Origin of the sequence: Micromonospora psammae (assembly GCF_036902725.1) — a bacterium.
In the GTDB taxonomy this organism is placed as follows: domain Bacteria; phylum Actinomycetota; class Actinomycetes; order Mycobacteriales; family Micromonosporaceae; genus Micromonospora.
In genome coordinates this window covers 57672-115040 of record NZ_JBAKHM010000001.1, presented here as the reverse complement: position 1 = coordinate 115040, position 57369 = coordinate 57672, and the positions used below count along the sequence as shown (strand labels likewise).

The window sequence follows — 57369 nt, the reverse complement described above, 5'->3', positions numbered from 1 at the left end:
GTGCAGCGCGAAGTCCTCGACCGGCACCGGCCAGCAGACCACCCCCGGCGCCACCGGCCGCGCCCGCACCACCGGGTCGGGCAGCACCTCGAAGCGGAGCACCCGCAGCAGCTCGTCCACGTCCACCCGCTTCGGGGTGAGCCCGCCGCGCAGCACGTTGTCGCTGGCCGCCATGATCTCCACGCCGGTCCCGCGCAGGTAGGCGTGCAGATTGCCGGCGGGCATCCAGATCGCCTCCCCCGGCGCCAGCCGCACGTGGTGGAGCAGCAGCGCCACCAGCACCCCCGGGTCGCCCGGGTAGCCGGCGGCCAGCAACCGCGCCAGCTCCGCGTCCGGGCCGGCGACCTGCGCCGCCAGCACGGCCGCCACCAGCCCGTCCCGCTGGTCCGCGGGCCAGGTCAGCAGCGCGCGTACGGCCTCGCGCAGCCCCGCCGGCCCGGCGCGCAGCGCGGCCACCACCGGCTCCAACGCGGGTACGCCGAAGCCGGCGAGCACCTCCGCCGAGCGCGCCGGGTCACGGAAACCGCAGAGCGCCTCCATCGGCGAGAGCGCGACCAGCAGCTCCGGCTTGTGGTAGGGGTCGACGTAGTTGCGCGGCCCGTCGGGGCGCGCCGCGTCGGCCGCGTGCCCCGCGCGGGCCTGCTCCGAATCGGGGTGCGCCTGAAGGCTGAGCGGCGCGTCCGCGGCGAGCACCTTCAGCAGGAAGGGCAGCCGGCAGCCGAACCGGCCGACCACCCGCTCGCCGAGCCAGTAATCCGGCTCGGCGAGCAGAAGGTCGACCAGGCTGACCCGGACGCCGTCCCGGTCGACCGTGGCCGGGGCACCCGGGTGGGCGCCCAGCCACAGCTCCGCCTCCGGCCCGTCGCTGGGCACCGGGCGCCCCTGCAACTCGGCGATGGCCGAGCGGGACCCCCAGGCGTAGTCGCGGATCGGCCCGTACAGCAGCTCCACCGTCAGCCTCCGGCGTGGCCGGCCACCCCGCCGGACGAGGACTGCGGCTGCGCCACGGCGGTCTGCGAGGCGCTGCCCTCGCCGGCACCCGCCGCGGCGGAGTAGATGTCCGGCTCCAGGTAGATGACCCGGGCGACCGGCACGGCGGCGCGGATCCGGGCCTCGACGCTGTTGATGCCGCGGGCCAGCTGCTCGGCGGTGTCGCACGCCGGCACACCGATCTTCGCGGCCACCATCAGCTCCTCGGGGCCGAGGTAGAGCGTCTTCATGTGGATGATCCGCTCGACCTCGGGGCCCTCGGTGATCGCCTTCTCGATGGCGGCGACGTCGTGCGCCTCCGCGCCCTCGCCGAGCAGCAGGCTCTTGGTCTCGATGGCGAGGATGATCGCGATGACCACCAGCAGCACACCGATCATCGCGGTGCCGAGGGCGTCCCACTCACCGTTGCCGGTGATCAGGGTCATGCTCACGCCGAAGAGCGCGAAGATCAGGCCGAGCAGGGCCCCGAGGTCCTCCAGCAACACCACCGGCAGCTCGGGGGCCTTGGCACGCCGGATGAAGTGCACCCAGGACTGGTTGCCCCGGACCAGGTTGGACTCCTTGATCGCGGTGCGGAAGGAGAACGACTCCAGCACGATCGCCACCACCAGCACGGCGATCGGGACCCACTGCCAGTTGTCGGGCGCCTCGGGGTGGGACCACTTGTGGTACGCCTCGTAGAGCGCGAACAGACCACCCACACTGAACAGCACGATGGCGACGATGAACGCGTAGACGTAGCGCTCCCGGCCGTACCCGAAGGGGTGTGTGGGGGTGGCCTCCCGCTTGGCCCTCTTGCCGCCCAGCAGCAGCAGCGCCTGGTTCCCGGCGTCGGCGACCGAGTGGATCGACTCGGCCAGCATCGACGACAGGCCGGTCAACAGGAACGCGATGAACTTGGTGACGGCGATGCCGGTGTTGGCCAGCAGTGCGGCGACGATCGCCTTCGTCCCGCCATTTGCGCTCACTGGTTCGACAGCTCCTTCATCTCGGTGATGGCCGGGACCGCCATCGGGTCCAGACCATGGGCCAGGGCAAGGTACACCGACGCGAAATCGGGCACCGCGACGAGCGAGGCGAGCCGCTCCAGCGCGGAGCCACCCTCGGCGGTCACCACGTCACAGCGCACCCCCCGGCGCTCGGCGAGGGTCTGCACCGCGTCGGCGCGGCGCTCCTCGACGGCGAACGGCTCGTCGGTGTCGTCCTCGGCGTTGAGCCCACCGTCGCGCAGCAGCACCAGCCGCAGCCGGGTCGGGTCGCCCTCGATCTCGTCGCGGTCGGCGAAGATGTCCCGCGCCGACTCGACCAGACCGCCGAAGGCGCCGTCGAGCAGGCCGACCCGGCCCCGACCGGCCTCGCCGAGCGCCCCGGTGACGACCGGGTAGCGGGCGTTGGCGGAGAGGGTGTCGCCGAAGCGCCGGGCGGCGACGGTGGCCAGCGGGGACGACCCCCAGACGATCGGGATCGACCCGGCCAGCCCAAGGGCCAGCGACTTCGCCGGGTTGACGAAGGACTCGGCGGTGGGCCGGCACCGGTCGGCGTCGGCGTCCAGCCGGGCCGCGGTCTCCGCCAGATCCGCCTCGTTGACCTTCACCAGGCCGAGGGTACGGGCGGCCAGCAGAACCGGCACGGTGAGCGCCCAGAGGCTGGCCCGGGCCGGGGCCCGCCGGGGCACCGGGATGAACGGCGCGCGGGCCCGCTCGGCGACCGACTGGAGCTGCGAGTCGGGGGCGCCGACGGCGACGAGCCGGGCGCCCCGGCGGTGCGCGGCCTCGGCGGCGCCCAGCGCCTCGGGGCTGCGTCCGGACGCGCTGACCGCGATCACCACGTCGGCCGCGCCGACCCAGCCGGGCACGCCGGCGCTACGGTGCGGGATGACCGGCACCGGGCAGCGCGGCCCGGCGACCGTGGCGAGCACGTCGCCGGTGCGTCCCGCCGTGCCGATGCCGGCGATGACGACCGCCCGGGGGCGGCCGCCGTCCTCCAGCAGCGCCAGGTTCGCCTCGGCGGCCAGGGACGCCGACTCGCGTACCTGGGCGCCGGCGGAGGCGGTGAAGCGGAGCATGCCGCCCGGGTCCTGCTCGGCGAAGGTCTCCGGGTCGTCGAGCGCGGACTCGTCGGCCACCCGCCGGCCGCTGACGCCGGCGGTACCGTCCATCACCGCTGCGCCTCGGGGCCGCCGCGCGCCTCGTCCAGCAGCAGAACGGGCACGTCGTCGCGTACCTCGAAGACCCGGCCGCACTCGGTGCAGGTCAGGGTCTGCGCCTCGGCGTCGTAGTCCAGCGGGGCGTGGTGCGTGTCCGGACAGGCGAGGATCTCGAGCAACTGCGGGTCCAGGGCCACGGCGCGGCTCCTTCCACGTGTGCGGTCTCCGTCGGTCGGCGGTGCCGACCGGCGCAGGGGATCTTATCGGCGAACCCGCTCCAGCACCTCGTCGCGCAGCGAGATCATCCGCTCCTCGGTCGGGCCCTCCACGTTGAGCCGCAGCAGCGGCTCCGTGTTGGACGCCCGCAGGTTGAACCAGGCCCCGTCGGGGAAGCTCAGGGTGAGCCCGTCCAGCTCGTCGACCTCCGCCTCCGGGTACGCCGCGCGCACCTCGGCGACCTTGGCCGCCTGGTCGGCCACCGTGGAATTGATCTCGCCGGAGGCGACGTACCGCTCGTAGACGCTGGCCAGGATCGACAGCGGCTGGGACTGCTCGCCGAGGGCGGCCAGGGTGTGCATGGCGGCGAGCATGCCGGTGTCGGCGAACCAGAAGTCGCGGAAGTAGTAGTGCGCGGAGTGCTCCCCGCCGAAGATCGCGTTGGTGCGGGCCATCTCGGCCTTGATGAAGGAGTGGCCGACCCGGGCCACCACCGGCTCGCCGCCGTGCTCCCGGATGATCTCCGGGACCGCGCGGGAGGTGATCAGGTTGTGGATCACCGTGGAGCCGGGGTGCTTGGCCAGCTCACGGGCGGCGACCAGGGCGGTGATCGCCGACGGGGAGACCGGCTCGCCCCGCTCGTCGATCACGAAGCAGCGGTCGGCGTCGCCGTCGAAGGCGAGCCCGATGTCGGCGGAGTGCTCCACCACCGCCCGCTGGAGGTCGACCAGGTTCTTCGGGTCCAGGGGGTTGGCCTCGTGGTTCGGGAAGGTGCCGTCCAGCTCGAAGTAGAGCGGCACGATCTCCAGCGGCAGCGGGGGCAGCGCGGCGTCGCCGAGGACGCTGGGCACCGTGTAACCGCCCATGCCGTTCCCGGCGTCCACGACCACCTTCAGCGGCCGGATGGTGGAGAGGTCGACCAGCTTGCGCAGGTGGGCCGCGTAGTCGGGGAGCAGGTCCCGGCGCTCGGCCGGGCGCTGCGGCTCACCGGCCGGGCGGCCGCCCGCGTCGAGCATGGCCTGGGCACGGTCCCGGATGTCGGCCAGGCCGCTGTCCTGCCCGATCGGGCGGGCACCGGAGCGGCACATCTTGATGCCGTTGTACTGCGCCGGGTTGTGGCTGGCGGTGAACATCGCCCCGGGCAGGTCCAGCGCACCGGAGGCGTAGTAGAGCATGTCGGTGGAGCCGAGCCCCAGCTCGATCACGGTGCGTCCCTCGGCGCGGACGCCCGCGGCGAAGGCGGCGGCCAGCTCGGGGCCGGTGGCCCGCATGTCGTGCGCGATCAGCACCGCCTCGCCCGGCTCACCGGCGGCGTTGAGGACCTGGGTGAAGGCGGCGCCGAGGGCTTCGGCGGTGCGCGCGTCCCACTGCTGCGGCACCGTGCCCCGGACGTCGTACGCCTTCACGATCTGGGACAGGTCAGACACCGGGTTCGCTCCTCGACAACGGGCCGTCAACGACCCTGAGCGTATCGGAGCAGCCGGCCGCGCCCCGTACTAGCCGGTCAGGCGAGGCGGGGAAACCGCTCGGCCCGCGGCTTGATCGCGCTACTTCCGGGATGTAGTGGCCTCGCCCCGACCCGGACACCACTGCTTCCAGGATCGAGCGCGATCTTGCCCGGAGTGCCGCCGGGACCGGCGCTCAGCGGGGGAGGCGGGGCACGAACCGGGTCGCGTCGTCGCCGGGGCCGTCCTGCGGACCGGCCGGCGGCGCCGAGGCCGGACGGTTCTGGGCCGGCGGCGCGGAGGTCGGGGCGCCGTACACCCCGCCGGACGGGCGGGGGGCGGGAGTGATCGTCGGGTAGGCGCCGGGCTGGCCGTAGAGCCCGCTGGGGCGGCCCGCCTGCGGCGGCGGCTGCTGGCCGTACACCTGGCCGGGCGGCGCGGAGGACGCGCCCGGCGCCCCGCCGCCGGAGCGGTAGGTGGTCGGACCGGGGTTGCGCGGCAGCGGGACGCCCGAGTAGCCGCCCAGTTCCGGGCGCACCTTGTCCTTGCGGTTGTTGCGGATGAGCAGGGCGATCAGCCCGGCGCCGACGGCGACCATGGCGATGCCGAAGAACATGATCATGTTTCCTCCGGAGGATGCTTCGGCAGCGGCGGTGACCTCGCCGGCGGACGGGGCGGCGAGAACGGCCTGGGTGGGCTCTTCCGTAACGGCCGCCACGGTCTCGGTCGGGACCGCGCTGGGCGTCGGGCTGGGCCTCCCGGTCGGTGTCGCGCTCCCGGCGGCACGACCACCGACCCGGGAGGTGTCGGCGCCGCGGCCGAGGATCTGGCCGCGAGCGTTGGTCGCCTCGCCGATCACCTCCAGTCGCCCGGCCGGAGCACCGGCGACGAACGCGACACGGTACCGGACGGTGATGCTCTTCCCCTTGCACAACGTCGGATCAGCCGGGGAGGTACGGGCGGTGGCCACGCCGCCACCGCCACCGGAGACCGGCACCGGCAGCCATCGACCGCCGCCATTCACCTCGACCCGCACCTGGTCCGCGGAGACGCCGTTGAGGCGCAGTCCGAGCCCGGTCCGCAGCTGCACACATCCGTCGGTGCGCCGGCGCACCTCCACGACGATCCCGCCCGGGGAACCGCCGGCGGCGAAGACGCCCGTCGCGCGCACGCCCACCCGGTCCCCGTCGGCGTGCGCGGGTGCCGCCCCGACGGCCACCAGGCCGCCCAGCAGCGCGCCGGCCGTCACCAGTCGCGCCACGTGCCGACGCACGGACATGTCCACCTCACCGTCTCCGCCCCGACGGGGCCCGACCGGTCAGATTACTACCGGGCCATGTCATGACCGGGTCATCGAGAGCCCCGCATGTGCGCCGCATTACCCTCGCCGCGCCCCTGGCACGCCTCCACCCGCGACGGCGAGGCCCCGGCCGCCCCGTCACGAGCGCCGACCCCGGTCACCCTACCGTCACCATTGGCGACAGTCAGGACGCGGAACGTCACGAACGGGAGTGGTCAACCCCGCGTGCCGTCACGGGCTGCTTCCGCCAGTGCGTCCCGGCAGAGCCGGTCGGCGGTGCGGGTGGTCTCCGGCAGCCGGTACCGCGGGGTCAGGGCGAGCACCTGGGCGACGGCGTTGTCCAAACTCATCCGGTGCCCGACGCTGACGAAGACCGGCCGCACCCCGTCCCGGGTACGCAACACCCGCCCGACCGTCTCGCCGCCGTCGACCAGCGCGCTGCCGTCGCCCCGGCGCGGCCCCGGCTCGACCCACTCGCCGACCAGTGGCGTCTTGCCCACCCCGATCGCGGGCAGCCCCGTGACCACCCCGAGGTGGCAGGCCAGCCCGAACCGGCGCGGGTGGGCCAGCCCGTGCCCGTCGCAGACCAGCAGATCCGGCGGGACGGCCAGCCGCCCGAGCGCGGCCAGCAGCGCCGGCAGCTCCCGGAAGGCGAAGAGCCCGGGCACGTAGTCGAAGGCGGGCCGGCCCACGCTGACCGCCCGGTCGACCACGGCCAGGGTCGCCGCGTCGAGCACCGTCACGGCCGCCGCGAGCAGGTCACCGCTCTCCGCGTACGCGACGTCGAGGCCGGCCACCGTCGAGGGCCGGCGGGGGCCGGGCCCGACCAGGTCCGCGAGCGGTCGCAACCGATCCTGTACGACCACCGCCTCCGCGACCGTCCGCGGCGCGACGGCCATCCCGCTCCACTCTCCCGGGCCGGCCGGGGGTGACTCCCCCGGACTCAGCGTGGGCACGCTCGGGTCGGCCGGCGCGCTCGACTCCGGGTCGGCAACGTGGCGGTCCGCGGTGGGTGGCGACCCCGCCGTCTCGCCGGCCGGGGGTGGACCATCGGGACGGGACACGTTCACGACGGCTCGGCGTCGCCCATCGACGAGGTGCGGCCCGGGCCGCCCTTGGGCAGGGCCTGGTCGGTGTCGCCGTTCGGCGGGGTCTGGCCAGGACCGCCCGCCCGGTCGGGCCGATCAGCGCTGGCGGGCTGGTCGCGCTTCGCGGCGGCGCCGAAGGCGAGAGCGAAGGCGATCCCTGTCGCGATACCGAACGCCACCCCGCCCTTGGCGCCGAAGATGACGATGCCGATGACGAGGCCCAGCGGCAGACCCACCGCCCAGAGGGCGGGTTGGCGCTGGGAAATGCCTGATTTCGTCATCGCCCCATCCTATTCGGACTCCGCCCCTCCGCCGGCTGCCCTGATCACCCGTTCAGCGCGGCCCGTGCCTGGTCGACCCAGCGCAGGATGCCGTCGGCACCGGCCGCCCGGGCGGTGGTCGCGGCCTCGTCGACGAGCGCGGCGGCCTCGTCCCGCCGGCCGTCGCCGAGGGCGAAGAACGCGAGCGCGACGAGGTTCGCCGCGACACCCGGGCGGAAGCCGATGTCCCGGCGCAGTCGGGTGGACTCCGCCATCCGCTCCCGGGCGGCGTCGCTCCGGCCGGCCGCCTGCTCGGCGAAGGCCAGGTGCCGCAGCACGTACGACAGCGTCAGCCGGTCGCCGGCCCGGCCCGCCAGCTCGCGAGCCCGGGCGTACGCCGGAGCGGCGGCCGCCTCGTCCTGCCGGACGACCTGGTGGACGCAGCCCACCCAGAACAGCGCCTCCGCCTCGCCGCGCTCGTCACCCAACTCCCGGTAGAGCGCCACGGCCCGCTCGAAGAGCGGCAACTCCCGCGGATCCTCGACCCGGTCGTCCAGGTAGCGGGCGTGCAGGAGACGACCCCGGGCGAGCACCAGATCGGCCTCGACGGCGTCCAGGTCCCGTTCCGCCTCGGCGAGCCCGCCCGGGTCACCGCCGAAGACCGCCCGCTCGTACGCCTCCCCGGCCAGCACAACCCGGACGTCGCTCACTGACCGACCCGCCCGTCGATCCGCTCCCGCAGCAGGTCGGCGTGACCGTTGTGCCGGGCGTACTCCTCGATCATGTGCACCAGCAGCTCGCGCAGCGAGATGGTCAGATCTCCCCGATGCCCCTCGATCCCCAGGTCGGACGCCTCGGCGACGAACCGCTCGGCGTACGCGACCTCCGCACGCCAGGCCGCCCACGCCTCCTCGACCACCTTCGGGTCGGCCACCGCGCCATCGAAGTCGGCGTCGGGCTCCTCCTCCGTGCACCAGATCCGCGGCGCGTCCTCACCGGCCATGACCCGGCGGAACCAGCCGCGCTCCACCTCGGCCATGTGCCGGACCAGGCCGAGCAGCGACATCGTCGACGGCGGAACGCTGCGCCGGGCCAGCGCCTCGGCGTCGAGGTCGGCGCACTTCAGCTCCAGGGTCAGCCGGTGGTCACGCAGGTAGTTGACGAGGATCGACCGCTCGTCATCGAATCCGCCGTCGGAACGGGGGTCGTCCTCCGGCTTGAGGAACATGTCCGACCAGCCGAAGACGCGGGTGGGTAGGTCGGTGGCGTCGAGTTCCGTCATGCTCGCGACCCTGGCGCAGGCGCCGCCGCGACGCAACGGGTTTCCAAATGCAACTACGGTCAACGCGCCAGGCGACCTTCAACCTGCTGCGCGGCCGGTCCCGCCCGCAACACATTGCGTTGTAACTTGCTTTCGTCGTGTGGTCCGCGGGTCTCCGTCGCCGAGCTGGGAGCACCAGCGATGTCTGAAGCTGCGTATCTACAGGTCGCCCGGAATATTCGGGAGCAGATCGCGGCCGGGCAACTGAAGCCCGGCGACAAGCTGCCTTCGTTCAATGCTCTCTGCGAGCAGTACGAGGTGAGCGGCACCGTGATCCGGACGGCGATGTTCCTGCTCAAGGCCGAAGGCCTCATCGACGGCCGGCAAGGCAAGGGCGTCTACGTCACCGACCGCCCCCCTCAGGCTTAGCGCCGACCTGAGGCCCATACAGCTCTGTCACGTCGTTTACCGATCCACCTTGATGACCAGGCAAGGCAGCAGATGACAGGGGTTGGTAAGGTCGCCGCCATGTACCGGGGGCGGCGCGTCGGCAACCTCAAGCGCCAGCGGCCGGCCCACGAGGGCGACACTGAGCAGGCCCTTGAGCGCACTCGGAATCGCCCACTACTTCTTGCAGAACCGCCCCGGCGGCTGGCGACTGCTATGCGAACAGGCCGGCGACTCGTAGTAGGTTAAGAATGCGGGCAGCACGAGCCCGTTGGGAATGCTCACCGCTCCAGATCTGCTCGCTCAGTATCCGCTGGATGGCGCTGAAGCACGGAAGAAACCTGCAGCCCAACTGCCTTGACGTCACCACACACCTGCTTCACGACAGCCTGCGCAACAGCCTCCGGAACCTCCGTCGAGAATTCGACATCGATGCGCCACGTCGCGTCATCGACGTCACGCCACAGCTCCACTCGCGCGCCTTTGCCTGCCGCAGAATTCGACGCTTCACCAAACAACTCGTCCCAGGCATCCGTCAGTCGGCCCATTGGTCTCAAACCTAACACTGAGCGCAGTTGATCCAACGCCGTTTGATCCAGGCGGTCGGCAATCTTCACGGCCCAACTCTTACTTTCCACGGCTGTCCTCAATGATCCAGTCGGTACCACGGAAGTGGGATGATACGCCGGCCCCCGATCGGTCGGGCGGACCTGAACTGGGGAAGATGGCTGGAACCACATCACGGCCGAGTTCACGACTGCAGCGTTCAGCCCAATCGAAAAGCGCCGGGAAGCATCTTCGCGCAAGCTTCTTAGTCACGAATCCATACTGCTTGTTCACCACCCTGAGGTCAGGAAACTCGGCTGCGCCGAGGGCCCGAGCTCGCTCCACCATCACGTCTGAGGAGATCTGGAAGTCGAAATCGCTGGGCTCTTCCAAGCCGAGCTTGTGCATGGAGTCGAAAGGACGACGTAGCGGCATCGCGGATCCATCCTCCCAACTTTCAAAGCGCACCAAAGCCTCTGGATGGTCGGCGAGGTCCTCCCGCCTTGGTAGTTGCTTGTGCTGTCCCGAGAAAAAGTTTGCGGAGGAGCCCTGCAATCGGACGTCGACCTGCTCCGAGCCAACGCCATCGGCTTCGAGCGCGTCGAATAGATCCGACGACAGGCGCGCGAAGTCCGGAACGGACAGGCCGAGCGGGGCGGTTCTGGCGGCCCAAGCTCGAACTGCCTCCGGTGTTATGCCCAAAAACTCGCAGTCCCGCGGTGTGATCCGGTAGCCGGAATCATCCTGCGGAAGCAACTCGACTACGTCCCGCCAGTCAGCCTGCGATGGCCCGTCATGCGCGGCTCCCAGCCGGTCCTCAGGCTGTTCCTGGCCTTCCCCAGTCGTCGGGGCGCTACCGGGGCGGTCAAGCAGGTGCAGGCGATTGAGGTACGGGTCGCCGTACCCGGCCTCCTCGTCGGGCGTCGACGGGTAGTCGGGCAGGTCGGGCAGGACGCTGAACCGTCCCCGGGCCAGCCCGCCCAAGGGCATCGGCCGGCCGTCCCGACCGAGCACCAGGGCGTCGATGCCGATCACATTGTCCGGGTGTCGGACGCCGCGGTGCGCGTACAGCGGTCGGTCGTGGATCAGGCCGCTCTGCGGGTCGAGGTAGAGGATCGTGCCGTTCTGGTTCAGGGCCACCCAGGCGTGCGAGCCGCCGTCCTCCCATTCGGTGATCAGGAAGGCGAAGCTGCCGTGGCCACCGATGAGCAGTTGGTCGTGCAGGTTCCCAAAGCCCCGGTCGACCGAGTGTCGCAGCTGCGCCGGTCCTGGCTGCTCACCGTCCCGTGGCGCGACGAGCTTCTGGAACCGGCCACCGGTGGCCTCCTCCACCCGGCCCGGCCCGCCTTTCTCGCCCAGGATCGGACGCCGGATGTCGCCCTCGAGATAGCCGTCGAAGGTTCGCGGCGCGGAGACCCGCGGGCGGCCGTGCACCCAGGTCTCGAAGAGGGACAGGGTGCAGTCGAGGCAGTTGATGCCGCGGGTGGGGTCGGCCTGGGGGCCACCGTCGTTGGCGAGTGCGAACCAGCCACCCTGGCGAGGGTCGGCGGTACGGACGACGCTGCCGTCCGGATTGCGGGGCATCTGCCGCTCGAGGTCGGTCTGATGAAGCGCCAGTGGCGGACGCAGCCCGCCCCACTGCCCGTACCGGCGGGACCGGTCGATCGGTGGCGGGTCGTCATCGGCATCCGTCAGAGCTGACCGGTCACCGGTCTCGACCGCGCCGACCGCCAGGTCGCCGACATCGTCGTTGATCCGCTGGAAGTCGGTCGCGTTGTCGATGAGAGTGTCGCCCGGCAGGACATCCCCAGCCAGGACCGCCTCGGCCTGATCGCTGAACTCGTACGAGTCACGTTCGGCGACCTCACTCGCCTTGAACATGTGCTCGGCTCGCAGGCTGAGCCCGGCCTGGGCGAACTCACGGGCCTGCCTCTTCAGCCAGCGGGCTCGGTCGAGATAGCCGCTGGCGGAGCGACGCAGGCGGGTGGCGAGGTCCTCTCGTCGCCGCTCCTCGAACCAGGCTCGCTGCGACTCGAAGTAGCCCTGGTAGCGGCGTCGCTCGAGAGCTTCCCGCTCGACGGCCCACTGGGCGGCGTACCACTCTGGGGTCCTCGGGCGCGGCGACTCGAGGCTCGGCCCCGGCAGAACCGGCGACGTCTCGCGAAGGGGTGCGGTCGCCGGAGGCGGGGCCAGGGCCTCCAGCGACGGGAACCGGTCAGCCTTCGGCGTGGTCGTGACGTGCCCGTCCTGCTCCGGTGCCCCGGGAGCCTGCCGAGGCGGGGGCTCGGCTCCCAGCGGCGAGGGCCGCTGCATCCGCGGCGGGGTGACGGCGGGAAGGCTGCCGTGCACGGGTGCCACCGGCGGCTGCGCCAACGCCGACAAGTTCGCACGGGCCGCAGTGACGTTGGTCGCCGTGTTACCGACAGCGCCGGTGCCGGACGACGTCGCGGTTGCCTGCGACGGGTGAGCGACGGGTGTCATCGTGGCGGCGGAGGCAGCCACGGGGGCCGTCGCCACGGAAGCGCTCGTCACAGGAGCGGATGTCGCCAGGTTGGCAGTCGTGGGTGGAGCACCGGATTGACCCGCGGTGGCAGGGGCGTCCCCCACCGGTGGCGACGGCGGGCGCTCGGTGGTGATCGATGAGAGCGTGGGGCTGCCCGACGAGGATGCGTGCTCCGCCTGGGTCGCCGCGGTGGCGCCGACATCCAGGGCGACGGCCGCTGACCCGTCGCGGCCAGACATCGACCCCTCCCCCGCGCCCATGCCGGCGCCCGTTTCCCACCGGCTCGCCGCCACGGGCTCCCGGTCCGGCTGCGGCGCGGTTGACGAGGTGTCGCCGGAGGTGGCTGCAAAGGCCGCGCCCGCTCCGATGCCGCCGGACAGCGTCGGCGCCTCCGACTCTCGCGGCGATCCGTCGCGGGGCGAGGAGGGGCCGTCGCCGCCCCCGGCCACCGGAGGTGGTGCGACGGGCAACTCCATAGGCGGCAGCGGCGCGGCCAGCGAAGTCAACTGTCCGTCGATACGGGCGCGCACCGCGGCGTCGACCTGGCCGGTCGCCGAACCGGTGGCCCCGGAGACGGCCGCCCGTGCGGCCTCCTCAAGCGACATGACGCCCTGGCCGGTGGCGAGATGCGCCGCACCTTCGGCGAGGGTCTCGCCGGTCATCTCCCGGCCGAAGTGTTCGGCGATCCGCGCGCCGCGGCCGTTGGCGTGCCGGCCGAGCCCCGCCAGCGGCGCCACCGCGCCGCCGGCGAACCCGCCGACCGCCGACGCCCCGACGTCGGCCAGGTCCAGGCCGTGGCGGCGTCCGGTGGAGTTCTGGTACGCCTGCGTGGCGAGGCTGATCCCGGCCTCCTCCGCCGCCTCCTCCAGCCCGCCCTTGACGGCGCGCCTGCCCAGCCCGCGCATGCCGTCCCGGGCGACCTCCTTGGCGGCCCGCTCACCGGCCTCCTTGAGGCCCCGCTTGAGTTCCTTCTTGGCGAGTTGGGCGAGCAGCCGCTTGAAGATCTGCTGGACCACCAGGCGGCTGGCGGCGGTGGCCGCTCCGACCGCGGGTGACGCGGCACCGGCGGTCAGCACGCTCGCCACGGCGATCGCCATCAGCTCGACGACGAGGATGCCCAGTTCGATCCAGACCTCGAGCTTGGCGCCCTCGATGTCGCAGCCGCACTCCTCGACCAGCCTGCCGAGTTCGCCGCTGACCGCGAGCAGGACGGGCAGAGGTGCCTCGTCGCCCTCGGCCACCCGCCGCCAGGCGGTGTCGAACGCCTCGGCCACCAGACCGATGCCGCCGTACCCGTTGCGTACGTCGGTCGCGGCGGCGATCGCGTCGTCGCGCGGGCCGGCTAGGGCCGCCGCGACGGCGTACCACTGATCGGCGAGGTCCCAGACGGCGCGCTCGTCGCCTTCCGGCCACTCGACCCCGATCACCCAGTCGAGTGCCTCGTAGACCCAGCCCGGCAGATCCCATGGGCTGTAGTCGAGCGGGTGCGGGATCGGGCTCGGCAGCAGGCTCACGACGTGGTCCTCCGCTGGTCAGCGCCGGTAGCCGTGCTGGCCGGCCACTCCGTCGAGTCGCTGCCCGCTCCCGGTGTCGGTCTGCACCGTGGCCTCGACGGAGGCCACGACGTCGGCACCCAGCCCGGCCACCGCCCGCCCGACCCCCTCCCAGGCGCGCAACAGCGTCTCCTCGTAGCCGCGGTAGCTCTTTTCGAACGCGGCGCCGATGTCGTCGCGACCCCAGGGACGCTGCGCGCTCGCCGCCGCGATCGCACCCCCGACCTGCGCCCGCCGGGTGCCGATGGCCTCGCCGGCGAGGTGCAGGTCAGCGCCGCCGCGCCGGGCCCGGTCCGGGTCGAGCCAGAGCTGCCCCTCAGCCACGCCGCTCCCCTTCACCCTGAACCGCCGCGTCGGCCCGCCCGAGCAGTGCGCCGAAGTCACCGCTGCGGAGGAAGTCCGCCGATCCCGACCCCGCCGGCAGGTAACCCGCCACCAGTTCCTGGGTGGCGGCCGCGGCGGCGGCGGTGGCCCGACGGACCGTCGTGGTGACCTTCCGGCTCAACGCCTTCGCGTCCCGGTCGCGGAAGACCGCGGCACTGAGCTCCACGTCGATCAGCTCGCCCCGGGCCCCCACGGTGGCGGTCACCTGGCCGTCGTCGGAGCGTTCCGTAACTCGCAGCTCGGTCAGTCTGGTCTGCAGTTCGTCCAAGCCGGACCGGAGCCGCCGGTACTGCCCGTACACCTCGTCGAACCGTGCCCGGAGGGCGCGATTGGCTTCCCGGTCAACGCTTTCGGCCAACGCCACCCTCCCCGGTCACGTTCAGTCAGGCGAACCATACCGGGTGCCACGAAGTCGTGGGGGTCCGGTAGTTTTCAGCTTGTGATCGATCGCCAGCAGGCCGAGCAGCTCGCCACGGTGTGGGCCCGCCGCGACTCACAGCGCCTCGGCTACGAGTGCCGTCCACGGATCGACGAGTTCGACCTGGGGTACGTCATCCGGTCCGTCGTGGCCCCGGACGTCGACACCGTGCCCGGTGACCTGCCCACCACGGTCGTGGACAAGGAGACCGGCGAGGTCTCCACCTGGCCACGGGTGCCGGTCGCGGCGGTCGAGCAGATGTACCGCCGCAGTCGCCCCGCGGGCAGCCCGGCCCCCCGCACTGTCGACCCGGCGAGCCAACTGCTCCGCGAGATCCGGCGGCTGCCCACGCCTGCCACGGTCGCGCACCTGACCGTCGAGGGCCGCACCTACCTCGGCCACGGGGCCAAGGGTGACGTCGAACTGCACCACCACCCGCTGGTCCGCGCATACCTGGACGACCTGCCCGCCGGGCACCTGGTCCGCGGCGGCGACCGCCACGCCGAGCTGATCGTCGTCTCCGACGTCCTCCACGAGTACGACCACCGCCGTGCCGCCGCCGGTCGGGCCCCGCTAACCGTGAGTGAGGCGAAGACGCTGCTCGCGGGCACCCGACTTCAGGTCTTCCAGGTACGGGAGCCCGGCGATCCCAACGGCGGCGAGGTGCGGGATCTCTGCGAATCGTGCACGAGGGCCCTCGTCGACCTCGGCGCCCTGCCCTGGGGCGAGCTGGGGGCCATCACCGAACCGCCGGCGTTCACCCGGCCGATACCCGTCGCCGACCGCTTTCCGTCGGAGGTGGCCCAGGCCCTGGCGGACGCGGGCTGGGACCAGGACCCGCTCAACTGGGCGTTGGCACAGGGTGCCATCGCCGAGACCTGCGAGGTGACGGGCCGCACCCATCGCCATGAGTCCTTCCCGGCGGCGGAGCGCGTCCTCCTGGACTTCCCCGCGATCGTCACCTTCCGGCGTCGGCCCGGTGCTGACGTCTGGATCCGGCAGTTCGACACCAACCCGACGTGGGCGGCGCACACCGCTGACACCCTCGCCGACTTCGGGGCCGTCCTCGGCGTACGGCTCTTCCCGATCGGCTCCGAACGGCAGGACAGCATCCTCGCCGTGGACGAACACGGCCGCATCTTCGCCCTGGATCAGGCCGGCGAGTGGTTCCTCGGCGACGACATCGACGCCGCGCTCACCACGCTGCTGCTCGGCCTGGCCCCGGCCCGGGTCCGCGACGACGGCACCTGGTGACGCCGGACGGCGGCTACAACGCCACGCCGGTCAGCACCATCACCCGCGGCTCGGTGTAGTCCTCCATCGCGCTCCGCAGCCCCTCGCGCCCGACGCCACTGCCCTTCACCCCGCCGTAGGGCATCTGGTCGGCCCGGTACGAGGGCACGTCCCCGACGATCACCCCGCCGACCTCCAGCACCCGCGAGGCCGTGAACGCGACGTCGAGGCGGTGGGTGAACACGCCCGCCTGCAACCCGTACGCCGAGTCGTTGACGGCGGCGAACGCGTCCTGGTCGCTCTGCACGCGCGCGACCACCAGGACCGGCCCGAAGACCTCCTCGGTGCAGACCTTCGCGTCGGCGGGCACGTTGGAGAGCACGGTCGGCGGGTAGGTGGCGCCGTCGCGCCGGCCGCCCACCTCGATGGTGGCGCCGGCCACGACCGCCTCGTCTACCCACGCCTCGACGCGCTGGGCGGCCTCGACGGAGACCAGCGGCCCGACGTCGGTGTGCTCGGACGAAGGATCGCCGGTGCGCAACTCCTGCACCGCCGCGACGAGCCGGGGCAGGAAGCCGTCGTAGAGCCATTCGTGCACGAAGACCCGCTGCACGGCGATGCAGGACTGCCCGGCCTGGTAGTTGGAGAACGTGGCGATCCGGTGCGCGGCGAAGGTCAGGTCCTCGTCACCGGCCCAGTCCTCGCAGATCACCGCCGCCGCGTTGCCGCCCAGCTCCAGCGTCACGTGCTTCTCCGGCACCTGCCGGCGGATCGCCGCGCCGACCGGTCCGGAGCCGGTGAACGACACCACCGGCAGCCGCGGGTCGGCGACCAGTTCGGCGGCGCGCTCGTTGGGCAGCGGCAGCACCGAGAACATGCCCTCGGGCAGCTCGGTCTCGGCCAGGATCTCCCCGAGCAGCAGCGCCGACAGCGGGGTCGCCGGGGCCGGCTTCACGATGATCGGCGCGCCCACCGCGATGGCCGGTGCGACCTTGTGCGCGACCAGGTTCAGCGGGAAGTTGAACGGCGCGATCCCCAGCACGGGACCCCGGGGAGCCCGCCGCACCAGGGCGATCCGGCCATTCGCCGCCGGGTCGGTGTCGAGCCGTTGCAGCTCGCCGGAGAAGCGCCGGGCCTCCTCCGCCGCCCAGCGGAACGTCGACACCGCCCGCCCCACCTCGGCCCGCGCCCACTTGATCGGCTTGCCGTTCTCGCCGGTGATCAGCTCGGCGACCTCGTCGGCCCGCTCGGCGAGCCGCCGGGACACGTGGTCCAGGGCCGCCGCCCGGGCGTGCGCGGGCAGGGCCGCGGCCGCCGCGGCCACCCCGGCGGCTGCCGCGACGGCGGCTTCCACCTGGTCGGCCGTGGCGAGCGTGGTACGCCCCACCGTCCGGCCGTCGTACGGGTGGGTGACGGTCAGCTCGCCCTCGCCGTGGACGGGGCGGCCGGCGACATAGAAGGCTCTCGGCTCCACGTCGGCAGCCTAGACGACGAGCAGCCACACGGAAACAGTCGCCACGGGCCTTGTGGGCCGCGAATTCAGTAGCCAAGATGGCAGCTAGATTGCGAATACCTCCGCTGACCATCCCCCGGCCACCCCTCGGAGACATCCCCATGAGCGACCAGCAGCAGCTGCGCAACTTCGTCAACGGCGAGTACGTCGACCCGGTGGACGGCGGCTACGCCGACCTGATCGACCCCTGCACCGGCGAGGTCTTCGCCCAGGCGCCCGTCTCCGGGGCGGCGGACGTGGACGCGGCCATGCGGGCCGCCGCCACCGCCTTCGAGGGCTGGCGGGACACCACCCCCGGGGAGCGGCAGAAGGCGCTGCTCAAGCTCGCCGACGCGGTCGAGGCCCGCGCCGCCGAACTGGTCGACGCCGAGGTACGCAACACCGGCAAGCCGCGTCAGCTCACCGCCGACGAGGAGCTGCCGCCGGCGGTGGACCAGTTCCGCTTCTTCGCCGGCGCCGCCCGCCTGCTCGAAGGCCGCTCCGCCGGCGAGTACATGGCCGGGCACACCTCGTACGTGCGGCGGGAGCCGATCGGCGTCTGCGCGCAGGTGACGCCCTGGAACTACCCGCTGATGATGGCGGTCTGGAAGATCGCCCCGGCGCTGGCCGCCGGCAACACGGTGGTGCTCAAGCCCTCCGACACCACCCCGGTGTCGACGCTGCTGCTGGCCGAGATCGCGTCGGAGTTCTTCCCGCCGGGCGTGTTCAACGTGGTCTGCGGCGACCGGGACACCGGTCGTACTCTCGTGTCGCACCCGACCCCGCAGCTGGTGTCGATCACCGGCTCGACCCGCGCGGGCATGGAGGTGGCCTCCGCCGCCGCGCCCGACCTGAAGCGGACCCACCTGGAGCTGGGCGGCAAGGCCCCGGTGGTGCTCTTCGACGACGCGGACGTCGCGGCGGCGGCCGAGGCGATCGCGGTCGGCGGCTACTTCAACGCCGGCCAGGACTGCACCGCCGCCACCCGGGTGCTCGCCGGGCCCGGCATCCACGATGACTTCGTCGCGGCGCTGGCCGAGCAGGCCCGCAACACGAAGACGGGCGCGCCCGACGACGCCGACGTGCTCTACGGGCCGCTGAACAACGCCAACCAGCTCGCCCGGGTCAGCGGTTTCGTCGACCGGCTGCCCGACCACGCCAGCGTGGAGACCGGCGGCTCCCGGCAGGGCGAGCGCGGCTATTTCTACGCCCCGACCGTGGTCTCCGGCCTGCGCCAGGCCGACGAGATCATCCAGGACGAGGTGTTCGGCCCGGTCATCACCGTGCAGCGCTTCTCCGACGAGGACGAGGCGGTGCGCTGGGCCAACGGCGTCGACTACGGCCTGTCCGCCTCGGTGTGGACGCGCGATCACGGCCGGGCGATGCGGATGACCCGCCGCCTCGACTTCGGCTGCGTCTGGGTGAACACCCACATCCCGTTCGTCTCCGAGATGCCGCACGGCGGCTTCAAGCACTCCGGGCACGGCAAGGACCTCTCGGTCTACAGCCTGGAGGACTACACCCGGATCAAGCACGTCATGCACAACATCGAGGGCTGAGCGGTGAGCGCGAGGAGTGAGCCGGGCCTGCGAGCCCCGCAGTCGCGAACGGACGAGGGCTCAGCGGTGAGCGCGAGGAGTGAGCCGGGCCTGCGAGCCCCGCAGTCGCGAACGGAAGAGGGCTGAGCCTTGTCGAGCGAGGAACTACACAAGCGGCGCGGGGCGGCGGTCGCGCGCGGCGTCGGCAGCGTCATCCCGTCGTACGTCGAGCGCGCCAGCGGCGGCACCATCACCGACATCGACGGGCGGGAGTGGATCGACTTCGCCGCCGGCATCGCCGTCACCAACGTGGGCAACTCCGCCCCGAAGGTGGTCGAGGCGGTGCGGGCGCAGGTGGAGCTCTTCACCCACACCTGCTTCATGGTCGCACCGTACGAGTCGTACGTGGCGGTCTGCGAGCAGCTCAACGCGCTGACGCCGGGGAACTTCGAGAAGCGTTCGGCGCTGTTCAACTCCGGCGCCGAGGCGGTGGAGAACGCCGTGAAGATCGCCCGGCACGCCACCGGGCGGCCAGCGGTGGTGGTCTTCGACCACGCGTACCACGGCCGGACCAACCTGACCATGGCGTTGACCGCGAAGAACATGCCGTACAAGCACCGGTTCGGGCCGTTCGCCGGGGAGATCTACCGGGTGCCGATGTCGTACCCGCTGCGGGACGGGGGTCTCTCCGGGGCCGAGGCGGCGGCGCGGGCGATCGAGATGGTGGAGAAGCAGGTCGGCGCGGAGAACGTAGCCGCGCTGCTGATCGAGCCGATCCAGGGCGAGGGCGGGTTCGTCGTACCGGCGGAAGGGTTCCTGCCGGCGCTGCGCGAGTGGGCGACGGCGGCCGGGGTGGTCTTCATCGCCGACGAGATCCAGACCGGCTTCTGCCGCACCGGCGACTGGTTCGCCTGTCAGCACGAGGGCGTCGAGCCGGACCTGATCACCCTGGCCAAGGGCATCGCCGGTGGCCTGCCGCTGGCCGCGGTGAGCGGTCGGGCGGCGCTGATGGACGCCGTGCACGTCGGCGGTCTCGGCGGCACGTACGGCGGCAACCCGATCGCCTGCGCCGCCGCGCTCGCCTCCATCGAGACCATGCAGGAGCTGGACCTGGCCGGTGCCGCCCGGCGGATCGGGCGGGTGCTGGGCGACCGGCTGCGCGCCGTCGCCGCCCGCGACCCGCGCGTCGCCGAGGTACGCGGCCGGGGCGCGATGCTCGCCGTGGAGATCGTCCAGCCCGGCACGCTCGTTCCCGACCCGGCCGCCACGGCGGCGGTCTCGGCGGCCTGCCACGCCGCCGGCCTGCTCACCCTCACCTGCGGCACGTACGGCAACGTGCTGCGCTTCCTGCCCCCGCTGGTCATCTCCGACGAGGAGCTGTCCCGCGGCCTGGACATCCTGGACGCCGCCTTCGGCTGAGGGGAAGATCGCGCAACAACCGGGAAGTAGTGGTCTCCCCTCGCGGCGGAGGCCACTACTTCCCCGATCGAGCGCGATCGTGTCAGGCCGAGCCCGCTCAGCGCAGCAGCTCGACCGTGTTGCGGCGGACCAGGTTCTTGCCCGGCTCGCGGATCAGGTCCATCGCGGCGGCGTTGAGCAGCACGCAACTGCCCGACGGTCCGGTCACCGTCACCGTCACCACCTTGTTGTTGTCCAGGTTGGTCACCCGCAACCGGGTGCCGACCGGGAACTGGCCACTCGTCGCGGCGGGCGCGCCGCCCTCGGCGGAGAAGGTGATCGCGCCGGTGCACGCGCTGGCCGCCGGCGGCCGGGCCGCTCCGGCACCCGGGCGGGCGTCACCCGGTCGGGTCTCCCCGGGCTGCGCGCCGGGCCGCGCCGGCGACGCCGCCCCATCGTCGAGGCGCTCCACCACGTTGCGCCGGATCACGTTCTTGCCGGGCTCGCGGACCAGGTCCATCGCGGCGGCGTTGAGCAGCACGCAGCTGCCCGACGGGCCGCTCACCGTCACCGTGGCGGCCTTGCCGTTGTCCAGGTTGGTCACCCGCAGCCGCGTCCCCACCGGGAAGCGGTCACTGGTCGCCGCCGGCCCGCCGCCCTCGGCCGAGAAGGTGACCGACCCCGGGCAGGCGCTCGGTCGGGCGGCGGTGGTGTCGGCGAAGCCGAACCCGGTCCCGACCGCCACCACCGCCGTGGCGACCACCGCCACGCCAGCCGCCAGCACGTGCTTCCGCTGCACCTTCACCGCATCTCCCATCGTCCGACGCTCTGTGGAAGGTGGTACGACCCGGGGGCGCTGCAGGGTTCAGCTTCACTGGAAGGAAAGTTTCAGGAAAGCCGGTGCCGCACCACACTGGCGCGGCCCCGGACCCACGAGCGGAACACCATGTACGTCAGGGCGGGCGTTGGACAGCAATGTCGTTCCACTCGCGCAGCCGCCCCGCACGCCGCGCTCGCAGCGGCCCCCGGAGTCGTCAGATGTCGTTGTGCCAGCCGCGCCTGATCTCGCCGGCCGGGCACGGCTCGCCCCTGGCGACGACCCGCCAGAACCGCCCCGGCTCGGCGTGGTCGCGCAGCGACAGCTCGACGCCGACCCGCACCCGACGGTCGTCGGCCACCCAGGCGACCAGGTGGCGGTCGCCGCTGACCAGCTGGAGCTGCACCATCATCCGTTCCCGCGTCCCGACCATCACGACCGCCTTCCCGTGCCAGCACGCGCACCCTGCGCGACGCCCAGGATGGACGGACACCGATCCACGGGCAACCGGTATTGGCGATCGAGGGTGGCCTGGGTCACGATGGGCGCGAGGAGGTCGCCGATGGCTGACCCGTGGCTCGCCCTGGAGTTCGGCGCCGATCCGGCCGAGCGGATCGCGCAGGTCGGCGCCGCCCACGAGGCGTTCCTCACCGGCGGCACCGCCCCCGGCCGAGTCCGTGAGGTGGTCCGGCGGTCGTGGGAACGCTCGGCCGGCGAGTTCCGCACCGGAGCGTCCGACGTCCTGCTGGCCTCGCTCGCCGTCGACGGGGTGCCGGAACCGGTCGACTTCTGGATGTCGAAGTCCCAGTGGGAGCTCCGGCGCCACACGGTGCTCACGGTCGACGTGGTCCCGGGCCGGGGCAGCGGCTTCTCCCTGGAGGCCCCTAGGGCGTTCGCTTCCTCATCCGCTCCCGGCTCGCCCCGGTGGGGTCAGCCGGTGAGGACTGCGACGGCCCTGTGTAGCTCCTGGCGGAGTTGATCGTCCTGCCAGGCGGTGTTGTGCTCGATGCCGGAGGTCACCAGGCGGCGGTCGCGCTCGGCCAGGTCGCGCAGCGCCGGCACCGCACTGCGCGCGTCCATCTCGACCAGCAGCGGCAGCGCGCCACGGGCGCCGTACTCGTCGTCGAGGGCGCGGATCAGCACCGGGGCGAGCTCATCCGGTGGCACCCCGAGGCGCCAGAGCGCCCGCACCGCCGCCACCCGGGCCCACTGGTCGGCGAGGAGCTCCCGCAGCACCGGCTCCAGCGAAGGCTCGGCCAGCCGGGCGGCCAGCTCGGCGGCGGCGCTCGCGGGCAGGGCACCGCCGGCCAGCACCGCCCGGAGGGTGGGCAGCACGGCGGCGGTCTCCCCCGTGGCCGCGTGGACGATCCGCGCCGCCACCACCTGGACGTGCCGCTCCGGGTACGTGGGCAGCGCCACCCCGGTCAGGTACGGCCGCAGCGTCGGCGCGAGCGGCGCCAGCGCCTCCGCCGCCGTCTCGGCGACCCGCACCAGCTGGCGGTCGTTGCCGACCCGCCCCTTGCCCAGTAGCGCCTCGACGGCGGCCACCAACGGGTCGGCCGCACCGGCGAGGCGCCACAGCGCCACCCCGGCCGTCAGGTCGCCGGCCGACGCGGCGGCCCGCAGCTCGGGCAGGGCCGCCGGTGGGAGCACCCCGATTGCGGCGAGCGCGGCCGACACCTGGGCCGGCGCGGCCGGCAGCGCGGCGGTCAGCTCCGGTGCGGCGGCGGCCGCGGCGGACCCCCACCCTCCGATCAGCGTGGCCAGCCCGGCCACCAGCGGCGGCGGGCCGCCGTCGGCGAGCCGCTCCCGGGCGGCGGCGAGCACCGCCGTACCGAAGGGCAGTTCGCCGTAGGGGATCCGCACGTCGTGCCCCGCCGTCCAGGCCGCGCAGATCACCTCGATCCACCGGGGATCGGCCAGCATGGCCAGCGTCTCCGTCGCCCGCTGCGGCGGGGTGAAGCCCACCGAGTCGGCCACCTCCGGGTAGCCGGCGGCGATCCGGGCCAGCCCGTCGGCGTACGCGCCGGCGCCGGTGCCGGCGAGGCGGAGCACACCGGTGGCGTCCCCGCGTACGTCCTCGTCCGGGTCGTCGAGCAGGCGGCCCACCAGGGGCAGCAGCAGGGCGGGGGCGGACCGGCGCGCCCGGCACCGCACCCCAATCCCGTAACAGGCGGCGCGGCGGGCGTCCGGGCCGGCGTCGAGCATCCGCCGGAACAGGTCGGCCACGACCTCGTCGTCGGTGTCGAGCGCCAGCTCGGCGACCGCCTCGTTGTGGTGCTGCCACACGTAGTCGAGCTCCGCGTCCCGGCCGAGCGCTTCGGCGAGTGCCTCGACCGCCCCGGCGGGCCAGGGCAGGCCGGCCCGCAGCAGCGCGACGGCGGCGGCGACGCGGACCACCGGCTCTTCGCCGCGGAGCGCGCCGGCCAGCAGGCCGGCGTGGCCGGCGGCGTCGCGCAGGCCGAGGGCGAGCGCCAGACAGGCGCGGACGCCCGGGTCCTCCTCGGTGGCCCAGCGGTCGCGCAGCAGGGCGACCGGGAGACGGTCGCCGCACTGCGCCACGGTGTACGCCGCGCACATCCGGACCTCGGGGTCGGGATCGGCGAGCAACGGCGGGAAGCGCTCCGCCTGCGCGCGTACCGCCTCGCGCACCTCCGCCTGCTCGTCGCCGTAGGCGTGGTGCGGGTCGGCGAGCATGCCCACGGTGGCGACCAGCGACGCCCGCTGGTGCGGGGCGGTCACCGCCAGCTCGGCCAGGAACGGCACGGCCGGGACGGTGGCCGGGTAGACGGTGCCCTGGTGGAAGACGCTGCCCACGAACTCCTCAAGGGCCTCGCTCGCCTCGTCCTCGTCGGCCGACGCCATCGCCCGCAGCAACCCCGCCGTATCCTCGGCCGCCCCGTAGGCGTGAGACAGCCCCGCCCACTCAACCTCGTCCAGACCACTCAGCACCGTCGCACCTTACGTCCCCACACCGACGCCGTCGATCATGCACATGTGGTGGGCGACCGCGGTCAGCTCGAGTCGGAGACCACGCCCGAAGGAGGGAAGGCCGGGGCAGGAGGGTCCACCCACTCGGACATGTCGAAGACAGTGCCGCAGTAGTCGTCGTGGCGGTCGATCTTCGGCTGGATCGACAGGTCTCCCACTCGCACGAGAGTCGCCAGCTCCTGGACGAGGCTGCCAGCGAGGCCGTAGATGGCTCTCCCGTCGGCGTGCGTCAGGGGGATGTCGATGCCGTGGACCTCCCCGTTCCCACCGACCCGGAGGTAGATCCGGCACCTGTCGTTCGGCTGGAGCATGAACCCGGTGAACTCGTACACGTCGGTGAACCAGGGCGGGTCGCCGCCGTGGGCGAACTGGCTGAACAACTGGAACAGGCCGAGGTCGGGCACGTCCGCCTCCATGCTCTCGGCCAGTTGGGCCGCCGAGACCGGGACGATCACGTTGTGATGACTGTCCCGCACCAGCGTCGACGTCACCAGGTACTGCTCCAGGCCGACCGCGAAGGTGGTTCTGATCAGGTCGACAGCGGCGCCGACGCCGACCAGGCGCCCGTCCCGGACCAGGTCCGGCAGCGCGAACTCCGCCGCCACCCCGGTCGTCATCCGCTCGTCCATGGAGAGCGCCACCCGCGAATGCGCCCGGCGCGAGCGGACCACTCCGCGAAGCCGCGGACCGCGCGACGGCGAGGAACCCGGCGTCGTGACCAGGAGTGGCAACATGCTCCTCAGCAGGAGGCCGTGAATCGCGTCCTCCGAGTTCGTCGCCATCGACAGTCGCTCCTTCAGCGGGCGTCCAGCAGGGGCTGACGTGGATCCCAGGGTGGGCCGCCGGCCGCGTCGCGGCGGCGGCGGGCGATCGCCGACAGCGCCTCCAGGACCACCCGGTTGCCCAGGTACGCGGTGATGTCGGCGTGGTCGTACGGCGGGGCGACCTCCACCACGTCCACCCCGACGACCGGCAGCTCGTAGCAGACCCGGCGGACCGCGTCGAGCAGCTGCCGCGAGGTCAGTCCGCCCGGCTCGGGGGTGCCGGTGCCCGGCGCCATGCCCGGGTCGACCACGTCCACGTCGACGGAGAGGAAGACGCCCTCGCACTCGTCGGTCGCGATCTCGAACGCCTCGGTGAGACAGGTGTCGAGCCCCCGGGAGACCAGCTCGGTCATCTCGTAGGAGCGCATCCGCTGCTGCGCCATCCACTCCAGGGTGGGCGGGTCCGGCCAGTAGCCGCGCAGGCCGATCTGGAGGAAACGGTCGCCGCGTACCGCGCCGGACTCGATGAGCCGGCGCATCGGCTGGCCGTGCCCGTGCAGGGAGCCGAACTCGATGTGCCCGGTGTCGGCGTGCGCGTCGAAGTGCACCAGCGACACCCGGCCCAGTCCGTGCTGCCGGGCCACGCCGGTGGCGTCGGGCAGGGCGATGGAGTGGTCGCCGCCGAGCACGATCGGGATGGCGCCGGCGGAGGCGACGGCGTACACGGCCGCCTCCAGTGCCGCCAACGACCGCTCGATGTCGCCGGAGAACATCTCCACGTCGCCGGCGTCGTAGACGCGCAGGTCGCGCAGCCCGTCGACGCGCAGCGCCAGGGACGGCCGGGAGCCGTCGTGCGGCAGGTAGCAGGCCTGGCGGATGGCGGACGGGCCGAACCGGGTGCCCGGCCGGTGCGAGGTGCCGCCGTCGAAGGGGGCCCCCACGATGACGATGTCGGCGTCGGCGTACGACGACGGGTCGTCGAGGGTGCAGCGGTCCACCCCGAGGAAGGTGATGTCGGGGCCGAACATCGGGCCGTAGCGGATCATCGCTCCTCCATTCCCCACGGCGAGCCGTACGCGGTGAGCAGGTCGAGAAAGGGACGCGGCGGCAGCGCCTCCGGGCCGAGCACCCCGACGCCGGACCAGGCGCCGTCGGCGAGCAGCTCCAGGGCCACCACCGGGTTGATCGCGGTCTGCCAGACGACGGCCTGGTGACCGTACTCCCGCATGGACCACTCGTTGTCGACGACGTGGTACAGGTAGACCCGGCGCGGGGCGCCGTCGGTGCCGAGGCCGGTCACGTACGTCCCGGCGCAGGTCCTGCCGCGCATCCGGTCCCCCAGGGTGGCCGGGTCGGGCAGGCAGGCCGCGACGACGTCACGCGGGGAGACCGGGACGCCCCCGACGTGGACGGGAGCCACCGCGTCCAGGCCGAGCTTGTGCAGCACCTTCAGCACCTCGATGAACTCGTCGCCGAGGCCGTACTTGAAGGTGACCCGCTTCGCCTTCACCCAGCGCGGTATCAGCAGCACCTCCTCGTGCTCCACGTTGACGCACTCGACCGGGCCGATGCCCGCGGGGAAGTCGAAGACCTCCGGCTCGCTGAACGGTTCGGTGGTGTACCAGCCCCGGCCCTCCTCCCAGATCACCGGCGGGTTCAGGCACTCCTCGATGGTGGTCCAGATGGAGAAGGACGGCGCGAAGTCGTACCCGTCGACGGTGAGGTTCGCGCCGTCGCGTACCCCGATCTCGTCGATCTCGCTGAACAGCTCGTCGGCGGCGTAGCGGGCGAAGACGTCGGAGAGGCCGGGTTCGATGCCGATGCCGCAGAGCGCCAGGCGCCCTGCCGCGGACCAGCGGTCGGCGGCGGCGAACTGCTCGTCGCCGAGCTTCACCCCCGTCTCGGCGTAGGGCCGCGAGAGGTGCGGGTGGGACAGCGACATCGCCATGTCCAGGTAGTCGACCCCGGCGGCGAAGGCGCCGTCGAAGATCGGCATGACGAAGCGCGGGTCGACCGCGTTGAGCACGTGGGTGATCCGGTGCTCCCGGCAGAGCGCGGCGACCGCGTCGGCCGAGGAGGCGTCGACCTTCGCGGCGACGAACCGGTCACCGTGCCCGGCCACGGCGCGTTCGGCGCGGCTCAGGTCGTGGTCGGCGACGACCATGGTCTCGAAGAAGGAGCGGCGGGCGGCGATGGCGACCGCGGCGGAGCCGACACCGCCGGCGCCGACGAGCAGGATGCGCATCAGGAATCAAACCCCAAACCAAGACGATCGAGAGTACGGAGCCACAGGTTGCGCCGGCCGTCGCGCGCATCGGCGCGGGCCAGCGACCAGCGGGTGAGGTTGATGCCGGCGGCCCGGACGGGCTCCGGCGGGAACGGCAGCGGGGTGCTGCGGACCAGGTCGAGCCCGGTCAGCGGGGTCTCCTCGCCGCCCAGCAGGTCGAGCATCACCCGGGCGCCGAACCGGGTGGCGCCGACGCCGAGCCCGGTGAAGCCGGCCGCGTACGCCAACCGGCCGTCGTACGCGGTGCCGAAGAAGGGGCAGAACCGGGTGCAGGTGTCGATCACCCCGCCCCAGCGGTGGCTGAAGCGCACCTCGGCGAGCTGCGGGAAGGTGGTGAAGAAGTGTTCGGCGAGCGCGGTGAAGGTGGCCGGGCGCTGCTCCAGCTCCGGCGCCATCCGGTTGCCGTAGTGGTAGACCGCGTCGTAGCCGCCGAAGAGGATCCGCCCGTCGGCGGTGATCCGGTAGTAGTGGAACTGGTTGCCGGTGTCCGCGAGGCCCTGCCGGTTCCGCCAGCCGATCGCGTCCCGCTGGGCCGCGGTGAGCGGCTCGGTCATCAGCGCGTAGTCGTAGACCGGCACGAGCCAGGCGCGCAGCCGGCGCAGTAGCGGCGGGAAGGCGTTGGTGGCCAGCACCACCTGCCGGGCCCGCACGGACCCGGGGGCGGCGTCGGGTCCACCGGCCGTGCTGGCCCGCAGCGTGTGACCGTCGCGGCGCAGGCCGGTCACCCGGGTGTGCTCGTGGATCCGCACGCCGAGCTCCCGGCAGGCCCGCCGCAGTCCCCAGGCCAGCCGGGCCGGGTCGAGCATGGCCACCCGGTCGGAGTCCCACAGTCCGCCGAGGTACGTCGGTGAGTCAACCTCGGCGCGCACCTCGTCGGCGTCGAGCAGCCGGACCCGGCGGCCGTACCGGCGGGCCAGCTCGGCGTCGGAGGCGAGCCCGGCGAGCTGGTACGGGGCCACCGCCACCGCCAGCTCGCCGGTGCGCTCGAAGTCGCAGTCGATGCCGCACCGGGCGACGGTCTCTCCGATGGCGTCCAGGTTCTCCCGGCCGAGCCGTTCCAGCTGGTCGATCTCGTCGGGGAACCGGTCCACCCCGTTGGCCAGCCCATGGGTCAACGAGGCGGCGCAGAAGCCGCCGTTGCGCCCGGACGCCGCCCAGCCGCAGGTACCCGCCTCGACCAGCAGCACGTCCCGGTCGGGGTGGTCCTGCTTGGCGAGCAGCGCCGCCCAGAGTCCGCTGTAGCCGCCGCCGACGACCAGCAGGTCGGCGGCGTGCGTACCGTGCAGCGGCGGCAGCGGGTCGGGCCGTTCCGGGCGGTCGAGCCAGTAGGGGACGGGCGCCGCGTCGGCGAGCGCCCGGCCGGTATGCGGGAGGGTCATGACGGGCTCTTCGCCCGCTGGCCGGCCGCCGGGGCGGCCGCGAGGTGGCTGCGTCGGGCTCGCCGGCCACGCAGCGAGCTGACCCCGACCAGCAGCAGCGCGATGCCGAACATCGCCGTGCCGATGACGTTGACCTGCGGCGGGATGCCCCGCTGGGCGGCGCCCCAGACGTACATCGGGAAGGTGACGGTGGTGCCGGCGTTGAAGTTCGTGATGATGAAGTCGTCGAAGCTGAGCGAAAAGGCGAGCAGCGCGGCGGCCACGATCCCGGGCAGCACCAGCGGCAGGGTGATCCGCCGGAAGGTCTGCCACTCGCTGGCGTAGAGGTCCATCGCGGCCTCCTCCAGCCGCCGGTCCATCCCGGCGAGCCGGGCCTTGACCGTGACCACCACGAACGACACACAGAACATGACGTGGGCGATGACGATGGTCCAGAAGCCCTGCGGCACCCCGGCGGAGACGAAGAGGGCGAGCAGCGAGGTGCCCATCACCAGCTCCGGGGTGGCCATCGGCAGGAAGATCAGCACGTTGAGCCCGGACCGGCCGCGGAACCGGTGCCGGACCAGGGCGAAGGCCATCAGGGTGCCGAGCACGGTGGCGACGAGCGTCGCGATGAAGCCGATCTGCACGCTGCGCAGCACCGCGTCGCACATGTCCGAGCTGGCGCAGGGCTGTCGCCAGTTGTCCAGGGTGAACTCGTGGAAGTCGTACGACAGGCGGCTGGACGGGCGGTTGAAGGAGAGGCCGGCGACCACCAGGATCGGCAGGGCGAGGTAGCCGAGGACCAGCAGGGCCACGCCCATCACCCAACGGTCGGCCAACCAACGGGACACCCTCACAGCGCTCGCCCTCCGTTCGCGACTGCGGGGCTCCGCTCCGCTGCACTCCTCGCGCTCACAGCACCTCCTCCGTGCCGGCCCGGCGCAGGTACACGAAGACCACCGCGAGGATCGCCGCCATCAGCAGGAACGACAGCGCCGCGCCCTGCGGGTAGTCGAGCCGGACCAGGAACGCCGAGTCGATGACGTTGCCGATCATGTACTCGTTGGGCGTGCCGAGCAGCTCCGCGTTGATGTAGTCACCGGTGGCCGGGATGAAGAAGAGCAGCGTGCCGGCGATCAGGCCGGGCATCGACAGCGGCAGGGTGACCCGGCGGAACGCCTGCACCGGACTGGCGTACAGGTCGCTCGCCGCCTCCAGCAGCCGGGGGTCCAGCCGTTCCAGGCTCGCGTACAGCGGCAGTACCAGGAAGGGCAGGAAGTTGTACGTCAGGCCGAGCACCACCGCGATCGGGGTGGCCAGCAGCCGGCCGTCCGGGGCGAGCAGGTGCACGTCGCGCAGCACCCCGACCAGCGCGCCGTTGTCCGACAGGATGGTCTTCCAGGCCAGGGTGCGGACCAGGAAGCTGGTGAACATCGGGGCGATCACGCAGACCAGCAGCAGGTTCTTCCACCGGCCGGCCTTCTGGGCGATCGCGTACGCCAGCGGGTAGCCCATCAGCAGGGCCAGCACCAGCGCGATCCCGGCGTAGGCGAAGGACCGGGCGAACTGCGGCCAGTACGCCTGCAACGCCTCCGGGTAGTTGCCGAACGCCCAGGTCAGCGCGTACCCGGTGGAGAGCGAGCCGCTGGGGTCGTAGAGGCTGGCGGCGGCGAGCTGGAACAGCGGCACGGCGAAGAAGACGAAGAGCCAGGCCGCGCCGGGCACCAGCAGCAGGTACGGCAGCAGCCGTCGTCGACCCCGCCGGGGTGGTGGCGCCGGGGCCGCCGGGCCCGACGGGGTGGGTACGTGGGCGAGAGCCGTCACGACGACGCCCCGACCGGCTCGTCGAGCAGCGGGCTGGTGCGGTCCTGCTCGCCCGGCTCGCGGGGCAGCAGGAAGGCGTGCCGCGGGTCCCAGTGCCCCACCACCGAGGTGCCGACCGGGAGCTGGCCGCCGAGCCCGCTGTTGGCCGCGAACGCGGAGAGCTCGCTCCCCCAGCCGGTGCGCACCAGGTACTGGGTGCTGACCCCCACGTAGGAGGCGTCGGTGACCACACCGGTGACGTGCTGGTGGCCACTGGGCACCTGGTCGGCGGAGCCGACCAGGTGGAGCTTCTCCGGGCGTACCCCCAGGTAGACCGGGCCCCGGTCGACGCGGGCACGGTCGGCTGGCACGGAGAGGCGGGCACCGTGGGCGGTGACCGGCACCTCGGACCCGGCGGGGCCGGCGGCCTCGGCGGCGAGCAGGTTGGACTGGCCGAGGAAGTTCGCCACGAAGGCGGTGGCCGGGTACTCGTAGAGGTCGGCCGGGGCGCCGAGCTGCTCGATCTGCCCGGCGTTCATCACCGCGACCGTGTCAGCCATGGTCATGGCCTCCTCCTGGTCGTGGGTGACGTGCACGAAGGTGATGCCGACCTCGGTCTGGATCCGCTTCAGCTCGATCTGCATCTGCCGGCGCAGCTTCAGGTCGAGCGCGCCGAGCGGCTCGTCGAGCAGCAGCACCTGCGGGTGGTTGATCAGGGCGCGGGCCAGCGCGACCCGCTGCTGCTGCCCGCCGGAGAGCTGGGCCGGGCGGCGCCGGCCGTAGCCGTCGAGCTGCACCAGCGACAGCATCCGCTGGACCTGGTCGTCCACCTTGCGGATGCCGCGCCGGCGCAGCCCGAAGGCGACGTTCTCGGCGATGTCGAGGTGCGGGAAGAGCGCGTAGCTCTGGAACACGGTGTTCACCGGCCGTCGGTACGGCCGCAGCCGGGCGATGTCCCGGTCGCCGAGCAGCACCTGACCGCTGGTCGGTTCCTCCAGGCCGGCGATCATCCGCAGGGTGGTGGTCTTGCCGCAGCCGGACGCGCCGAGCAGGGCGAAGAAGGAGCCCTGCGGGATGGTCAGGTTGAGGTCGTCCACCGCGGTGAAGACGCCGAACCGCTTGGTCAGGTGGGCCAGCCTCAGGTCGCCGGCCGGTGACTCGTGTCCCATCGTCCTCACGCCCCGATGACCTGCTGGAACTTGGACTCGTACTCCTTCTCCTGCTTCTCGTCCAGGGCCATGAAGACCTTGGACTTCGACAGCAGGGTCTCGTCCGGGAAGATCAGCGGGTTGGCGGCCAGCTCCGGGTCGATCTTCTCCATCTCGGCCTGGGCACCCTTGACCGGGCAGATGTAGTTGACGTACGCGGCGAGCTTCGCGGCCACGGCCGGGTCGTAGTAGTAGTTGATCAGCTCTTCGGCGTTGCCCTTGTGGGTGGCCTTGTTCGGCACCATCATGTTGTCGCTGAAGAGCAAGACGCCCGAGTCCGGCGCCACGAACTTGATCTTCTCGTCCTCGCCGGTGAGCTGGATGACGTCGCCGGACCAGCCGATGCACGCGGCGATGTCGCCCTTGGCCAGGTCGGGGGCGTAGTCGTTGCCGGTGAACTTGCGGATCTGCCCCGAGTCGACGGCCTTCTTGAGCTTGTTGAGCGCGTCGTCGAACTGGGCGGCGGTGAAGTTGGCCGGGTCGTGGCCGTTGGACTGCAGCAGCAGGCCCATGGTGTCCCGCATCTCGCTCAGCGCGGTCACCTTGCCCTTGAGGTCGGGGCGGGTGAGCAGTTCGTCGACGGTGCGGATCTCCTTGGTGACGTTGCCGTTGTAGGCCAGGCCGGCGAGGCCCGACTGCCACGGGATGGAGATCCGGTTCTCCGGGTCGAAGGGGCGGTTGAGCAGCGACGGCAGCAGGTTCGCCGTCACGTTCGGGATCTTCGCGGGGTCGAGCTTCTGGATCCAGCCGAGGCGGATCATCCGGGCGGCCATCCAGTCGGTGAGGACGATGATGTCCCGCCCGGTGGCCTGACAGCCGGCCAGCTGGTTCTGCACCTTGCCGAAGAACTCGTTGTTGTCGTTGATGTCCTCGGTGTACGTGACCTGGATGCCGGTCTTGGCGATGAAGGCGTCCAGGCTGGGCCGCTTCGACTCGTCCTTCTCGTCCACGTCCATGTACTGGGGCCAGTTGGAGAAGGCGAGCTTCTTCTCGGCGCCGGAGAGGTCCTCGCTCTTGCAGCCTTCCTCGGTCTGGGTCGCGGCCTTGGTGCCGCAGCCGGCGAGCGCGCCGCCCGCGGCGAGCAGGGCGGCCGAGGAGAGGGTGCCGGTGAGCAGTCCACGCCGGCTGAGGGGCCTGAGGGGAGTGCGCATTGACGACTCCTAGGGGGTCGTCCGTCGGCGGCAGGGACGGGGGTGACGCGCCGGCGGGGGAGGTCAGGGGCCAGGGACGACTGATCCTGACATGAGGTGACCTTCCTTACAAGGGATTCCGTTGCCGGAATAGCTTCACACGACGAATTACGCCAGACTGCGCGGTGGCACTAGGCTCAGCCCTGGAAACGGACATGGGGAGCGATCGATGACCAACCGGCAGCAGGAGAACGGCAACGGCGCGCGCCGCGTCACCGTGCGTGAGGGCGCGAGTCACGCTCTGCTCGACGACGTGGCGAAGCAGATCATCGAGCAGCTCCAGGAGGACGGCCGGCGACCGTACGCCACCATCGGCAAGGCGGTCGGGCTCTCCGAGGCGGCGGTACGCCAGCGGGTGCAGCGGCTGCTCGACGCCGGGGTGATGCAGATCGTCGCGGTGACCGACCCGCTCCAGCTGGGCTTCCCCCGGCAGGCCATGATCGGCCTGCGCACCGACGGCGACCTGGAGGCGGTGGCCGACCGGCTGGCCGAGTTCGACGAGATCGACTACGTGGTGATCACCGCTGGCTCGTTCGACCTGCTGGCCGAGGTGGTCTGCCGCAACGACGCCCACCTGCTGGAGATCCTGCAACGGCTGCGCGCCGTCGAAGGGGTGCTGGCCACCGAGGCGTTCGTCTACCTCAAGCTGCGCAAGCAGACCTACAGCTGGGGCACGGCCTGACCGACGACCGCCGGCCTGTACGGATTCCGTGGTGGTAGCCGTGGGCAGTCGCCGAATCCGTTGCCCCGGAGACGATTCACTGCCGATCCCACTTGCTTTGCGCCGTCAGACTGTGCGATAACCGTGGGCAGAGCGGCCGGTGCCACCCCCTGATCCGGCCCGAGACCCGATGGGGCTGACATGGCCAACGCCACCGACCACCTCTGGATGCACTTCACCCGGATGGCGAGCTACTCCGCCGGTGAGGTACCGACCATCGTCCGCGGTGAGGGCGCGTACGTCTGGGACTCCCAGGGCCGCCGCTACCTCGACGGGCTCGCCGGGCTCTTCGTCGTCAACGCCGGCCACGGCCGCACCGAGCTGGCCGAGGCGGCCGCCAAGCAGGCCGGCGAGCTGGCCTACTTCCCGCTCTGGTCGTACGCCCACCCCAAGGCCGTCGAGCTGGCCGAGAAGATCGCCTCGCTCACCCCCGGCGACCTGAACCGGGTCTTCTTCACCACCGGCGGTTCCGAGGCCGTCGAGGCGGCCTGGAAGCTGGCCCGGGCCTACTTCAAGCGCACCGGACAGCCCAACAAGCACAAGGTGGTCAGCCGGTACATCGCGTACCACGGCACCTCGATGGGCGCGCTGTCGATCACCGGGCTGCCCGGCATCAAGAGCGACTTCGAGCCGCTGGTCCCGGGCGGCATCAAGGTGCCGAACACCAACTTCTACCGCGCCCCCGAGCACGGCGACTCGCCCGAGGCGTTCGGCCGCTGGGCGGCGGAGGAGATCCGCCGCGCCATCGAGCGGGAGGGGCCCGACACCGTCGCCGCGGTCTTCCTGGAGCCCGTGCAGAACTCCGGCGGCTGCTTCCCGCCGCCGCCCGGCTACTTCGAGCGGGTCCGGGAGATCTGCGACGAGTACGACGTGCTGCTCGTCTCCGACGAGGTGATCTGCTCCTGGGGCCGGCTCGGCGAGTACTTCGGCGCCGTCCGGTACGGCTACCAGCCCGACATCATCACCACCGCCAAGGGCATCACCTCCGGGTACGCCCCGCTCGGCGCGATGATCGCCAGCGACCGGTTGATGGAGCCGTTCCTCACCGAGACCGGCATGTTCGCCCACGGGGTGACCTTCGGCGGGCACCCGGTCTCCTGCGCGGTGGCCCTGGCCAACCTCGAGGTCTTCGCCCGCGAGGACCTCATCGGACACGTCCGCGCCAACGAGGACGCCTTCCGGTCCACCCTGGAGAAGCTGTACGACCTGCCGATCGTCGGCGACGTGCGGGGCGACGGGTACTTCTACGGCATCGAGCTGGTCAAGGACAGGGCGACCCGGGAGACTTTCGACGAGGCGGAGTCGGAGCGGCTGCTGCGCGGCTTCCTCTCCAGCGCGCTCTTCCAGGCCGGTCTCTACTGCCGGGCCGACGACCGGGGCGACCCGGTGATCCAGCTCGCCCCGCCGCTGATCGCCGAGCAGCAGCAGTTCGACGAGATCGAGCAGATCCTCCGCGCGGTGCTGACCGAGGCATGGGCGCGCCTGTGACCGGGGACGGGTCGACGTCGGACGGGGCCGGGTCTCGCGACGGCGAGCACCGGCCCCGCGCCGTCGGGGGGACCGACCGGACCCGGGTACGCCGGCTGCCCGAACTCGCCGTCGCGGACCGGGCCGTCCTGCACGCCGTCCTCGACGCCGGCCGGGTCGGGCACCTGGCCATCGCCGAAGCCGGGCAGCCGTACGCGCTGCCGGTGTCGTACGCGCGCGACGGCGACCGGGTGCTGGTGCACGGCTCCACCGGCAGCCGGCTCTTCCGGCACCTGCTCGCCGGCGCGCCGGCCTGCCTGACCGTCACCCTGCTCGACGGCCTGGTGCTGGCCCGCAGCGCCTTCGCGTCCTCGATGAACTACCGGTGCGCCATGGTGCTCGGCGCGCTGACCGCGCTCGACGGCGAGGAGAAGCTGGCCGCGCTCGAACGGCTCACCGCGCACCTGCTGCCCGGCCGCTGGGCGGAGATCCGGCCGCCGTCGGCGAAGGAGCTGGCCGCCACGCTGGTGCTCGCCCTGCCGCTGGACGAGTGCTCGGTGAAGGTCAGCGCCGGGCCGCCCGACGACCCGGACGACGACCTGGACCAGCCGGTCTGGGCGGGCGTGGTGCCGGTCGTCGAGACGCTCGGCGCTCCGCAGCCCGATCCCCGCCTGCGCCACGACCTGCCCGCACCGCAGTGGTGACGGGCTACCGGGAGCTGTCGTACTGGCTGTCCAGCGTGGACGAGCCGTTGACCCCGCGCGGCGCGCTGCCCGGCGACCGCGACGCGGACGTGGTGATCGTCGGGGCCGGCTACACCGGGCTGTGGACGGCGTACTACCTGGCGGTGGCCGATCCGACGCTGCGGATCACCGTGCTGGAGGCCGAGATCGCCGGGTACGGCGCCTCCGGCCGTAACGGCGGCTGGTGCACGGCGCTCTTCCCCACCTCGCTGCCCGCGCTGGCCCGCCGGCACGGCCGGGACCGGGCCCTGGCCATGCAGCGGGCCATGCAGGAGACCGTCCGCGAGGTGGGCCGGGTGGTCGCCGCCGAGGGGATCGACTGTGACTGGCAGCCCGGCGGGACGGTGGTGCTCGCCCGCAGCGAGGTCCAGCTCGGCCGGGCCCGGGCCGCCGTCGCCGAGGCCCGCGCGCACGGCCTGGCCGACGACGACCTGGTGCTGCTCGACGCCGCCGAGGCCGCCGGCCGGTGTGCCGCCGAGGGGGTACGCGGTGGGACGTACACCCCGCACTGCGCCGCCGTGCACCCGGCCCGGCTGGTCCGCGGGCTGGCCGAGGCGGTGGAACGCCGCGGGGTGACGGTGTTCGAGCGGACGCCGGTGACGGCGGTCCGGCCCGGTGTGGCGGTGACCCCGCACGGCACCGTCCGGGCGCCGGTCGTGGTCCGCGCCACCGAGGGGTACACGCCGGGGCTGCCCGGGCAGCGTCGCGCCGTCGCCCCGGTCTACTCGCTGATGGTGGCCACCGAGCCGCTGCCGGAGGAGACCTGGGCGCGGATCGGGCTGGCCGAGCGGGAGACCTTCTCCGACTACCGGCACGTCATCATCTACGGCCAGCGCACCGCCGACGGCCGGCTCGCCTTCGGTGGGCGGGGCGCGCCCTACCACTTCGGCTCCCGGGTCACCCCCGGCCACGACCGGGAGCCGCGGGTCTTCGCCGCGCTGCGCCGGGTGCTCGGCGAACTCTTCCCGGTGCTCGGCCCGGAGGTGCCGGTCAGCCACGCCTGGGGCGGGCCGCTCGGCGTGGCCCGGGACTGGTCCGCCTCGGTCGGGCTGGACCGGTCCGGGTTGGGCTGGGCGGGCGGCTACGTCGGCGACGGCGTGGGCACCAGCAACCTCGCCGGCCGTACCCTGGCCGACCTGATCCGGGGCGAGGAGAGCGACCTCGTGCGGCTCCCCTGGGTGAACCACCGCTCCCCCCGGTGGGAACCGGAGCCGCTGCGCTGGCTCGCCGTCAACGCCGGCCTGAAGCTGATGTTCTCCGCCGACCGGGCGGAGGCCCGCTCCGGCCGCCCCTCGCGCCGCGCCGCCGCCTTCTCCCGCCTCCTCGGCCACTGACCGGCGCCCGCGAGCCGCATCGGCGACCGGCTCAGCCGGGGTCCGTCGTCCCGGCCCCCGTCGCGGGAGCGGGCACCGGACCGTTCGGCGTCGGCCTCGGCCGGGGAGCGGCCGGGGCGTCGGTGATCGACAGCAGCACGAAGGACAGGTTCAGGGCGAGGTCGCGTCGCGCCTGGGCCAACCGCTCCACCTCGGCCGACCCGATGCTCGACGCGGTGGTGGAGAAGATCCGCCACACCTCGGCGTGGAAGGCGAGCACCACGCGCACCTCCCGGCGTACGGAGGCGACCCGATCGTCGGCTGCCGGCTCCGCTCGCGAGCCGTCGTCCGCGACGCCGACCGCTTCGGTGGCGAACCGGTCGGGCGGCACCGCCCGGGTACGCAGGCGGGCGAAGACGGCGAACAGGTCCGCCGGCCACTCCTCCTCGCCGGGGGTGCCGGCCAGGGTCGCCCCGGCGTAGCGGGCCAGCTCCTCGCGGAGCACCCGCTCGGTCACCGCGCTGATCCACGCCTTGCCGGTCGTCTCCAGGCCGGCGTTGATGATCGAGCGCATCACCCGGATGGAGTCGCGGGGGATGCCGCCGGACAGGCAGTAGCAGAGCTGGATGTACGGCTCGGACAGGCCGAGGACGCGCCGCTGCAACAGCTCACGCGTCTCGTCCAGCGACATCGGCAGGGCGTAGACGACCTCGTCGAACGCGCTGTCGACCTCGGTCCGGACGGTCAACCCCCGCCGCTCGAAGTCGATCATCGCGTCCTGGGACACGGACACGATGAAGTAGCTGCGGTAGACCCCGAAGATGGCCTTCAGGTCGTTGATGAACTGCCGTGCGTCGTCCTTGTCCCCGATCTTGTCGAGCTCGTCGATGGCGATGACCACCCGGCCGCGTGCCGTGGCGCGTTCGATCAGGCTGCGCAGTCGCGCCACCATCTCCGGCATCGTGATGGCGCGCCGCGCGAGCAGGGTCGAGTCGGTCTGGGACAGCTCAGCGGCGAGCTTCACCGCGGCGCCCGCGCCGGCGCTCACCTTGGCCGCCCGGGCCACCGAGTCGGACTGGTCGTACACCAGCACATTGCGCAACGCCTCCGCGTCCGCGTAGAGCGGCGCCCACGGCGAATCGGGGACGGTGGCAGCCGTACGGGCGCTGGCGTCGACCAGCTCCGCGTCGAGCCTGCGCTCGGCGGTGCGCCGTGCCCGCCGGACTCCGGCCGCGACCAGCGCGAGGATCAGGACGAGGCCGGCCACGGTCGGCGCCCACCGCAGCACGGGCTCGCGCAGCTCCACCACCACGTGCCACCAGTGCTGGTAAGCCACGGCGACGAGCGCGGCGGCGGCAACCGCCAGATGCAGATGCAGCTGGCGGACGACCAGCAGCGCGCCGAGCACCCGCTCCGGAACGAGCTGTACCGCGAGCGCCACCGCGGCGGCCACCACCGCCACGATCGACAGCGGGATGCGCAACTCCGCCGCCGGCAGGGTGGCCCGCAGCGCGGCGACGGTGGCCACCGCGGTCCCGCCGACGAGGAGATAGGCGGCGATCCGCCCGGCCAGCGCGGAGGTGAACAGGCGGCGTACCCTCCGGTTGGCCGAGCGCCCCGTCTCCGACAGCGAGGGCGCGGGGCGAGCGAGCTCCGGGCCGGCGGGCGGGCCGATCGCGGTGCACACCTCCAGGGCCAGGTGGGTGAAGAAGTCCACCGCCACATACCGGACCGGGGCGGACAGGTAGATCCGCAGGAGCGGCTCGTCCCAGATGGCGAAGCCCTCGTCGGTCAGTGCCCGGAGGATGGTGGTCTTGCCGACCCCTCGGGGACCGGAGAGCCCGACGCTGCCGCCCGGCAGTTGCCGCAACAGTCGGACCAGCCGGTTCATCGACCCCGTCGCGATCTCGAACCGCTGGTCGTCGACCTCTCCGAGGCCGGGCGCGCTGATCACCGTGAACTCCCGGGGGTCCACCGGCCCGGCGGCCGCCGACCCGCTCGCCCGCTCGTTCAGGTACGTACGGATTTGCGGCAGCACCTGCTGCTCCAGGACCGCACGGCGGATCCGCAGCTCCAGCTCCTCGATGCGGGAGACGACGTCGCGGTAGTCGACGTCGTCGTCGATGATGCGGGCGACCCGGGCGTCGATGGCCCTGCGGTCCAGGATGTTCGGTTCCGATTGGCGGCGCTGTCGGCGCAGCACCCGCACCACCAGGCCGACGACGAGCACGGCACCGAGGAGACCGGCCACCGCGATCGGCACGACGGCGGCCGGCGCCGGCAACAGGTCCTGTCGGGCGAGCCACACAGGGACCGTGAACAGTCCGACGAGCAGGAGGAGATGCAGGACTCCCAGCGGCTTCGCCAGGGCGGGGTGCAGGTCCCGCCGCCAGTCGGCCGGGATGCCCCAGGCGACGAACCACAGCGGCTCGAGCGCCCGGTCGATGACGTCGTAGGGCACCTTCCCTCGGCGGTAGACGGCCCGCCAGAAGGGGTCGACGACGTTGCGGATCGCGGTGGTGATGAAGATCCGCTCCTGCTCCAGCTCAGCCAGCTGGGCCAGTTCCGCGCCGTGGGGCTGCAACAGGCGGGGACGGAGCTGCTGGAGATGACGCTTGATCTGCTCCGGTCCCAGGCCGACCCGTACGGAAGCGCCGCTCACCTCGTCCAGGCCCAGGGCCTCTTCCACGGCCTGGTCGAAGATCGAGTCGCCGGCGCTGTCCACCCCAGGAACCTCCGGCTCGGCGTCGACGTCGGCGCCCGCGGGAACGCGACGGCGGACGGCAGGTCGACCTCAGGCCGGTGACCGCCAATCGGGGCGCACGCCGCGTCGGCTACGGGCGGCGGCGCGTGATTCACGTCCGCCTGACGCCGGAGCCTAGTGCGGGCGGCCTGCGGAGAACCCGATCCGTCTCGTTCCGGACAGTCTCGACCCCGGTGGACCGGGACGTGCTAGCCGGCGCCGGTCAGTGGTTGGGGGGGATGACGCGGAGGTGGCCACGGCGCCCGGTCTGGTTGCCCTGGTGGGCGGGCTGGTCGTCCTCGGGCGGTCGGGGGGCCACCGGGCGGGCGGCCTCGCGGACGGCCTCGGCGAGGGCGACCAGATCGTCGGTGGTGGGCGGGGGCGGCTCGAACTCGCCCTCGTGCCGGACGACGTCCCAGCCCCGGGGGGCGGTCAGGCTCCGGGCGTGCGGCTCGCAGAGGTCGTACGTGTGCGGCTCGGCGAAGGCCGCCAGCGGGCCGACCACGGCTGTCGACTCGTTGTAGACATAGGTCAATGTGGCGACCGCTTGCCGGGGGCAGCCGTTACGGGAGCAGCGCCGTGGTGACCTCACGTGCGGCAGGGTATCCCCAATACCGGGTACGGCGCATCGGTTCGCGTTCCGACACGCCCGTCACGGTGATCACAATTCGCACCGGTCGCGTCCCGGCGCGCCCGGAGGCGGCGGTGCCGCAGGCCGGGCCCGCGCGGCAGCTACCCTGGCCTCATGACGAGCCCGGAACACCGCCGCCCCGGCTCCGGCCGGCGCACCCACCGCGACCGCCACGGGCGCGGCCTGCGTGGGCGGCTGGTGCCGGCGACCGTCCCGCTGGCCCGGACCAAGGCGGAGGTCTTCGACGACCTGGTGCTGGACACCGTCGAGACTCTGGAGCGCCGCTTCGCCAAGGAGCTGGCCGGCGTCGAGTTCGCCGTGGAGGACGTCCCGCCGGACCTGAACGTCTACGACTCCGACGTGCTGGAGGACGGCGAGGTCCCGCTGGCCCGGCTCCTGCCGGGCCGTCCGGGCCGGCAGGAGGTGCCGCCGCGGATCGTGCTGTACCGCAGGCCGCTGGAGTTCCGCGCGATGGACCGCGAGGACCTCGCCGACCTGGTGCACGACGTGATCATCGAGCAGGTGGCGAACCTGCTCGGGGTCGACCCGGACGAGCTGGCCTGACCGACCCCCGGGTCGGCCGCCCCCGCGACCGACCGTCGGGCGCGAGCCGGGCGGCCCCCACCGCCCCGACTCCGCGTCAGCTCAGGCGGCCCGCCGCTTGAGCTTGCGCCGCTCCCGCTCGGAGAGCCCACCCCAGATCCCGAACCGCTCGTCGTGGCCGAGAGCGTATTCGAGGCACTCCGTCTTGACCTCGCACCGCGAACAGATGCGCTTCGCCTCGCGGGTCGATCCGCCCTTCTCGGGAAAGAAAGCCTCCGGGTCGGTCTGCGAGCAGAGTGCCCGCTCCTGCCACTCCGGCGCGTTCCCGAGCAGGTCGGCCACTTCAAGCTGGCCGTCCATCAGATGCCTCCTTGTCGCGCACCGGCGTCATCGCCGCTGCAACCCCCCACGCGAAAGGCGTGCTTGTCCGTCCGGTCCAAATTTGTTGCGTTCCGCGCGAACAACCCCATTCAAATTACACGCGTGTAATGCATGCGCCGTCAAGCCGAACTTGATAATGGAGTCGCCCTCCCGACACGCTTCCGGACGGCCACTCGGACCACCCGGCCTCGCAACCTGCCCTATCGATTCAGACCCCAGAGGAGTAACGCCCTCTCCGGCGAGTTGCCCGAGATTTCTGCCGTGGCGTCGCCATCGTGGACACCGCCGGGGTACGCCGGCGGAGGCTCCGGTGGACCGGCCACCAAGATCAGGATCTCGGTGGGGCACAGGTTAACGCGGTTCGGTCGAGGCTGCCCGTCGAGCCGGAAATGCCGACAGCGCCCCGTCCACAATGTGGGCGGGGCGCGGCGACGGACCGGGGTGCGACGATCAGTCCGCCCCCGGTGAAACGCTGGTCGGCCAGGTGAATTCGGCGATCTCGCCACCCGTGACGGAGATCGCTCCCGCGGGCGTACTGTCGTCCCACCAAACGGTATAGAGGCCTGCCGGCAGGTCCGGGTAGACCGCACTGTGGAACACCCCGTCCCGGACGATCCGCTCGCGAACCGCGGAGTGGGTGCGCGGCCCGGCGGCCCCGTCGGCGCGACTGATCTCGATCTCCCGGCCCCGCAGGTCGCGTCCGGTGTGAATGATCAAGGCACCGGTGTCGCCGCCGAGATCGAGCAGGACCGTGCCGCTCTCCGTCGGCCCGTACGCGTGTCGATGTCCGTGCATTCCCGACTCCCTCCGTTCAGGACTGCGCCGCCGGCGGATTGTTGAACCCGTCGTACGGCGTGCCCAGGAAGGGGAAGTTGCGCAGGAAGGGCGCCGTCACGTCGGCGGCGCTCAGCCCCGGGGTCACCGCGCCGGCGGCCGCGTCCGGGGTGAACGTCCGGTCCACCAGCGGGACGGTGACCCCGGCGATGGCCCGCAGTGCGATGCTCACCACGTCGTCGCCGACCCGCCGGCCGTTGGGGAAGCCGGCCAGGTCACCGCCGAGCACCCCGAACCGGTCCGGTTCGGCGCTCGGCCTGATCGCCGTGTTCAGCCGGAGCATGTCGGCCTGGATGTCCCCGGTGGCGTTGGTGAAGCCGTCGATCAGCCCGGCCGGGATGCCGGTGAGCAGGATCGCCACCAGGTCCGCCCGCGGCTTCCGCGACTTGTTCAGGGCGTCCAGGTTGGGGAAGACGTCCGGGTAGAGGGCGGGGAGCAGGGCGGCCAGCTCGGGCCGCTCGACGAACCGGGCGAACCGCTTGTCCTCCGACGGCGGCAGCGAGTTCCACAGGTCCTTCTTGGACATCGGCACGATGACCTCGTTGAAGAGCGGATTGCCGAGCCGGGACACCTGCGTCCACGGTCCGGCGGCGGTGTCCGCGGCCACCTTGTCGCCGAGCACCCGGACCTGCTGGCGGGAGGCGGAGGTCCACACGCCGATGACCGACGCGCGGTCGCCGGCGCCGTACCGGTTGGCCCTGCGGCGCACCCTGTTCAGCGGCACCTGCACCGCGATGCTGTGCACGTTCATCCGGTCCAGCGCGTTGACCGGCTCCCCCTCGGTCCGGAAGACCTTCTTGCCGGCCACGTGCAGCTGCTGGAACGGCCGCAGGGTGCCCAGGTCGAAGATGGCCCCGAGATCCACGAAGAAGCCGTCGGCGCGCTGCCCGGCGAAGACCCGCTCCCCGGTGGAGAGCGAGTACGTCGCCTGGCGCACCAGCTCGGAGTAGCTCGGAGTGGAGAGCGGCCCGACGTTGCACGGCGGGCAGGGCAGCTTGTGGGCGAGCACGTGTTCCCGGCCGTCGGCCACCCGGGTCAGCCGGTAGAACTGCCGCCGATTCCAGTTCTTGCTGTCCAACGACTCGATCGGGCCGGTGTTGTAAAGAAAACTGTTCGGATTGGTGATCTCGGTGGTGAATTCGAAGCGGTAGGTCACGTCGGGACGGCCGTCACCGTCGTTGTCGATATGGATCTCGTAGCGCACGTCGTCGCCGAACTCGAAGAAGTTCGGTCCGCCGGAGGGGAGCTGCAACGGCACGTAGTTCGCGATCAGCGTGACCGAGTCGGGCTTGTCGGGGCTGACGAAGGCGTACAGGTCGGAGCTGTCGGCGACCGGGTCCTTGGCAATCTCCGGTGCTTCGCGGTGGGAGGACATGGCGGACCAACCTTTGCGGGATCAGGACGGAGTCGGGTGAAGACGGCCGGGCGCCGGGAGCCCGCGCCGGGCCGGAGGGAAGGCGGGAGCGGCCGGCTCAGGGCCGTCCGGCGGCGCGACGCAGCCGGTCCGCCAGGCCGCGGTCGCGTACCTCGATCCGGGAGGCGCCGACGAAGACGTCCATCGTCCCGGAGGCGGCATCGCGCAGGTGGACGACGATCGGATCGTCCTTCGCGCCGGCGGACGACGTGTTCTGCGCGGCCGACAGGCCCGGCACGGTGAGGGCCGCCGCGCCGAGCGTGGCGCTCGCCGCGGCGGTCAACGTCTGCCGGCGGGTCAGTCGCGGCCAGGGCCGCTTCCGCTCTTCACTCGTCATGGGGCACCTTTCCTCCGGCGGCGCCACAGCGCCCGCGGGTGGCTCGCGAGGGGTCACCGGCGGCGGCCCTCGCCTCAACCGCCGCCGGCGTCCAGTGGTACGGCCGGCGCCCGGGAAAGGTTCGACGCTATCTCCAGGCGTGACCGTACGCGGTCGTCCGCTTGCGCGCCGGGCGTCCGGCGGCCGTCGCGATGGCCCGCAACTGCTCCTCCGAGCGGGCCGATCCGTTGCCGGAGCCCGCCATCCGGGAGATCGTCTCCTCCATCAGCGTGCCGCCCAGGTCGTTGCAGCCACCGTTGAGCATCGCCACCGTGCCCTCGTCGCCCAGCTTCACCCAGGAGCACTGGATGTTGTCGATCCGGCCGTGCAGCAGCAGCCGCGACATCGCGTGCACCACCCGGTTCTCCCGCCAGGTGGGGCCGGGCCGGGCGATGCCGGCCAGGTAGATCGGGGCGTTGGTGTGCACGAACGGCAGCGCCACGAACTCGGTGAACCCGCCGGTGCGGTCCTGCACCCCGGCGAGCACCCGGAAATGGCCGAGCCACTGGCCGGGATGGTCGACGTGGCCGTACATCATCGTGGAGCTGGACCGGATGCCCAGCTCGTGGGCGGTGCTGACCACCTCGACCCAGGCGGCGGCGGGCAGTTTGCCCTTGGTGAGCACCCAGCGCACGTCGTCGTCGAGGATCTCCGCCGCGGTGCCGGGGATGGTGTCCAGCCCGGCCTCGCGCAGCTGGGTCAGCCACTCCCGCACCGGCACGCCGGCCTTGGCGGCGGCGGTGACGATCTCCATCGGGGAGAACGCGTGCACGTGCATCCCCGGCACCCGGGCCTTGATCGCCCGGACCAGGTCGGCGTAGCCGGTCACCGGCATCTTCGGGTCGATGCCGCCCTGGAGGCAGACCTCGCTCGCGCCGGCCGCCCACGCCTCCTCGGCCCGGTCGGCGACCTGCTCCACCGAGAGCCGGTACGCGTCGGCGTCCCGCTCCCGCTGCGCGAAGGCGCAGAACCGGCAACCCACGTAGCAGACGTTGCTGAAGTTGATGTTGCGGTTGACCACGTAGGTCACGTCGTCGCCGACCACGTCCCGCCGGACGTCGTCGGCGAGCCGGCACAGCTCGTCCAGCGCCGGGCCGTCCGCGCCGAAGAGCGCCAGCGCCGCGTCGGCGTTGCCGGGCTCCAGCAGGGCGGCCGGGTCGTCGGCCGCCAACCGCAGGCCCGCCCGCAGGTCGGCGTCCGCGCCGGTCCCGGCCCCGCTCCGGGGTACGCCGACCGCCTCCGGCACGACCTTGCCGGCGACCTCCGACCAGTCGCCGTAGACGCTGTCGAAGTCGCCCCGCCGGTCGTCGGTACGGCCGGTGGTGTCGATGGTGGCGTGCAGGTCGGTCCGCCCGCCGAAGACCTCCTCCGGCTCCTGCCAGGGGCGGCCCACCGGCCGGGCGGACTCCACCGCGAGACCGGTCTCCGGGTCGGCCAGGGCGGTGACGTGCGGCAGCAGCCGCGGGTCGAGCCACGGGTCACCGGCGCGGACGTACTCCGGGTAGATCGTCAGCCGCTCGCGCAGGGTGAAGCCGGCCTTGTCGGTGTGCCGGGCCAGCTCGTCCAGCTGCGGCCAGGGACGCTCCGGGTTGACGTGGTCCGGGGTGAGTGGGGAGACCCCGCCCCAGTCGTCGATGCCGGCCCGCAGCAGCAGGTCGTACTCGCCCTCGATGAGGTTCGGCGGGGCCTGGACGCGGGCCTTCGGGCCGAGCAGCAGCCGGGTCACCGCCACGGTCGCGGCCAGGTCGTGCAGCTCCGCGTCGGGCATCCCGCGCATCGCGGTGTCCGGCTTGGCGCGGAAGTTCTGCACGATCACCTCCTGGAGGTGGCCGTACTCCCGCTGGGCCCGGCGGATCGCGAAGATGGCGTCGACCCGCTCGGCCGGGGTCTCCCCGATCCCGATCAGGATGCCGGTGGTGAACGGCACGCCGACCCGGCCGGCGTCGTCCAGCACCCGGAGCCGGACCGCCGGCTCCTTGTCGGGGGAGCCGAAGTGCGGGCCGCCCGGCTCGGACCAGAGCCGGGTGGCCGTGGTCTCCAGCATCATCCCCATGCTCGGCGCGACCGGCTTGAGCCGTTGCAGCTCCGACCAGGAGAGCACCCCCGGGTTGAGGTGCGGCAGCAGGCCGGTCTCCTCCAGCACCGCCACCGCGCAGGCGCGCAGGTAGTCCAGGGTGGAGTCGTAGCCCCGTTCGTCCAGCCACCGCCGGGCGGCCGGCCAGCGCTCCTCCGGCCGGTCGCCGAGGGTGAACAGGGCCTCCTTGCAGCCCAGCGCCGCACCCTCCCGGGCGATCCCCAGCACCTCGTCCTGCTCGAGGAAGGCCGCCGGCAGCCGGTGCGGCACGGTGGCGAAGGTGCAGTAGTGGCAGCGGTCCCGGCACAGCCGGGTGAGCGGGATGAAGACCTTCTTGGAGTACGTCACCACACCCGGCCGGCCGGCGTCGCGCAGCCCGGCGTCGCGGACCTCGCCGGCGAGGCGCAGCAGCTCGTCCAACGCGGGCCCACGGGCGGCCAGCAGCGCGCGGGCCTCGTCCACGTCGAGGGCGCGCCCGGCGGCCGCCCGGCGCAACGCGCGCTCGATGCTCGCCGTCGTCGGGCCGGGGTCGGTGCGATCAGCCATCCGCTCAGCCTATGTGTTGATCGCGGCGATCGTCCGGACAGCGGAGGGCAGGTGAGACCGGCCTCGCGCGTGCCGACACCGGGGCGGTGGCCGGGTACCGCGCCGGGCTGACGCCAGGGCCGAGCACGCAGCGTCACCGCACTGGGCAGACATGTCACCGCGAGCGTGATACCTGGGAGGCATCAGGATGCCGGTGAGGTATCACGCTCGCGGTGGAATCCGCTTCTCGTGGGCCGCTGCCCGGCCGGTGCGGGCGTCGGGGGTCGGCGTGCGCCCTTACCCGGCTCGCGCAGCAGCCCGGCCGATGCCCGTGGCGAGGGTCAGCGGGGGGAGTTCGGGTCGTCCCGGTGGAAGCGCTGGGTCCGGTCGCTGTCGTCGCCGCCGTGCGGTGCGGGAGGCGCCCCGCCCTCGCCCGGCTGGCGCGGAATGGCCTGGGTCGGGTCCGCCGACGGCGGCTGCCCGAACGGCGGGGCGGTGTTCGGCCCGGTGAACGGCGGCGCGGACTGCGGGACGGCCCCGAACGGCGGCGCCGAAGGCGGAACGGCCCCGAACGGCGGCGCGGACGGCGCGGCACCGAAGGGCGGAGCCGACTGCCCGTACTGGCCCGCGGACGGGTAGCTGCCGGCCGACGGGTAACCCCCCGCGGACGGGTAGCCGCCCGGGCCCGGCTGCGGCCAGCCGGGCTGGGGTTGGCCGTACACGCCGGGCTGGGGTGCGGGCTTCGGGACGTAATACAGGGTGCGCCAGACCCGGTACACCGCGAAGGCGGCGATCGCGAAGAGCGCCAGCCAGGCGACCCGGGCCAGCATGCCGAGGAACGCGTCCAGCAGCTCCGCCTCGGCCAGCCGGTTCACCAGCCAGACCAGCAGCGAGAGCACGCCGAAGAGGGCGCCGACCGCGTACTCGCCGACCGCGACCTGGGTGATCTGCTTCGCCCGTGGCAGCACCGGGGAGACGTGCGTGGCCAGGAGCACGGCCAGCAGCGGCAGCAGCGCGGACTCCAGGCCGATGAAGGAGAAGTAGGCGCTGCCGGCCCGCCCTGCCCCGGCACCCGGCGCGAGCAGCCGGACCAACCCGACGAAGAGCAGTACGGCGTTCGCGCCGAGCAGCACTAGCGCGGCGAGTTCCCGCAACGGTCCGGTGAGCTGGCGGGCCTTTGCCGCGTCGGTGGACGCGGGATCGGCGGGGCTGGTCACGGGCGCTCCTCAGGGCGAAACGGACAGGTGCCGACGTGAGCCTAGTCTCCCGGGGCGGCGGCGGACCGCAGGCGGCGCGTGCGCGAGGATGGACGACATGCGCATCGTGGTTCTGACCGGCGGCATCGGGGGCGCCCGGTTCCTGCTCGGCGTCCGGGCGTACGCCCGGGAGGTGGGCGCCGAGGTGACCGCCGTGGTCAACGTCGGCGACGACCTGCACCTGCACGGACTCAGGGTCTGCCCCGACCTGGACAGCGTCATGTACACCCTGGGCGGCGGCGCCGACCCGGAGCGGGGCTGGGGCCGGGTCGGCGAGAGCTGGACGGTCAAGGCGGAGCTGGCCGCGTACGGCGCCGAGCCCACCTGGTTCGGGCTCGGGGACAAGGACATCGCCACCCATCTGGTCCGCACCACCATGCTCAACGCCGGTTACCCGCTGTCGGCGGTGACCGAGGCGCTGGCCACCCGCTGGCAGCCCGGCGTACGCCTGCTCCCGGCGACCGACGACCGCCTGGAGACGCACGTGGTCGTGGACGCCGACGGCGGACAGCGGGCGATCCACTTCCAGGAGTGGTGGGTGCGCCACCGCGCGGACATCCTGACCCACCGGTTCGTCTTCGTCGGCGCGGAGACGGCCAAGCCCGCTCCGGGTGTGGCCGAGGCGGTGGCCGGGGCCGACGTGGTGCTGATCGCGCCGAGCAACCCGGTGGTGAGCGTGGCGCCGGTGCTGGCCGTGCCGGGGCTGCGCGAGGCGGTCGCCGAAGGGCCGGCCCGGGTGGTGGGGATCTCGCCGATCATCGGCGGCGCCCCGGTCCGGGGCATGGCCGACCGCTGCCTGTCGGTGCTGGGCGTCGAGTGCAGCGCCGCCGGGGTGGGCCGGCTCTACGGTGGGCGCGGCGAGGGCGGCCTGCTCGACGGCTGGCTGGTCGCGCCGGAGGACGCGGGCACCGAGGTGCCCGGGGTGACCGTCCGGTCCGCGCCGTTGCGGATGACCGACGAGGCGGCGACGACGGCGATGGTCCGCGCCGCGATGGAGCTGATGTGAGGCTGGAGATCCTGCCGGTGCCGGGCATCGGCGACGTGACCGAGGGCGACGACCTGGCGGCGCTCATCGCCACCGCCGCGCCGTGGCTGCGCGACGGCGACGTGCTGGTGGTCACCAGCAAGATCGTCTCGAAGGCTGAGGGCCGGCTGGTGGACGTGCCGGCCGACGGGCCGGAGCGGCTCGCCGCCCGGGACGAGGTGCTGACGGCGGAGACGGCGCGGGTGGTGGCCACCCGCGGCTCGACCCGGATCGTGCAGACCCACCACGGGTTCGTGATGGCCTCCGCCGGGATCGACGCCTCCAACGTCGACAAGACCCGGCTGGTGCTGCTGCCCCGCGATCCGGACGCCTCCGCCCGGGCGCTCCGCGCCGCGCTGCGCGAACGTTTCGAGCTGGACGTGGCGGTGATCATCAGCGACACCATGGGCCGGCCGTGGCGCAACGGACTCACCGACGTGGCGCTCGGAGTGGCCGGCATGTCCGCCATCCGCGACCACCGGGGCGAGATCGACCCGTACGGCAACGAGCTCGAGCTGACCCAGATGGCCGTGGTGGACGAGCTGGCCGCCGCCGGCGAGCTGATCAAGGGCAAGCGCGACCAGGTGCCGGTGGCGGTGGTCCGCGGCTACCTGCCCGCCGCCCGGGTGGACGACGGTCTCGGGGCGGCCGCGCTGATCCGCGACGCCAGCATGGACCTCTTCTCGCTGGGCACCGCCGAGGCGAAGGTGGCCGGCCTGCGCGCCGCCGCGACCCTGGCCGAACGGCCCGGTGACGGCCCGGCGGACCCGGCCGCGGTCGGCCGGGCGGTGGCCGCCGTGGCCGAGGTGGTCGCCCCCGGCACGGCCTTCACCCACGTCACCGACGACGAGGTACGCGCCGCCCTGGTGGCCGCCGTGCCCGGCTGGCCGGAGCACGCCACCGGTCTGGTCCTGGGCGCGGCGCCCACCCCGGTCGACCGGGCGGACCTGGTGCGCTTCGGCGCCGACGTGCAGCGGCTGCGGGCCGCGCTGGCCGCCGAGGGGGTCGGCTCCGCGCTGCTGCCGCCCCCGGCGGGGAGCACGGCGAGCGCCGCGCTGGCGATCTGATCCGGCCCGCCCCGGTCCCGGGTCGCCCGGCGTCCCGGCCGGGCCGGACCGGCGGGGCGGGCCGCCCCAGCGGTGCTCAGGCGTCCAGGACGGCCCGGCCGAGCGGGGTCAGCGTGTGCAGCACCCTGTTGCGGTCCCGCTGGCTGACCAGCAGACCGGCGTTGCGCAGCACCGTGGTGTGCTGGCTCGCGGCGGCCGGTGAGATGCGCAGGCGGCGGGCCACCTCGCCGGTGGTGCAGCCCTCGTCGGTGGCTTCCAGCACCGCCGCCCGGGTCCGGCCGATCAGCGCGGCGAGCGCCTCCCGCCCGGCCCCGTCGCGGGCCGGGGCGACGCCCCCGCCGGACGCCGGCGCCAGGCCGCCCAGCCGGTCCACCGGATACACCAGCACCGGGGGCAGCGCCGGGTCGACCAGCGCGACCGGGGTGCTCGCGCAGAAGAACGACGGCACCAGCAGCAGCCCCCGGCCGTCCAGGTGCAGTTCCCTGCTGTACGGGTAGTCGCGCACCTCCAGCACGCCCGAATCCCACCGCATCGCCGGACGCAGGCTGGCCAGCAGGCCCTCCACGCCCCCGTCGAGCAGGGCCCGCGCCCGGCGGGTGCGGTCGGCCTCCACGGCGGCCTCGATCCGTGCCCAGTACGGTTCGAGCGCCACCGACCGGTACTGCGACATCGAGTCGGTCAGCTGCCGCAGCACCTCCGGCTCGCCGCGGGCCAGCCCGGCCGCCCCCGAGGGCAGGGCGTGCTCCCCGGCCAGCAGGGTCAGGTCCCGGTGCAGCCGCTCGGCCGGGGTGGAGCGGACCGCCTCCAGGCCGGCGTCGAAGCCCTGCACGCTGTCGTACGGGGTGAGGAAGTCGGGGAAGTAGCCGCGGGGCGGGTTGAGGGCGAAGAGCAGCCGCAGCTGGGCGGAGCCGGCGTCGCGGCGCAGCTCGCCGGCGACCCCCCGACGCCAGTGCGCCATCAGCGGGTCGCGGCTGCGTCCCTGGAGCAGGTGCAGGCTGAGGACCAGCTCCCAGACCGGGTCCGCCCCGGGGGCCACCCGGGTCCGGAGGATGTCCTCCCGGGAGAAGTGAATGGTCAGCATGGCGACGCTCCTGTGACGGGCAGAGGGGATGCCCACCGACCGTTCGCACTGTACCCGGCCGGCACTTACCTCCACTTTTAAGCGTGGGATGAAAAGCCTCGACGCCCGTGGCGCCGGTTGGCATGCTGCAACTGCCCGGACGTGGTGGCGGGTCTCCTGCCGGTCACGCCACGGGTGCCCCGGATACCGGGGCGGCGCCGGGGCGACCGGGCGGCACCACGAGGGTCTGCGGCTTCACCTCCGCAGAGGTGCCGTCCGGTCGCCCCGTCAGCCGATCCAGAGCGCGACCCGGTGGTCCTCGTCCGTGACGTAGTAGTACCGCCCGTCCAGCTCGGCCAGCCCCTCCACGTGGTGGAACGGGGCCAGTTCCGCCACCACCTCGCCGGCGATCCGCTGGTCGTCGGTCGGCGCCCAGCCGAACCGTACGTGCCGGGAGGTGACGTCGCCGCCCGTCGGGTGGTCGTCGAGGAGCACGGACCCCTTGCCGAGGGCGTCGATCGAGCCGGTCACCGCCGCGTACCCGCCGTCGGACGTGGGGGTGACCGCGCGGAAGCCGGTCAGCGCGCCCGGCGGGGTCACCCCGGTCAGGGCGTGCGCCCGGCCGGCGCGGGGCCAGCCACCGCCCGCGGTGAACATCTCCGGCACGCCGGCCAGCTCGACCAGGATCGGGTCGCCGTCGGTGGTCACCGGGAAGCGCAACCCCAGCAGCGCCGTGCCCGCCGGGGTGAAGGCGGCCGCCTCCACGTTCAACGGCAGGTCGTCCTCGGAGAGCCGGCTCACCCAGCTCTTCGCCCGGTCGGTGCCCCGGGCCAGCGTCTCGACGATGAACCGGCGGCGCACCCGGTCGCCGGGCGGCAGCGCGGAGAACGGCGCCTTGAGGAGGGCGTCGTTGACCGCCCGGTGCACCCGGAACCGGTTGCGCACCACCTGCACGGGCAGGGTGTCCGCCGCCGCGTCGTCCTCCCGGAACCGGGCCACGAAGGCCCGCCGGGGGCGCAGCGGACCGGCCTTGGACCCGAAGTGCGAGCCGAAGACGTACACCCAGCCGTCGTGGTGGGCGAGCGCCTCACCGTCCTCGGTCCGGCCGTTCTCCGCCCCGGCGTCGGCGGGCACGTGGTGGGCGACCCAGTCGCCGTCCGCGCGCTCCAGCAGCAGCGCCAGGCAGCGCTCCACCGGGCCCTCGTCCAGCACCGTCCAGAAACCGCGCCGGGCGCCGTACCGGCGCAGCAACGCCGGGGAACGCACCGGCAGCAGGTCGCTGGCCTCGTTGCCGGCGACCACGAACTCGACGAGTCGCAGCGTCACCGCGTCAGCGTAGTGACCCCCCGCCCGTACAGTTGCGGCGTGTTGAACGGACGGAAGGGATCCCTGTCGACGCCCGGCGTCGTACCGGGGCAGGTCGACAGCCCACCCGCGCGACCGGCGGGGGCCGCCGAGGTCGCCGCGCTGCACGCCGACGCGCTCGCGGTGCTGCGCGGTTGGACGGCGACCGGCCCGGCCGCCGCGCAGGCGCGCGACCGCACGGTCGAGCTGCTGGCCGCCGGTCCGGTGGCAGTGGAGCGGACGCACCGGCCGGGGCACGTCACCGCCAGCGCGCTGGTGCTCGACGCCACCGGCACCCGGGTGCTGCTCTGCCTGCACGGCAAGTTCCGCAAGTGGGTGCAGCTGGGCGGGCACTGCGAGCCGACCGACCGGACGCTGGCCGGCGCCGCGCTGCGGGAGGCCACCGAGGAGTCCGGCATCGCCGGTCTGGTCGTCGACCCCGTGCCGATCGACGTGGACATCCACCCGGTGGCCTGCCAGGGCGGCTCGCTGCACCACGACGTGCGGTTCGCGGTCTTCGCCCCGGCCGGCGCGCGGGAACAGGTCAGCGACGAGTCGGAGGCGTTGGGCTGGTTCCCGCCGGACCGGCTGCCCGAGCCGCTGGCCGGTGGCACCGCCCAACTGGTCGCGCCGGGGCTGGCCGCCCTGCGCCGCCGGTCTGCGGCCGGCTGACCGGGCCACCCCGGTCACCGCCGCGCAGCGGCCGGCTGGCCGGCCACCGCCGCGCAGCGGTCAGACCAGGCCCTCCTCGCCGCGCGCCTTGAGCTGGTCGACCAGGGTCTTGACGTCCTGCGCCCGGTCGCGGGGGCAGACCAGCACCGCGTCCGGGGTGTCCACCACGATCAGGTCCCGTACGCCGAGGACGGCGACCAGGCGGCCGGACTGCGGCACCACCACCAGCCCGCTGGTGTCGTGCAGCAGCACCCCCGGCTTGGCGTCGGTGCCGAGCACCACGTTGCCGTCCGGGTCGGCGGGGAGGACCTCGCCGAGGGTGTGGAAGTCCCCCACGTCGTTCCAGCCGAAGTCGCCGGGCACGGTGGCGACCCGGCCGGCGGTCGCCGCGCCCTCCATCACCGCGTAGTCGACGGAGATCTTCTGAAGGGTGGGCCAGATCGCGCCGAGGATCTCGTCCTGCTCGGGGGTGCCCCAGGCGGCGGCGATGGCGGTGACCCCGGCGTGCAGCGCCGGCTGCTGCCGGGCCAGCTCGGCGAGGAAGACGTCGACCCGCCAGACGAACATGCTGGCGTTCCAGAGGTGCCGACCCGACCGCAGGTACGCCTCGGCCACCGGCGCGGCCGGCTTCTCCTTGAACTCGGTGACCGGGCGCAGCGGCCCCTCGCCGGTCGGCTCGCCGGTCTCCAGGTAGCCGTACCCGGTCTCGGCGCGGGTCGGGGTGATCCCGACCGTCATCAGCAGGCCCTGCTCGGCGCCGCGCACCGCCGCGCGCACCGTCTCCACCCAGGAATCGGGGTCCCCGATCAGGTGGTCGGCGGCGAACGAACCCATCACCGCCTCCGGGTCGCGCAGCGCGATCACGGCCGCGGCCAGGGCGATCGCCGCGCAGGAGTCCCGGGGCGAGGGCTCCACCAGGATGTTCTCCTCGGGCAGCCCGGTGAGCTGCCGGGCCACCGCAGCCGCGTGCGCGGCCCCGGTCACCACGAGGGTGCGCTCCGGTGTGGTCAGCGGCGCCAACCGGTCGACGGTCGCCTGGAGCAGCGAGGCGCTGGTCCCGGTGAGCGGGTGGAGGAACTTGGGATGCCCCGCACGGGACAGCGGCCACAACCTCGTGCCACTGCCACCCGCCGGGATCACGGCGTAGAGCATCAGCACATCATGCCCGACCCGTTCCAGCTCGGACGACAGGTCGGCCCCCCCGGTCGGCTCGCGCCTCAGGAACGGGCCCGGGTCCACGCCGCGATGTGCACCTCGGCGCTGGACTCCCAGGTGAACTCCTTGGCCCGGTCGAAGCCGGCCTTCGCCAGCGACAACCGGCGCTGCTCGTCGTCGAGCAGAGCGGCCAGGTCGGTGGCGATCTGGTCCGGGTCCTCGCTGGTGTAGGCGACCGCGTCACCGCCCACCTCGGGCAGCGACAGCCGCGGCGTGGTCAGCACCGGAGCGGCACAGGCCATCGCCTCCAGGATGGGCAGTCCGAAACCCTCGCCGTACGACGGGTAGGCCGCGACGAGCGCCCCACCGAGGAAGCCGGGCAGGTCGGCGTAGCGCAGGTAGCCGGGGCGCAGCAGCCGCAGGTGCGACGGGACCTCGGCCACCGCGCGGTCGATGTCGTCGTCGTGGCCCTGGCCACCGGCGATCACCAGGGCCGGCGGGTCGGTCCGGTCACCCACCGCGCGGGCCCAGCCGCGGATCAGGTTGGGTACGTTCTTGCGCGGCTCCTTCGCCCCGAGGAAGGCGATGTAGCTGCTGGTCCCCAGCCCCAGGCGGGCCCGGACCCGGGCCTTCTCCTCCTCGCCGGGCGCGTGGAAGGCTCCTTGGTCGACCCCGTGGTACGCCACGTCGATGCGGGTGGGGTCGGCGTCGAGCAGCCGGATCAGCTCGTCCCGGGTGGCCTTGCTCGGCACGATCACCCGGTTGGCGCGGCGCAGCGACGTCTTGATCGCACTGCGGAAAAAGGTGCGCCGGGACTTGTCGTAGTGCTCCGGCTCGGTGAAGAAGGTCGCGTCGTGCACGGTCACCGTGACCGGGCAGCCGGCGCGCAGCGGGCAGGTGTAGAAGGGCGAGTGCAGCACCTCCGCGCCGACCTGCTGGGCGAGCAGCGGCAGGCCGGTCTGCTCCCAGGCGAGCCGGGCGGGGCGGTGCGCGACGGCGGCCGGGGCGGGGATCACCTCGGCGCCCGGCAGCATCCGGGTGTAGCGCTCCAGGTCGGTCCGGAGGCTGACCACGACCAGGTCGACCCCCTGACCGCACACTGCGCCGAGGGCGCCGAGCAGACCGTCGACGTAGCGACCGACGCCGCCACGGTCGGCGGGGACACTCGTGGCGTCGATGAGCACGCGGGGCGGGCGACCGGCGGTCACGGGGCAACTCCTTGAACTGGCGGGTCTGTGGGCAACAACACTCCGGGCAAGCCTACGCCGGAGCCCGGTCGTGACGCTGACTGCGACCCGACGGTACGCCGACTTGTCATCGTCATCGAGTACGGGTCGCAGCGGCGTATCGTTCGCCCCGATGGCCGACAACATTGCCCGGGTCTTCGCCGACGCGATCGCGACCGACCCGACCCGCCCCCTGCTGACCTGGTACGACGACGCCACCGGCGAGCGCACCGAACTTTCCGGCGCGACGCTGGCGAACTGGGTGGCCAAGACGGCCAACCTCCTCGTCGACGAGCTGGCCCTCTCCCCCGGCGACGCGGCCGGCGTGTCGCTCCCGCCGCACTGGCAGACCGCCGGGGTGCTGCTGGGCTGCTGGTCGGCCGGGCTGACGGTGACCGACGTCCCGGGGGACGTGGACGTGCTCTTCGCCGCCGCCGCGCGGGTGGCCGAGGCGGACGCCTGGTCGGCCGGCGAGCGGTACGTGCTGGCGCTGGACCCGTTCGCCCTGCCGATGCGGCAGGTGCCGGCCGGCTTCGCCGACTACGTGTCGGAGGTCCGCGCCCACGGCGACCACTTCACCCCGTACGCCTCGGGCGGCGAGGAGCTGGTGGCGCGGGCGTGGCGACGCGCGGACGAGTTCGGCATCGCTCCCGGCGACCGCGTCCTGGTCGACGTGGCGCGCCACCCCGACCCGATCGACTGGCTGCTCGCCCCGCTGACCGCCGGCGCGACCATCGTCCTCTGCGCCAACATCGACCCCGCCCGCCTGACCGCCAGAGCCGCCACCGAAAAGGCCACCCACACCCTGACCTGACCCCCTCCCCCACGGATCGATCATGTAGTTGTGGTGGGCGGGTCGGACGGGTTGGTCCCTTTTGTCAGGCACCACAACTGCATGACCGACGCAGGCCGGGGGCGACGGCGGGTCAGGCGGGGGTGGGGGTGTCCTGGTCGGTGGCGCGGCGCTGGGCGAAGGCGGCGAAGGCGGTCAGGGAGTCGGGGTTGGCCAGGGCGCCCTTGGCGGCGGCGCGGTCCACCGGGGTGCCGGTGAGGATCTTCTTGACCGGGACCTCCAGCTTCTTCGCCGACAGGGTGCGGGGGACGGCTCTGACCTGGTGGATCTCGTCGGGGACGTGCCGCGGCGACAGCGCGGTACGCAGCTCGCGGCTGATCTTCTTCCGCAGCGCGTCGTCCAGCTCCCGGCCCTCGGCGAGCACCACGAAGAGCAGCAGCTCCCCGGCGCCGCCCTCGTCGTCCTCCAGGTGCACCACCACCGAGTCGACGACCTCGTCCAGCCCCTCCACCACCGAGTAGAACTCGGCGGTGCCCAGCCGCACCCCGCCCCGGTTCAGGGTGGCGTCCGACCGGCCGGTGATCACGCAGCCGCCCCGGGAGTTGATGGTGATCCAGTCACCGTGCCGCCAGACGCCCGGGTAGACCTCGAAGTACGCCTCCCGGTAGCGGCGGCCGTCCGGGTCGTTCCAGAAGCCCACCGGCATGCTCGGCATCGGCGCGGTGATGACCAGCTCGCCCAGCTCGCCGATGACCGGGGAGCCGTCGGCCGACCGGGCCTCCACCTTCGCCCCGAGCGCCCGGCAGGTGATCTCCCCAGCGTGCACCGGCAGTAGCGGCACCCCGCCCACGAAACCGGTGCAGACGTCCGTGCCGCCGGAGAGCGACTGGAGCTGGAGGCCGTCGCCGACCGTCTCGTACACCCAGGCGAAGCCCTCGGCGGGCAGCGGGGCGCCGGTCGAGCCGACCCCGCGCAGCGCGGAGAGGTCGGCGATCTCCCTCGGCACCAGGCCCGCCTTGCGGCAGGCCAGCAGGAACGGCGCCGAGGTGCCGAAGTACGTGGTGCCGGTCTCCTCGGCCAGCCGCCAGAGCGCGCCCAGGTCCGGGTGGCCGGGGTTGCCGTCGAAGAGCACGATCGTCGCGCCCACCGCCGGCCCGGAGACCAGGAAGTTCCACATCATCCAGCCGGTGGTGGTGAACCAGAAGAACCGGTCGGTCGGGCCCAGGTCGTGGTGCAGGGCCAGCATCTTCAGGTGCTCCAGCAGGATGCCCCCGTGCCCGTGCACGATCGGCTTGGGCAGCCCGGTGGTGCCGGAGGAGTAGAGCACGTAGAGCGGGTGGTCGAACGGGACCGGGGCGAAGGTCAACG

The 57369-nt window shown here is 73.1% G+C and carries 52 protein-coding genes and 2 pseudogenes (2 of these 54 running past the window's edge); 15 read left to right on the top strand and 39 right to left on the bottom strand.

All coding sequences use genetic code 11. From position 1 onward, the window contains the following. The 10 genes from manA to V6U79_RS00485 all read right to left on the bottom strand — a co-directional run. Positions 1–951, bottom strand: the 5' portion of a protein-coding gene (gene manA, locus V6U79_RS00530) for a mannose-6-phosphate isomerase, class I (RefSeq protein ID WP_334613054.1). It extends 228 nt beyond the left edge of the window; only the first 951 of its 1179 coding nucleotides appear in the window; its start codon is at positions 949–951; the stop codon falls past the left edge of the window. Between the two features lie 2 nt (positions 952–953). Next, entirely contained in the window at positions 954–1958 is a 1005-nt protein-coding gene (locus V6U79_RS00525) for a cation diffusion facilitator family transporter (RefSeq protein ID WP_334519719.1), read from the bottom strand. Next, complete coding sequence (locus V6U79_RS00520) at positions 1955–3151, bottom strand: SIS domain-containing protein (protein WP_334519722.1); 1197 nt, start codon at positions 3149–3151, stop codon at positions 1955–1957. The genes V6U79_RS00525 and V6U79_RS00520 overlap by 4 nt, the downstream gene beginning before the upstream one ends. Next, the gene (locus tag V6U79_RS00515) at positions 3148–3333 is read right to left on the bottom strand and encodes a Trm112 family protein (protein ID WP_334519725.1); all 186 of its coding nucleotides are present in this window, start codon (positions 3331–3333) and stop codon (positions 3148–3150) included. Before V6U79_RS00515 ends, V6U79_RS00520 begins: the two co-directional genes overlap by 4 nt. Before the next feature lie 63 nt (positions 3334–3396). Further along, positions 3397–4779 carry a phosphomannomutase/phosphoglucomutase gene (locus V6U79_RS00510; RefSeq protein WP_334519728.1) on the bottom strand — a complete coding sequence of 461 codons (1383 nt, stop codon included), beginning with the start codon at positions 4777–4779 and terminating at the stop codon, positions 3397–3399. A gap of 214 nt (positions 4780–4993) precedes the next feature. Next, complete coding sequence (locus tag V6U79_RS00505) at positions 4994–6076, bottom strand: hypothetical protein (protein ID WP_334519730.1); 1083 nt, start codon at positions 6074–6076, stop codon at positions 4994–4996. A gap of 236 nt (positions 6077–6312) precedes the next feature. Beyond that, on the bottom strand, positions 6313–6996 hold the full coding sequence (locus V6U79_RS00500; RefSeq protein ID WP_334519733.1) for an endonuclease V: 684 nt from the start codon (positions 6994–6996) through the stop codon (positions 6313–6315). 167 nt (positions 6997–7163) lie between these two features. Continuing rightward, on the bottom strand, positions 7164–7466 hold the full coding sequence (locus V6U79_RS00495) for a hypothetical protein (RefSeq protein ID WP_334519735.1): 303 nt from the start codon (positions 7464–7466) through the stop codon (positions 7164–7166). A 44-nt stretch (positions 7467–7510) separates the two neighbouring features. Beyond that, positions 7511–8155, bottom strand: a complete 645-nt coding sequence (locus V6U79_RS00490; protein WP_334519737.1) for a tetratricopeptide repeat protein — start codon at positions 8153–8155, stop codon at positions 7511–7513. Further along, positions 8152–8727 (bottom strand): DinB family protein, encoded by a 576-nt coding sequence (locus V6U79_RS00485; protein ID WP_334519739.1) that lies wholly within the window; start codon positions 8725–8727, stop codon positions 8152–8154. Before V6U79_RS00485 ends, V6U79_RS00490 begins: the two co-directional genes overlap by 4 nt. Positions 8728–8907: 180 nt before the next feature. Here V6U79_RS00485 and V6U79_RS00480 point away from each other — a divergent pair, with 180 nt between their 5' ends. After that, the gene (locus V6U79_RS00480; protein WP_334519742.1) at positions 8908–9135 is read left to right on the top strand and encodes a winged helix-turn-helix domain-containing protein; all 228 of its coding nucleotides are present in this window, start codon (positions 8908–8910) and stop codon (positions 9133–9135) included. 299 nt (positions 9136–9434) lie between these two features. On the opposite strand, the gene V6U79_RS00475 is transcribed toward V6U79_RS00480, so the two are convergent. From V6U79_RS00475 to V6U79_RS00460, 4 genes are read right to left on the bottom strand one after another with little or no spacing between them, the layout of a single operon-like run. After that, the gene (locus V6U79_RS00475; RefSeq protein WP_334519745.1) at positions 9435–9770 is read right to left on the bottom strand and encodes a hypothetical protein; all 336 of its coding nucleotides are present in this window, start codon (positions 9768–9770) and stop codon (positions 9435–9437) included. Positions 9771–9780: 10 nt separating this feature from the next. After that, entirely contained in the window at positions 9781–13716 is a 3936-nt protein-coding gene (locus V6U79_RS00470; protein ID WP_334613053.1) for a toxin glutamine deamidase domain-containing protein, read from the bottom strand. Between the two features lie 18 nt (positions 13717–13734). Further along, positions 13735–14079 carry a hypothetical protein gene (locus tag V6U79_RS00465; RefSeq protein ID WP_334519751.1) on the bottom strand — a complete coding sequence of 115 codons (345 nt, stop codon included), beginning with the start codon at positions 14077–14079 and terminating at the stop codon, positions 13735–13737. Then, positions 14072–14503 carry a YbaB/EbfC family nucleoid-associated protein gene (locus V6U79_RS00460; RefSeq protein WP_334519754.1) on the bottom strand — a complete coding sequence of 144 codons (432 nt, stop codon included), beginning with the start codon at positions 14501–14503 and terminating at the stop codon, positions 14072–14074. Before V6U79_RS00460 ends, V6U79_RS00465 begins: the two co-directional genes overlap by 8 nt. A gap of 75 nt (positions 14504–14578) precedes the next feature. Here V6U79_RS00460 and V6U79_RS00455 point away from each other — a divergent pair, with 75 nt between their 5' ends. Continuing rightward, positions 14579–15811, top strand: a complete 1233-nt coding sequence (locus tag V6U79_RS00455; protein WP_334613052.1) for an SUKH-3 domain-containing protein — start codon at positions 14579–14581, stop codon at positions 15809–15811. A gap of 13 nt (positions 15812–15824) precedes the next feature. Here V6U79_RS00455 and V6U79_RS00450 read toward each other — a convergent pair whose 3' ends face one another. Continuing rightward, positions 15825–17264, bottom strand: coding sequence for an aldehyde dehydrogenase family protein (locus V6U79_RS00450; protein ID WP_334613051.1), 1440 nt, complete (start codon positions 17262–17264; stop codon positions 15825–15827). A gap of 140 nt (positions 17265–17404) precedes the next feature. Between V6U79_RS00450 and V6U79_RS00445 the strand changes: the two genes are divergently transcribed. Next, positions 17405–18841, top strand: coding sequence for a gamma-aminobutyraldehyde dehydrogenase (locus V6U79_RS00445; RefSeq protein ID WP_334519761.1), 1437 nt, complete (start codon positions 17405–17407; stop codon positions 18839–18841). 129 nt (positions 18842–18970) lie between these two features. Further along, entirely contained in the window at positions 18971–20239 is a 1269-nt protein-coding gene (gabT, locus tag V6U79_RS00440; RefSeq protein WP_334613050.1) for a 4-aminobutyrate--2-oxoglutarate transaminase, read from the top strand. Positions 20240–20336: 97 nt separating this feature from the next. Here gabT and V6U79_RS00435 read toward each other — a convergent pair whose 3' ends face one another. After that, entirely contained in the window at positions 20337–21035 is a 699-nt protein-coding gene (locus V6U79_RS00435) for an RlpA-like double-psi beta-barrel domain-containing protein (protein ID WP_442933726.1), read from the bottom strand. Positions 21036–21252: 217 nt separating this feature from the next. Continuing rightward, positions 21253–21471: a hypothetical protein gene (locus tag V6U79_RS00430; protein ID WP_334613049.1), complete on the bottom strand. Its 219-nt coding sequence runs from the start codon at positions 21469–21471 to the stop codon at positions 21253–21255. Between the two features lie 126 nt (positions 21472–21597). Here V6U79_RS00430 and V6U79_RS00425 point away from each other — a divergent pair. Both V6U79_RS00425 and V6U79_RS00420 read left to right on the top strand, forming a co-directional pair. Beyond that, positions 21598–21744, top strand: a pseudogene (locus V6U79_RS00425) (transcriptional regulator); the annotation flags it as partial. Beyond that, positions 21745–21998: pseudogene (locus V6U79_RS00420) on the top strand (DUF779 domain-containing protein); the annotation flags it as partial. Here the strand turns inward: V6U79_RS00420 and V6U79_RS00415 are convergent. The 9 genes from V6U79_RS00415 to V6U79_RS00375 form a co-directional block, all read right to left on the bottom strand. Further along, on the bottom strand, positions 21966–23987 hold the full coding sequence (locus tag V6U79_RS00415) for a HEAT repeat domain-containing protein (RefSeq protein ID WP_334613048.1): 2022 nt from the start codon (positions 23985–23987) through the stop codon (positions 21966–21968). The pseudogene V6U79_RS00420 and the gene V6U79_RS00415 sit on opposite strands and share 33 nt — an antisense overlap. A gap of 62 nt (positions 23988–24049) precedes the next feature. Then, positions 24050–24667 (bottom strand): hypothetical protein, encoded by a 618-nt coding sequence (locus V6U79_RS00410; protein ID WP_334613047.1) that lies wholly within the window; start codon positions 24665–24667, stop codon positions 24050–24052. Positions 24668–24822: 155 nt separating this feature from the next. Next, positions 24823–25836, bottom strand: a complete 1014-nt coding sequence (gene speB, locus V6U79_RS00405; protein WP_334613046.1) for an agmatinase — start codon at positions 25834–25836, stop codon at positions 24823–24825. After that, complete coding sequence (locus V6U79_RS00400; RefSeq protein ID WP_334613045.1) at positions 25833–27035, bottom strand: saccharopine dehydrogenase family protein; 1203 nt, start codon at positions 27033–27035, stop codon at positions 25833–25835. The genes speB and V6U79_RS00400 overlap by 4 nt, the downstream gene beginning before the upstream one ends. Continuing rightward, positions 27035–28456, bottom strand: a complete 1422-nt coding sequence (locus tag V6U79_RS00395) for an NAD(P)/FAD-dependent oxidoreductase (RefSeq protein WP_334613044.1) — start codon at positions 28454–28456, stop codon at positions 27035–27037. The genes V6U79_RS00400 and V6U79_RS00395 overlap by 1 nt, the downstream gene beginning before the upstream one ends. Continuing rightward, on the bottom strand, positions 28453–29295 hold the full coding sequence (locus tag V6U79_RS00390) for an ABC transporter permease (protein WP_334613043.1): 843 nt from the start codon (positions 29293–29295) through the stop codon (positions 28453–28455). The genes V6U79_RS00395 and V6U79_RS00390 overlap by 4 nt, the downstream gene beginning before the upstream one ends. A 55-nt stretch (positions 29296–29350) precedes the next feature. Further along, positions 29351–30262 carry an ABC transporter permease gene (locus V6U79_RS00385; RefSeq protein WP_334613042.1) on the bottom strand — a complete coding sequence of 304 codons (912 nt, stop codon included), beginning with the start codon at positions 30260–30262 and terminating at the stop codon, positions 29351–29353. After that, entirely contained in the window at positions 30259–31410 is a 1152-nt protein-coding gene (locus V6U79_RS00380; RefSeq protein ID WP_334613041.1) for an ABC transporter ATP-binding protein, read from the bottom strand. The genes V6U79_RS00385 and V6U79_RS00380 overlap by 4 nt, the downstream gene beginning before the upstream one ends. A 5-nt stretch (positions 31411–31415) precedes the next feature. Beyond that, positions 31416–32600 carry a polyamine ABC transporter substrate-binding protein gene (locus V6U79_RS00375; RefSeq protein WP_334613040.1) on the bottom strand — a complete coding sequence of 395 codons (1185 nt, stop codon included), beginning with the start codon at positions 32598–32600 and terminating at the stop codon, positions 31416–31418. Between the two features lie 208 nt (positions 32601–32808). On the opposite strand from V6U79_RS00375, the gene V6U79_RS00370 reads away from it, so the two are divergent. The 4 genes from V6U79_RS00370 (at position 32809) to V6U79_RS00355 (ending at position 36904) form a co-directional block, all read left to right on the top strand. Then, complete coding sequence (locus V6U79_RS00370) at positions 32809–33321, top strand: Lrp/AsnC family transcriptional regulator (RefSeq protein ID WP_334519791.1); 513 nt, start codon at positions 32809–32811, stop codon at positions 33319–33321. A 180-nt stretch (positions 33322–33501) separates the two neighbouring features. Continuing rightward, complete coding sequence (locus V6U79_RS00365) at positions 33502–34848, top strand: aspartate aminotransferase family protein (protein WP_334613039.1); 1347 nt, start codon at positions 33502–33504, stop codon at positions 34846–34848. Beyond that, a complete protein-coding gene (locus V6U79_RS00360; RefSeq protein ID WP_334613038.1) occupies positions 34833–35531 on the top strand; it encodes a pyridoxamine 5'-phosphate oxidase family protein in 699 nt (232 codons plus the stop codon). Before V6U79_RS00365 ends, V6U79_RS00360 begins: the two co-directional genes overlap by 16 nt. Then, positions 35528–36904 carry an NAD(P)/FAD-dependent oxidoreductase gene (locus tag V6U79_RS00355; protein WP_334613037.1) on the top strand — a complete coding sequence of 459 codons (1377 nt, stop codon included), beginning with the start codon at positions 35528–35530 and terminating at the stop codon, positions 36902–36904. Before V6U79_RS00360 ends, V6U79_RS00355 begins: the two co-directional genes overlap by 4 nt. 31 nt (positions 36905–36935) lie before the next feature. Here V6U79_RS00355 and V6U79_RS00350 read toward each other — a convergent pair whose 3' ends face one another. Together V6U79_RS00350 and V6U79_RS00345 are read right to left on the bottom strand one after the other, a co-directional pair. Beyond that, the gene (locus V6U79_RS00350; protein ID WP_334613036.1) at positions 36936–39608 is read right to left on the bottom strand and encodes a P-loop NTPase family protein; all 2673 of its coding nucleotides are present in this window, start codon (positions 39606–39608) and stop codon (positions 36936–36938) included. 241 nt (positions 39609–39849) lie between these two features. Further along, positions 39850–40218, bottom strand: coding sequence for a DUF3499 domain-containing protein (locus V6U79_RS00345; protein ID WP_334613035.1), 369 nt, complete (start codon positions 40216–40218; stop codon positions 39850–39852). Between the two features lie 153 nt (positions 40219–40371). Between V6U79_RS00345 and V6U79_RS00340 the strand changes: the two genes are divergently transcribed. Next, on the top strand, positions 40372–40821 hold the full coding sequence (locus V6U79_RS00340) for a metallopeptidase family protein (RefSeq protein ID WP_088963879.1): 450 nt from the start codon (positions 40372–40374) through the stop codon (positions 40819–40821). An 81-nt stretch (positions 40822–40902) separates the two neighbouring features. Here the strand turns inward: V6U79_RS00340 and V6U79_RS00335 are convergent, their stop codons facing one another. The 6 genes from V6U79_RS00335 to V6U79_RS00310 all read right to left on the bottom strand — a co-directional run bounded on the left by V6U79_RS00335 (position 40903) and on the right by V6U79_RS00310 (position 47621). After that, on the bottom strand, positions 40903–41160 hold the full coding sequence (locus V6U79_RS00335; RefSeq protein ID WP_007455784.1) for a WhiB family transcriptional regulator: 258 nt from the start codon (positions 41158–41160) through the stop codon (positions 40903–40905). 471 nt (positions 41161–41631) lie between these two features. After that, complete coding sequence (locus V6U79_RS00330; protein ID WP_334613034.1) at positions 41632–41976, bottom strand: eL34 family ribosomal protein; 345 nt, start codon at positions 41974–41976, stop codon at positions 41632–41634. Between the two features lie 16 nt (positions 41977–41992). Continuing rightward, complete coding sequence (locus tag V6U79_RS00325; protein WP_334519807.1) at positions 41993–43390, bottom strand: DUF4331 domain-containing protein; 1398 nt, start codon at positions 43388–43390, stop codon at positions 41993–41995. 97 nt (positions 43391–43487) lie between these two features. Further along, positions 43488–43766: a hypothetical protein gene (locus V6U79_RS00320; RefSeq protein WP_334519810.1), complete on the bottom strand. Its 279-nt coding sequence runs from the start codon at positions 43764–43766 to the stop codon at positions 43488–43490. A 127-nt stretch (positions 43767–43893) separates the two neighbouring features. Further along, entirely contained in the window at positions 43894–46425 is a 2532-nt protein-coding gene (locus V6U79_RS00315; RefSeq protein WP_334613033.1) for a bifunctional FO biosynthesis protein CofGH, read from the bottom strand. 320 nt (positions 46426–46745) lie between these two features. After that, a complete protein-coding gene (locus tag V6U79_RS00310; RefSeq protein ID WP_334613032.1) occupies positions 46746–47621 on the bottom strand; it encodes a hypothetical protein in 876 nt (291 codons plus the stop codon). Between the two features lie 97 nt (positions 47622–47718). On the opposite strand from V6U79_RS00310, the gene cofD reads away from it, so the two are divergent. After that, a complete protein-coding gene (gene cofD / locus V6U79_RS00305; RefSeq protein ID WP_334613031.1) occupies positions 47719–48666 on the top strand; it encodes a 2-phospho-L-lactate transferase in 948 nt (315 codons plus the stop codon). Then, complete coding sequence (locus V6U79_RS00300; protein WP_334613030.1) at positions 48663–49751, top strand: coenzyme F420-0:L-glutamate ligase; 1089 nt, start codon at positions 48663–48665, stop codon at positions 49749–49751. The genes cofD and V6U79_RS00300 overlap by 4 nt, the downstream gene beginning before the upstream one ends. A 76-nt stretch (positions 49752–49827) precedes the next feature. Here V6U79_RS00300 and V6U79_RS00295 read toward each other — a convergent pair whose 3' ends face one another. Beyond that, positions 49828–50832 carry an ArsR/SmtB family transcription factor gene (locus tag V6U79_RS00295; protein ID WP_334613029.1) on the bottom strand — a complete coding sequence of 335 codons (1005 nt, stop codon included), beginning with the start codon at positions 50830–50832 and terminating at the stop codon, positions 49828–49830. Between the two features lie 267 nt (positions 50833–51099). Further along, a complete protein-coding gene (locus V6U79_RS00290) occupies positions 51100–52137 on the bottom strand; it encodes a hypothetical protein (RefSeq protein WP_334613028.1) in 1038 nt (345 codons plus the stop codon). Between the two features lie 63 nt (positions 52138–52200). On the opposite strand from V6U79_RS00290, the gene V6U79_RS00285 reads away from it, so the two are divergent. After that, the gene (locus V6U79_RS00285; RefSeq protein ID WP_442933737.1) at positions 52201–52827 is read left to right on the top strand and encodes an NUDIX hydrolase; all 627 of its coding nucleotides are present in this window, start codon (positions 52201–52203) and stop codon (positions 52825–52827) included. Positions 52828–52887: 60 nt separating this feature from the next. Here the strand turns inward: V6U79_RS00285 and V6U79_RS00280 are convergent, their stop codons facing one another. Together V6U79_RS00280 and V6U79_RS00275 are read right to left on the bottom strand one after the other, a co-directional pair. Then, complete coding sequence (locus V6U79_RS00280) at positions 52888–53979, bottom strand: mannose-1-phosphate guanylyltransferase (RefSeq protein ID WP_334519831.1); 1092 nt, start codon at positions 53977–53979, stop codon at positions 52888–52890. Positions 53980–54044: 65 nt separating this feature from the next. Further along, entirely contained in the window at positions 54045–55190 is a 1146-nt protein-coding gene (locus V6U79_RS00275) for a glycosyltransferase family 4 protein (RefSeq protein ID WP_334519834.1), read from the bottom strand. 151 nt (positions 55191–55341) lie between these two features. Here V6U79_RS00275 and V6U79_RS00270 point away from each other — a divergent pair, with 151 nt between their 5' ends. Further along, positions 55342–56022, top strand: coding sequence for a TIGR03089 family protein (locus V6U79_RS00270; RefSeq protein WP_334613027.1), 681 nt, complete (start codon positions 55342–55344; stop codon positions 56020–56022). A gap of 112 nt (positions 56023–56134) precedes the next feature. Here V6U79_RS00270 and V6U79_RS00265 read toward each other — a convergent pair whose 3' ends face one another. Beyond that, positions 56135–57369, bottom strand: the 3' portion of a protein-coding gene (locus V6U79_RS00265) for an acetoacetate--CoA ligase (protein WP_334613026.1). It continues 757 nt past the right edge of the window; the window shows 1235 of its 1992 coding nt (coding positions 758–1992); its start codon lies off the right edge, out of view; it ends in the stop codon at positions 56135–56137.

Bases quoted from the DNA above. Each gene is read 5' to 3' on its own strand.
- V6U79_RS00365 (WP_334613039.1), top strand. From the start codon at position 33,502: ATGGCCAACGCCACCGACCACCTCTGGATGCACTTCACCCGGATGGCG.
- V6U79_RS00485 (WP_334519739.1), bottom strand. From the start codon at position 8,727: ATGACGGAACTCGACGCCACCGACCTACCCACCCGCGTCTTCGGCTGG.
- V6U79_RS00395 (WP_334613044.1), bottom strand. From the start codon at position 28,456: ATGACCCTCCCGCATACCGGCCGGGCGCTCGCCGACGCGGCGCCCGTC.
- V6U79_RS00330 (WP_334613034.1), bottom strand. From the start codon at position 41,976: ATGCACGGACATCGACACGCGTACGGGCCGACGGAGAGCGGCACGGTC.
- V6U79_RS00400 (WP_334613045.1), bottom strand. From the start codon at position 27,035: ATGCGCATCCTGCTCGTCGGCGCCGGCGGTGTCGGCTCCGCCGCGGTC.
- V6U79_RS00500 (WP_334519733.1), bottom strand. From the start codon at position 6,996: ATGGCCGTCGCGCCGCGGACGGTCGCGGAGGCGGTGGTCGTACAGGAT.
- V6U79_RS00505 (WP_334519730.1), bottom strand. From the start codon at position 6,076: ATGTCCGTGCGTCGGCACGTGGCGCGACTGGTGACGGCCGGCGCGCTG.
- V6U79_RS00315 (WP_334613033.1), bottom strand. From the start codon at position 46,425: ATGGCTGATCGCACCGACCCCGGCCCGACGACGGCGAGCATCGAGCGC.
- V6U79_RS00340 (WP_088963879.1), top strand. From the start codon at position 40,372: ATGACGAGCCCGGAACACCGCCGCCCCGGCTCCGGCCGGCGCACCCAC.
- V6U79_RS00335 (WP_007455784.1), bottom strand. From the start codon at position 41,160: ATGGACGGCCAGCTTGAAGTGGCCGACCTGCTCGGGAACGCGCCGGAG.
- cofD (WP_334613031.1), top strand. From the start codon at position 47,719: ATGCGCATCGTGGTTCTGACCGGCGGCATCGGGGGCGCCCGGTTCCTG.
- V6U79_RS00495 (WP_334519735.1), bottom strand. From the start codon at position 7,466: ATGACGAAATCAGGCATTTCCCAGCGCCAACCCGCCCTCTGGGCGGTG.
- V6U79_RS00295 (WP_334613029.1), bottom strand. From the start codon at position 50,832: ATGCTGACCATTCACTTCTCCCGGGAGGACATCCTCCGGACCCGGGTG.
- V6U79_RS00435 (WP_442933726.1), bottom strand. From the start codon at position 21,035: ATGGGAGATGCGGTGAAGGTGCAGCGGAAGCACGTGCTGGCGGCTGGC.
- speB (WP_334613046.1), bottom strand. From the start codon at position 25,836: ATGATCCGCTACGGCCCGATGTTCGGCCCCGACATCACCTTCCTCGGG.
- V6U79_RS00320 (WP_334519810.1), bottom strand. From the start codon at position 43,766: ATGACGAGTGAAGAGCGGAAGCGGCCCTGGCCGCGACTGACCCGCCGG.
- V6U79_RS00325 (WP_334519807.1), bottom strand. From the start codon at position 43,390: ATGTCCTCCCACCGCGAAGCACCGGAGATTGCCAAGGACCCGGTCGCC.
- V6U79_RS00480 (WP_334519742.1), top strand. From the start codon at position 8,908: ATGTCTGAAGCTGCGTATCTACAGGTCGCCCGGAATATTCGGGAGCAG.
- V6U79_RS00380 (WP_334613041.1), bottom strand. From the start codon at position 31,410: ATGGGACACGAGTCACCGGCCGGCGACCTGAGGCTGGCCCACCTGACC.
- V6U79_RS00280 (WP_334519831.1), bottom strand. From the start codon at position 53,979: ATGCTCTACGCCGTGATCCCGGCGGGTGGCAGTGGCACGAGGTTGTGG.
- V6U79_RS00375 (WP_334613040.1), bottom strand. From the start codon at position 32,600: ATGCGCACTCCCCTCAGGCCCCTCAGCCGGCGTGGACTGCTCACCGGC.
- V6U79_RS00445 (WP_334519761.1), top strand. From the start codon at position 17,405: ATGAGCGACCAGCAGCAGCTGCGCAACTTCGTCAACGGCGAGTACGTC.
- V6U79_RS00360 (WP_334613038.1), top strand. From the start codon at position 34,833: ATGGGCGCGCCTGTGACCGGGGACGGGTCGACGTCGGACGGGGCCGGG.
- V6U79_RS00370 (WP_334519791.1), top strand. From the start codon at position 32,809: ATGACCAACCGGCAGCAGGAGAACGGCAACGGCGCGCGCCGCGTCACC.
- V6U79_RS00270 (WP_334613027.1), top strand. From the start codon at position 55,342: ATGGCCGACAACATTGCCCGGGTCTTCGCCGACGCGATCGCGACCGAC.